Origin of the sequence: Ensifer sp. 22460 (genome assembly GCF_052044935.1) — a bacterium.
Classification (GTDB): Bacteria; Pseudomonadota; Alphaproteobacteria; order Rhizobiales; family Rhizobiaceae; genus Ensifer.
Genome location: NZ_JBQENZ010000008.1, coordinates 1 through 56,416 on the forward strand (window position 1 = coordinate 1; position 56,416 = coordinate 56,416).

The 56,416-nt window shown below is 62.6% G+C and carries 51 protein-coding genes, 1 pseudogene and 1 riboswitch (1 of these 53 cut by a window edge); of the genes and pseudogenes, 31 read left to right on the forward strand and 21 right to left on the reverse strand.

All coding sequences use genetic code 11. The annotated features are described in order from the left end of the window. Positions 1-336: 336 nt before the first annotated feature. Positions 337-2,880 carry a methyl-accepting chemotaxis protein gene (locus ACTJKM_RS11820; protein ID WP_058328296.1) on the forward strand — a complete coding sequence of 848 codons (2,544 nt, stop codon included), beginning with the start codon at positions 337-339 and terminating at the stop codon, positions 2,878-2,880. Between the two features lie 284 nt (positions 2,881-3,164). On the opposite strand, the gene moaA is transcribed toward ACTJKM_RS11820, so the two are convergent. Further along, entirely contained in the window at positions 3,165-4,214 is a 1,050-nt protein-coding gene (gene moaA / locus ACTJKM_RS11825; RefSeq protein ID WP_082615752.1) for a GTP 3',8-cyclase MoaA, read from the reverse strand. 253 nt (positions 4,215-4,467) lie between these two features. Between moaA and ACTJKM_RS11830 the strand changes: the two genes are divergently transcribed. Then, positions 4,468-4,842, forward strand: a complete 375-nt coding sequence (locus tag ACTJKM_RS11830; RefSeq protein ID WP_057248853.1) for a gamma-butyrobetaine hydroxylase-like domain-containing protein — start codon at positions 4,468-4,470, stop codon at positions 4,840-4,842. Between the two features lie 18 nt (positions 4,843-4,860). Here ACTJKM_RS11830 and ACTJKM_RS11835 read toward each other — a convergent pair whose 3' ends face one another. Next, entirely contained in the window at positions 4,861-5,373 is a 513-nt protein-coding gene (locus ACTJKM_RS11835) for a MarR family winged helix-turn-helix transcriptional regulator (protein WP_093232993.1), read from the reverse strand. A gap of 17 nt (positions 5,374-5,390) precedes the next feature. Here ACTJKM_RS11835 and ACTJKM_RS11840 point away from each other — a divergent pair, with 17 nt between their 5' ends. The 3 genes from ACTJKM_RS11840 to ACTJKM_RS11850 all read left to right on the forward strand — a co-directional run bounded on the left by ACTJKM_RS11840 (position 5,391) and on the right by ACTJKM_RS11850 (position 7,889). After that, complete coding sequence (locus ACTJKM_RS11840; protein ID WP_057248855.1) at positions 5,391-6,299, forward strand: alpha/beta fold hydrolase; 909 nt, start codon at positions 5,391-5,393, stop codon at positions 6,297-6,299. A gap of 127 nt (positions 6,300-6,426) precedes the next feature. Beyond that, positions 6,427-7,035, forward strand: coding sequence for a pyridoxamine 5'-phosphate oxidase family protein (locus tag ACTJKM_RS11845; RefSeq protein ID WP_058328295.1), 609 nt, complete (start codon positions 6,427-6,429; stop codon positions 7,033-7,035). Between the two features lie 62 nt (positions 7,036-7,097). Further along, entirely contained in the window at positions 7,098-7,889 is a 792-nt protein-coding gene (locus tag ACTJKM_RS11850) for a M15 family metallopeptidase (RefSeq protein WP_440660365.1), read from the forward strand. Between the two features lie 116 nt (positions 7,890-8,005). On the opposite strand, the gene ACTJKM_RS11855 is transcribed toward ACTJKM_RS11850, so the two are convergent. Both ACTJKM_RS11855 and fumC read right to left on the reverse strand, forming a co-directional pair. Then, positions 8,006-9,076, reverse strand: a complete 1,071-nt coding sequence (locus tag ACTJKM_RS11855) for a GGDEF domain-containing protein (RefSeq protein ID WP_058328294.1) — start codon at positions 9,074-9,076, stop codon at positions 8,006-8,008. Positions 9,077-9,267: 191 nt separating this feature from the next. Next, positions 9,268-10,720, reverse strand: a pseudogene (fumC, locus tag ACTJKM_RS11860) (class II fumarate hydratase). A 450-nt stretch (positions 10,721-11,170) separates the two neighbouring features. On the opposite strand from fumC, the gene ACTJKM_RS11865 reads away from it, so the two are divergent. After that, complete coding sequence (locus ACTJKM_RS11865; protein WP_058328293.1) at positions 11,171-13,060, forward strand: L,D-transpeptidase family protein; 1,890 nt, start codon at positions 11,171-11,173, stop codon at positions 13,058-13,060. 49 nt (positions 13,061-13,109) lie between these two features. On the opposite strand, the gene ACTJKM_RS11870 is transcribed toward ACTJKM_RS11865, so the two are convergent. Then, positions 13,110-13,787 (reverse strand): HAD family hydrolase, encoded by a 678-nt coding sequence (locus ACTJKM_RS11870; RefSeq protein ID WP_058328292.1) that lies wholly within the window; start codon positions 13,785-13,787, stop codon positions 13,110-13,112. Positions 13,788-14,011: 224 nt separating this feature from the next. On the opposite strand from ACTJKM_RS11870, the gene rpiA reads away from it, so the two are divergent. From rpiA to ACTJKM_RS11895, 5 genes are all read left to right on the forward strand, one after another. Beyond that, positions 14,012-14,707, forward strand: a complete 696-nt coding sequence (rpiA, locus tag ACTJKM_RS11875) for a ribose-5-phosphate isomerase RpiA (RefSeq protein WP_057248861.1) — start codon at positions 14,012-14,014, stop codon at positions 14,705-14,707. A gap of 121 nt (positions 14,708-14,828) precedes the next feature. Then, a complete protein-coding gene (locus tag ACTJKM_RS11880) occupies positions 14,829-15,374 on the forward strand; it encodes a DUF2059 domain-containing protein (RefSeq protein ID WP_058328291.1) in 546 nt (181 codons plus the stop codon). A gap of 187 nt (positions 15,375-15,561) precedes the next feature. After that, complete coding sequence (gor, locus tag ACTJKM_RS11885; protein ID WP_058328314.1) at positions 15,562-16,950, forward strand: glutathione-disulfide reductase; 1,389 nt, start codon at positions 15,562-15,564, stop codon at positions 16,948-16,950. 256 nt (positions 16,951-17,206) lie between these two features. Then, complete coding sequence (locus ACTJKM_RS11890; RefSeq protein WP_058324194.1) at positions 17,207-18,580, forward strand: class II 3-deoxy-7-phosphoheptulonate synthase; 1,374 nt, start codon at positions 17,207-17,209, stop codon at positions 18,578-18,580. A gap of 187 nt (positions 18,581-18,767) precedes the next feature. Next, entirely contained in the window at positions 18,768-19,166 is a 399-nt protein-coding gene (locus ACTJKM_RS11895) for a GFA family protein (protein WP_057248864.1), read from the forward strand. Between the two features lie 4 nt (positions 19,167-19,170). Here the strand turns inward: ACTJKM_RS11895 and ACTJKM_RS11900 are convergent, their stop codons facing one another. From ACTJKM_RS11900 to ACTJKM_RS11920, 5 genes are all read right to left on the reverse strand, one after another. Continuing rightward, on the reverse strand, positions 19,171-20,088 hold the full coding sequence (locus tag ACTJKM_RS11900; RefSeq protein ID WP_058328290.1) for a hypothetical protein: 918 nt from the start codon (positions 20,086-20,088) through the stop codon (positions 19,171-19,173). Between the two features lie 195 nt (positions 20,089-20,283). Continuing rightward, positions 20,284-22,023: a pilus assembly protein TadG-related protein gene (locus tag ACTJKM_RS11905; protein WP_058328289.1), complete on the reverse strand. Its 1,740-nt coding sequence runs from the start codon at positions 22,021-22,023 to the stop codon at positions 20,284-20,286. Position 22,024: 1 nt separating this feature from the next. Then, positions 22,025-22,447, reverse strand: coding sequence for a TadE/TadG family type IV pilus assembly protein (locus ACTJKM_RS11910; protein ID WP_058324072.1), 423 nt, complete (start codon positions 22,445-22,447; stop codon positions 22,025-22,027). 185 nt (positions 22,448-22,632) lie between these two features. Beyond that, positions 22,633-23,181 (reverse strand): DUF1003 domain-containing protein, encoded by a 549-nt coding sequence (locus tag ACTJKM_RS11915; RefSeq protein ID WP_057248868.1) that lies wholly within the window; start codon positions 23,179-23,181, stop codon positions 22,633-22,635. A 137-nt stretch (positions 23,182-23,318) separates the two neighbouring features. Then, complete coding sequence (locus ACTJKM_RS11920; RefSeq protein ID WP_082615755.1) at positions 23,319-25,250, reverse strand: LTA synthase family protein; 1,932 nt, start codon at positions 25,248-25,250, stop codon at positions 23,319-23,321. Between the two features lie 268 nt (positions 25,251-25,518). Here ACTJKM_RS11920 and ACTJKM_RS11925 point away from each other — a divergent pair, with 268 nt between their 5' ends. From ACTJKM_RS11925 to ACTJKM_RS11945, 5 genes are all read left to right on the forward strand, one after another. After that, positions 25,519-27,201 carry an NAD+ synthase gene (locus tag ACTJKM_RS11925; protein ID WP_058328288.1) on the forward strand — a complete coding sequence of 561 codons (1,683 nt, stop codon included), beginning with the start codon at positions 25,519-25,521 and terminating at the stop codon, positions 27,199-27,201. A 3-nt stretch (positions 27,202-27,204) separates the two neighbouring features. After that, positions 27,205-27,540, forward strand: coding sequence for a hypothetical protein (locus ACTJKM_RS11930; protein WP_058328287.1), 336 nt, complete (start codon positions 27,205-27,207; stop codon positions 27,538-27,540). Positions 27,541-27,567: 27 nt separating this feature from the next. After that, a complete protein-coding gene (locus tag ACTJKM_RS11935) occupies positions 27,568-28,395 on the forward strand; it encodes a TolB family protein (RefSeq protein ID WP_058328286.1) in 828 nt (275 codons plus the stop codon). Positions 28,396-28,560: 165 nt separating this feature from the next. Continuing rightward, complete coding sequence (locus ACTJKM_RS11940; protein WP_058328285.1) at positions 28,561-30,294, forward strand: ankyrin repeat domain-containing protein; 1,734 nt, start codon at positions 28,561-28,563, stop codon at positions 30,292-30,294. A gap of 241 nt (positions 30,295-30,535) precedes the next feature. Further along, a complete protein-coding gene (locus tag ACTJKM_RS11945; RefSeq protein WP_058328284.1) occupies positions 30,536-32,083 on the forward strand; it encodes a sensor domain-containing diguanylate cyclase in 1,548 nt (515 codons plus the stop codon). On the opposite strand, the gene ACTJKM_RS11950 is transcribed toward ACTJKM_RS11945, so the two are convergent. Next, complete coding sequence (locus tag ACTJKM_RS11950) at positions 32,058-33,077, reverse strand: LacI family DNA-binding transcriptional regulator (protein WP_058324078.1); 1,020 nt, start codon at positions 33,075-33,077, stop codon at positions 32,058-32,060. The two genes, ACTJKM_RS11945 and ACTJKM_RS11950, sit on opposite strands and share 26 nt — an antisense overlap. Before the next feature lie 104 nt (positions 33,078-33,181). On the opposite strand from ACTJKM_RS11950, the gene ACTJKM_RS11955 reads away from it, so the two are divergent. The 3 genes from ACTJKM_RS11955 (at position 33,182) to bluB (ending at position 36,370) form a co-directional block, all read left to right on the forward strand. Next, complete coding sequence (locus tag ACTJKM_RS11955) at positions 33,182-34,375, forward strand: phytanoyl-CoA dioxygenase family protein (protein ID WP_058328283.1); 1,194 nt, start codon at positions 33,182-33,184, stop codon at positions 34,373-34,375. Between the two features lie 87 nt (positions 34,376-34,462). Continuing rightward, positions 34,463-35,275 carry an SDR family oxidoreductase gene (locus ACTJKM_RS11960; protein ID WP_058324080.1) on the forward strand — a complete coding sequence of 271 codons (813 nt, stop codon included), beginning with the start codon at positions 34,463-34,465 and terminating at the stop codon, positions 35,273-35,275. Positions 35,276-35,416: 141 nt separating this feature from the next. After that, positions 35,417-35,628: riboswitch (cobalamin riboswitch) on the forward strand. Between the two features lie 46 nt (positions 35,629-35,674). Continuing rightward, on the forward strand, positions 35,675-36,370 hold the full coding sequence (bluB, locus tag ACTJKM_RS11965) for a 5,6-dimethylbenzimidazole synthase (protein WP_058324081.1): 696 nt from the start codon (positions 35,675-35,677) through the stop codon (positions 36,368-36,370). A gap of 56 nt (positions 36,371-36,426) precedes the next feature. Here bluB and ACTJKM_RS11970 read toward each other — a convergent pair whose 3' ends face one another. The 4 genes from ACTJKM_RS11970 to ACTJKM_RS11985 form a co-directional block, all read right to left on the reverse strand. Continuing rightward, positions 36,427-37,533, reverse strand: coding sequence for a DUF2865 domain-containing protein (locus ACTJKM_RS11970; RefSeq protein WP_058328282.1), 1,107 nt, complete (start codon positions 37,531-37,533; stop codon positions 36,427-36,429). A gap of 127 nt (positions 37,534-37,660) precedes the next feature. Continuing rightward, the gene (locus ACTJKM_RS11975) at positions 37,661-38,302 is read right to left on the reverse strand and encodes an acyl-homoserine-lactone synthase (RefSeq protein ID WP_058328281.1); all 642 of its coding nucleotides are present in this window, start codon (positions 38,300-38,302) and stop codon (positions 37,661-37,663) included. Positions 38,303-38,444: 142 nt separating this feature from the next. Next, positions 38,445-39,182 (reverse strand): helix-turn-helix transcriptional regulator, encoded by a 738-nt coding sequence (locus ACTJKM_RS11980; protein WP_057248881.1) that lies wholly within the window; start codon positions 39,180-39,182, stop codon positions 38,445-38,447. Between the two features lie 282 nt (positions 39,183-39,464). Next, positions 39,465-41,777 (reverse strand): NADP-dependent malic enzyme, encoded by a 2,313-nt coding sequence (locus ACTJKM_RS11985; RefSeq protein ID WP_057248882.1) that lies wholly within the window; start codon positions 41,775-41,777, stop codon positions 39,465-39,467. Between the two features lie 173 nt (positions 41,778-41,950). Between ACTJKM_RS11985 and ACTJKM_RS11990 the strand changes: the two genes are divergently transcribed. Both ACTJKM_RS11990 and ACTJKM_RS11995 read left to right on the forward strand, forming a co-directional pair. Further along, positions 41,951-42,787 carry a UDP-2,3-diacylglucosamine diphosphatase gene (locus tag ACTJKM_RS11990; RefSeq protein WP_058324085.1) on the forward strand — a complete coding sequence of 279 codons (837 nt, stop codon included), beginning with the start codon at positions 41,951-41,953 and terminating at the stop codon, positions 42,785-42,787. A gap of 97 nt (positions 42,788-42,884) precedes the next feature. Next, positions 42,885-44,105: an MFS transporter gene (locus tag ACTJKM_RS11995; protein WP_440660371.1), complete on the forward strand. Its 1,221-nt coding sequence runs from the start codon at positions 42,885-42,887 to the stop codon at positions 44,103-44,105. Here the strand turns inward: ACTJKM_RS11995 and dgcA are convergent. Next, positions 44,057-45,040, reverse strand: a complete 984-nt coding sequence (dgcA, locus tag ACTJKM_RS12000) for an N-acetyl-D-Glu racemase DgcA (protein WP_058328280.1) — start codon at positions 45,038-45,040, stop codon at positions 44,057-44,059. The two genes, ACTJKM_RS11995 and dgcA, sit on opposite strands and share 49 nt — an antisense overlap. Positions 45,041-45,296: 256 nt before the next feature. Here dgcA and ACTJKM_RS12005 point away from each other — a divergent pair, with 256 nt between their 5' ends. The 4 genes from ACTJKM_RS12005 to ACTJKM_RS12020 all read left to right on the forward strand — a co-directional run bounded on the left by ACTJKM_RS12005 (position 45,297) and on the right by ACTJKM_RS12020 (position 49,398). Continuing rightward, a complete protein-coding gene (locus ACTJKM_RS12005) occupies positions 45,297-46,424 on the forward strand; it encodes an ABC transporter permease (protein ID WP_082615754.1) in 1,128 nt (375 codons plus the stop codon). Between the two features lie 22 nt (positions 46,425-46,446). Then, positions 46,447-47,256 (forward strand): ABC transporter ATP-binding protein, encoded by an 810-nt coding sequence (locus ACTJKM_RS12010; protein ID WP_057248887.1) that lies wholly within the window; start codon positions 46,447-46,449, stop codon positions 47,254-47,256. An 81-nt stretch (positions 47,257-47,337) separates the two neighbouring features. Further along, positions 47,338-48,708: an MlaD family protein gene (locus ACTJKM_RS12015; RefSeq protein WP_057248888.1), complete on the forward strand. Its 1,371-nt coding sequence runs from the start codon at positions 47,338-47,340 to the stop codon at positions 48,706-48,708. A gap of 75 nt (positions 48,709-48,783) precedes the next feature. Then, entirely contained in the window at positions 48,784-49,398 is a 615-nt protein-coding gene (locus tag ACTJKM_RS12020; protein WP_057248889.1) for an ABC-type transport auxiliary lipoprotein family protein, read from the forward strand. 6 nt (positions 49,399-49,404) lie between these two features. Here the strand turns inward: ACTJKM_RS12020 and ACTJKM_RS12025 are convergent, their stop codons facing one another. Beyond that, entirely contained in the window at positions 49,405-49,677 is a 273-nt protein-coding gene (locus ACTJKM_RS12025) for a BON domain-containing protein (protein WP_057248968.1), read from the reverse strand. Between the two features lie 153 nt (positions 49,678-49,830). Here ACTJKM_RS12025 and ACTJKM_RS12030 point away from each other — a divergent pair, with 153 nt between their 5' ends. Further along, positions 49,831-50,007 (forward strand): hypothetical protein, encoded by a 177-nt coding sequence (locus ACTJKM_RS12030; protein WP_440660373.1) that lies wholly within the window; start codon positions 49,831-49,833, stop codon positions 50,005-50,007. A 46-nt stretch (positions 50,008-50,053) separates the two neighbouring features. Here ACTJKM_RS12030 and hemF read toward each other — a convergent pair whose 3' ends face one another. After that, complete coding sequence (hemF, locus tag ACTJKM_RS12035; protein WP_058328279.1) at positions 50,054-50,965, reverse strand: oxygen-dependent coproporphyrinogen oxidase; 912 nt, start codon at positions 50,963-50,965, stop codon at positions 50,054-50,056. A gap of 217 nt (positions 50,966-51,182) precedes the next feature. Here hemF and ACTJKM_RS12040 point away from each other — a divergent pair, with 217 nt between their 5' ends. Beyond that, positions 51,183-51,443, forward strand: a complete 261-nt coding sequence (locus ACTJKM_RS12040; protein ID WP_057248891.1) for a hypothetical protein — start codon at positions 51,183-51,185, stop codon at positions 51,441-51,443. A gap of 110 nt (positions 51,444-51,553) precedes the next feature. Here ACTJKM_RS12040 and soxR read toward each other — a convergent pair whose 3' ends face one another. Then, entirely contained in the window at positions 51,554-52,024 is a 471-nt protein-coding gene (gene soxR, locus ACTJKM_RS12045; RefSeq protein WP_058328278.1) for a redox-sensitive transcriptional activator SoxR, read from the reverse strand. Positions 52,025-52,100: 76 nt separating this feature from the next. Here soxR and ACTJKM_RS12050 point away from each other — a divergent pair, with 76 nt between their 5' ends. Continuing rightward, positions 52,101-52,676: an NADPH-dependent FMN reductase gene (locus ACTJKM_RS12050; RefSeq protein ID WP_058324092.1), complete on the forward strand. Its 576-nt coding sequence runs from the start codon at positions 52,101-52,103 to the stop codon at positions 52,674-52,676. 80 nt (positions 52,677-52,756) lie between these two features. On the opposite strand, the gene ACTJKM_RS12055 is transcribed toward ACTJKM_RS12050, so the two are convergent. Next, positions 52,757-53,218 (reverse strand): tRNA (cytidine(34)-2'-O)-methyltransferase, encoded by a 462-nt coding sequence (locus tag ACTJKM_RS12055; protein WP_057248894.1) that lies wholly within the window; start codon positions 53,216-53,218, stop codon positions 52,757-52,759. Between the two features lie 6 nt (positions 53,219-53,224). Beyond that, entirely contained in the window at positions 53,225-53,797 is a 573-nt protein-coding gene (locus ACTJKM_RS12060) for a GNAT family N-acetyltransferase (RefSeq protein WP_110878680.1), read from the reverse strand. On the opposite strand from ACTJKM_RS12060, the gene ACTJKM_RS12065 reads away from it, so the two are divergent. From ACTJKM_RS12065 to ACTJKM_RS12075, 3 genes are all read left to right on the forward strand, one after another. Beyond that, a complete protein-coding gene (locus ACTJKM_RS12065; protein WP_143032916.1) occupies positions 53,785-54,225 on the forward strand; it encodes a hypothetical protein in 441 nt (146 codons plus the stop codon). The genes ACTJKM_RS12060 and ACTJKM_RS12065 overlap by 13 nt on opposite strands. Further along, complete coding sequence (locus ACTJKM_RS12070) at positions 54,209-56,062, forward strand: ABC transporter ATP-binding protein (RefSeq protein WP_057248896.1); 1,854 nt, start codon at positions 54,209-54,211, stop codon at positions 56,060-56,062. The genes ACTJKM_RS12065 and ACTJKM_RS12070 overlap by 17 nt, the downstream gene beginning before the upstream one ends. 120 nt (positions 56,063-56,182) lie before the next feature. Further along, positions 56,183-56,416 carry the beginning of an ABC transporter ATP-binding protein gene (locus tag ACTJKM_RS12075; protein ID WP_058328277.1) on the forward strand. The gene runs 1,632 nt beyond the window's last position, so 234 of the gene's 1,866 nt are visible here — the first part of the coding sequence; its start codon is at positions 56,183-56,185; its stop codon lies off the right edge, out of view.

Here is a 56,416-nt window from a genome sequence, read left to right on the forward strand (position 1 = left end):
CAAGCTCGTCCATCTCGTCGCGCCAAAAGAATGCAGAAACTACTTCAACTCATGCGGATACGATCCAGCATGAAAGGGAAATGCTCTAAAATGTCCGCCGGCGAACATGAACTTATTCGCGGAATCTTAAGTTTCGCTGCCTATCGTCGCTGCAATTCCGCATCCATTCGCATGACGCGATCGGCGGGGTGGCGCCGCAGCAAACCTTGCAGGGTGGCCATTCCAGGGACGTCTGCCCAGGCTTGGAAAGCCTTCGGCACTCGTCCCATCGGTGTTTCCACCAAGAAAAGCCGCCGCGCGGGCCTGCTTCCCATAAGAATAATTCAGGGGTGCGCAATGTCTTTCATCGATCGCCTGCTGCAGCGCTTGCGGATCGTCACCAAGGTTCTGCTTTTCGTGGTTCCGCTTGTGGCGCTGATCGCCGGTATTGGTCTCATTGGCTTCTTTACCGCCCGCACGCTCAACGGCCATATGACCGTGACGCGGGAAACCATCAACAATCTCTCGGACTTCCAGGCGCTCCGCAGTGCGCTGCAGGCTTTTGCCGATGCGCCGAGCGAGGCAACGCGCGCTGCTTTGGCGAGCCAGATCGACGAGCAGGAAATCGGCGTGAAGACGCTGGACAGCCTGCTGACGCGCGGTGAGGACAAGGCAGAGATAGCCTCGGTGCTGACGCTGGGTGAGGCGATGCGCAGTCAGACGGACAAGCTCTGGGTGACCAAGCTCGAGCGGGACCAGGTGACGGCATCGCTGGAAACGGCGCTCGCCGACATGACCGAGCAGGGCAACAGTGCCTACAAGCAGATCGACATCATCCGCAAGGAATCCGGCGAGAAGGAAGCCTTCGCCAAGGCGCTGCTCTTCGATGCCGCCGCCTATCAGGGCCTGGCCGAGCGCATCAAGAAATTCCGACTGCCGGTCACGATGGCCGTCAATCCGGATGCCAAGATCGACCAGGCGGGCAAGCTGCTGCCGCATCTCGTGAAGCAGATCGATGAGGCCGAAAAGATTGCCTCGGAAAAGGTGCAGGCGCCGATTGCCGACGTGAAGGAACAGGCGCTCAAGGTTCAGGCGATCCTTGCCGGTACCGAGGACAGCGAGGCGAAGAAGAACGCGCTGGTGCCGATCCTCAGCAAGTTCTCCAAATATGAAGCGGACTTCGCCAAGGAGGCAGCCAAGAACTCGGATACGGCGGCCAAGCGCTTCGTCGGCATGGATGCCGAGATTTCACAACTGAAGACCCTCATCGCGCTGATGGGCGATACCTTCAAGGGGCTCGACAGCACGCGGCTGCATATCAGCGAGTTGCACCGCAAGCTCGATGCCGCGGGCCGCGAGCCGGTCATGGCTGACATCCAGGCGGTTCGCGAAACGGCGGGCAAGCTCGGCGAACTCGGCGGCAAGAACGCGGCGCTTCGCGATCTTCCGGCGAAGCTTGGGCCCTCGCTCGGCAACATCGACAAGGACACCGCGGCACTGATCGACGTCGGCGGCCGCTGGCTGGCGGCCAAGGCGGAAGCTTCGGCACTCGTGGCCACTGCCAGCACCACGCTTGAGAGTTTCGTCAGCAGCGCGCAGGAAGCCGGCAAGGTCGACAGCCAGCGCTCGGCCGATGTCTCGATCGTCGCCATGATTGCCGGCACGCTGCTCGCCATCATCGGTGGCCTGATGCTGGTCGAAACGCTGCGTGGCCCGCTGAAGCGCGTGACCGAAACGATGACGCGGCTTGCCGGCGGCGATCTCGACGTTGCCATCGAGGGTCGCAACCGCGGCGACGAGATCGGCGACATGGTGCGCTCCGTTGCCGTGTTCCGCGACAATGCCCTCGAGAATGTGCGGCTGGGGCGCGAGGCGGAGGCGGCGCGTGCGCTTTCGGCAGAAGAAGAAGCGCGCCGCGCCGCGGAGCGTGCCCGTGTCGAGGCCGAGCAGATGCAGGCGCTGAATGCGCTTTCGGATGTTCTCGCAGCTCTCGCCGACGGCAATCTCGAGGAAGGCATGGCGGAGGACCTGCCGGCCGACTACGTGATCATGGCGCGCACCTACAACAATGCGGTCGAGGCACTGCGGGCGACGCTGGCCGACGTGCGTGTCGTTACAGGCGAGATCACCGGCGGCACCGGCAATCTCGCGTCGTCGGCTGACGACCTGGCACGCCGTACCGAGCAGCAGGCGGCCGCACTCGAGGAAAGCTCGCGGGCGCTCCGGCAATTGACGGAGATCGTCCGCACGACGGCCGAAAGTGCGCGCAAGACGACGGTGTCGGTGGGCGAAACCAATTCTTATGCCAAGCATTCCGGCCAGGTGGTCGCCAAGGCGATCGACGCCATGGCGGAGATCAATCGCTCGTCGGAGAAGATCAGCACGATCATCGGCGTCATCGACGAGATCGCTTTCCAGACCAACCTCCTGGCGCTGAATGCCGGCGTCGAGGCGGCGCGGGCAGGCGAGGCCGGACGTGGCTTTGCCGTGGTGGCGCAGGAGGTGCGCGAGCTTGCCCAGCGTTGCGCAGGAGCGGCCCGCGAGATCAAGGGGCTGATTTCGGAAAGCTCGGCACAGGTGCGGAGCGGCGTGGCTCTCGTGCAGGAGACAGGCGATGCGCTCACCGTCATCAACAGTCACATCACCACGATCCACGACCTCGTCAGCAATATCGAGGCCTCGGCGGCTGACCAATATACCGGCCTCAACGAGGTCAATTCCGCCGTGCACGAGGTCGAACTGATCACCCAGCAGAACGCCGCGATGGTCGAGGAGAACACCGCCGAGATCCACGGGCTGCGCCGGCAGGTGGAAGCGCTTAACGAGAAGATCGAGCGCTTCCGCACCGGTACGGAGGGAATGGGTGCGCAGGCGCAGGGGCGCGGGAGCTATGCGGCCTGATCTGTTCCTCCGACGGCGGCTTTCAAGGCTTGCCGCCCGGCTTGTCAGCCCCTCACCCTAACCCTCTCCCCGCAAGCGGGGCGAGGGGACGTGCACTGCGGCAAGACATCCCAATGTAGGTCGCCGGAAAGCGCAAGCCGTCGACGCATCTGTGCGGAGTACGTGGGGACACGAGCGTGTGCCCCACATTCCCTTCTCCCCGCTTGGCGAGGGAGAAGGTGCCGGCAGGCGGTTGAGGGGCCGCCTGCCGGTTGTTCATCCAAAGTTGGTATCGTGCGGGACGGTCAGCCGCCGGTGACGCTCATGTGGCGGGCGACGGCGGGACGGTTGTGCTCCCGGTCGATGATGAAGTCGTGGCCCTTCGGCTTGCGGCCGATCGCCTCGTCTATCACCTGGCTCAAATAGGCATCGTCTTCGGAGGCCCGGAGCGCAGTGCGCAGGTCGGCCGCGTCGTTCTGGCCGAGGCACATGTAGAGCGTGCCGGTGCAGGTGAGGCGGACGCGGTTGCAGCTTTCGCAGAAGTTATGCGTCATCGGCGTGATAAGGCCGAGCCGTCCGCCGGTTTCTGCAACCTCGAGATAACGGGCAGGGCCGCCGGTGCGATAGGGAATGTCCGAGAACGTGAAGCTCTGTTCCAATTGCCGGCGCATTTCGGAGAGCGGCATGTAGTGGTCGGTGCGGTCTTCTTCGATCTCGCCCATCGGCATGGTTTCGATCAGCGTCAGGTCCATGCCGCGGCCATGGGCCCAGCGCATGAGATCGGGGATCTCCGCGTCGTTGAAACCTTTCAGCGCCACGGCGTTGATCTTGATCTTGAGGCCGGCAGCCTGGGCCGCGTCGATGCCTTCCATGACCTTGGAGAGGTCGCCCCAGCGGGTGATCTGGTGGAACTTCGCCGCGTCGAGCGTGTCGAGCGAGACGTTGATGCGCTTGACGCCGCACTCGACAAGCTCGGAGGCATATTTCGCGAGCTGCGAGCCATTGGTCGTCAGCGTCAACTCGTCGAGCCGGCCGGCCTCGATCTCCTTGCCGAGTTCACGCACCAGGAACATGATGTTCTTGCGCACCAGCGGCTCGCCGCCGGTGAGCCGCAGCTTGCGCACGCCCTTGGCGATGAAGGCGGAACAGAGCCGGTGCAATTCTTCGAGCGTCAGCAGATCCTTCTTCGGCAGGAAGGTCATGTGTTCCGCCATGCAATAGGTGCAGCGGAAATCGCAGCGATCGGTGACCGACACGCGCAGATAGGTAATCGCCCGACCGAAGGGGTCGATCATTGGAACGGTCTTCTGCTCTAGCGGCCTGGCGCCGAACCTGTCTATCGTGGCTGTGTTCAAAACGTCTTTCTCCCAGCCCTTTCAATGTCGTTGTCGAACCTGCTCGCGTCAAGGCGCATACTGTCGCAAAGTGTTGATCGGAAGAGCAGGGTAATTCTCGCCAGCCGATTTCTGCGCTAGTGCATACTCATCCCTAAGTCAAAGCCGCATCAGGGATAGGAGGTTTCAGCAAGCAAGGTGCGATGAAGCTTTCAGGCGGATCACGGCGAATGGACGGCATCGCGTTTGCCGTTCGCGAACAGGAGCAGGCAATATGAGTGAAATCTGGCCGACGGAACTGCGTGTCTCCAAGGATCGCCACCGGCTCGTCGTCGCCTTCAACGATGGCGCATCCTTCGATCTCTCGGCGGAGATGCTGCGGGTACTATCGCCGTCTGCCGAAGTGCAGGGCCATGGGCCGGGCCAACGGGTGACGGTGCCCGGCAAGCGCAACGTGCAGATCATTTCAGTGCAGCCAACCGGCAACTACGCGGTGCGCATCGGTTTCGACGATTTTCACGATACCGGCATCTTCACCTGGAGCTATCTGCGCGAACTCGGCGAGAAGGGTGGAGAGCTCTTCGGTGCTTATGAACAGGAACTCGCTGAGAAGGGCATGTCGCGCGACAAGACGGAAAAGCCGCGCTGATCTCGACTGTGCCTGTCGTCAGGCCAGTTCGTCCTCTTCTTTCAGCAGTATCCCGATCAGCCGCTCCATGGATCGGGTGACCACCATGCAGTCCTCCAACGGCTCGTCGTCCAGCAATTTCTCGATCAGCGCCGTGTGGATCTCCATGGCTGCCTCCGTAAGGTTGCGGCCCTCCTGTGTCAGCGACAACCGCAGCACCCGTTTGTCCTTCTCGTCACCGCGGCGCAGGATCAGGCCGCGCTTTTCCAGCTGCGGCAACAGCATGCTCATGTTGGAGCGGCCCACCAGCAGTTTGCGTGCCAGTTCCTGCTGCGAAATGCCGTCGAAGCGGTAGAGGTTGATCAGGATATCGAGGTGTGGCGGCTTGATGTCGAGATGGGCGATCTCGCGCGTCACCGTCTGCTGCATGAGCTGGCAGGCGCGCGCAACCGCGATCCAGCTGCGGAAACGGGGGTGATCCCAAGGGAAATGGTGTTCTGTCGTCACTTGATTTTTGTTCAACGTTGTACAATTATGTTCAGCATTGAACATAACAAGAGATTCCCACTATGGCACCCTTTGCGATCAAGGTCATCCGCCACACGCTGAAAGGCGTGGCAGCGTTCTCGCCCGAGGCCGCCGGCAGGCTTGCCTTCAAGCTTTTCAGCGTGACGCCCGGCCGGAAGCCTAAGAACGCCAAGGAGAGGGCGGCGCTCGCGGCCGCGGCGCCCGTGATCGCCACGGGGCAGCCGGTGACGCTTTCCTATGCCGGCGGCTGGGTGCTGGCACGCCAGTTCGCCGCTCCGCGCAATGCCGCCAACGCCAAGCGCATCCTGCTCGTGCATGGCTGGGGATCGCGCAGCGACTACTTGGCTGCGATGATCGATGGCCTCGTCAAAGGCGGCGCTGAAGTGGTGACGCTCGACTGGCCGGGGCATGGCGGTTCGCCGGGACGCACACTCACGATGCCTGCAGCGGTCAGGGCGATCGACGCCGCCTGGCGGCATTTCGGCAATTTCGATGTCTGCGTCGGTCATTCCTTTGGCGGGGGAAGCCTTGCTTGTGCGGCGGGCGGCATCGTCTGCGACGTGCGCAGCCATGTGGCGAAGAAGCTGGTGCTGATCGGCGCGCCGAGCGAGATGACTTGGCTTTTCAAAGGTTTCGGCAAAATTCTTCGCCTGGCGCCGAAGACGCAGGCGGCCTTCGAAGATGTTGTCGAGCGTCTCGCCGGCAGACGCCTCGAGGATTTCGACGCCGCGCGGATCATCGGCGTCCTCGCCGTGCCGACGCTGGTCATCCATGCGGAGGACGACAAGGAGGTCGCGGCCGATCATGCCCGCCGCTATGCAGCCGCTGGGCCGAACGTGGAGATGTTTTGGGCAAACGGCTTCGGCCATCGCCGCATCGTCTCGGCCGCACCCGTGATCGCGCGGATCAATGCCTTCATACACGCGGAAGATCAAAAAGCCGCCGCCTGACTATTTTTCGTTGCTGCCGTCATCAGACTGTCATGCTATCGGTCAAAGGGTCGCTTTAGCCTCCGGAATCGCTTCGCAATCCGCGCCCTGCCATCGATCCGGAGATCTTTCGGTATTGGAGGACGGCATGTCGGTCATCACCACGGTCGAGGAACTCAACGCGCTCTATGGCGGTGTTAGCGAAGCATCGGTGGCCAAGGTCACCAAAACGCTGACGGCGGAGTATCGGCTGATGATCGAGGCTTCGCCCTTCTGCGCGCTCGCAACCGTCGGGCCGGAGGGGCTCGATTGTTCGCCGCGCGGTGACGACGATTGCGTCGTTCGGATCGCCGACGACAAGACGGTGCTGCTTCCCGACTGGCGCGGCAACAACCGGGTCGATTCGCTCGCCAATATCGTGCGTGACCCGCGCGTGGCGCTGATGTTCCTGATCCCCGGCTCGAACACGACGATGCGCATCAACGGCACAGCCGTCCTCAGTATCGATCCGGAGCTTACCGATAGCTTCGAGGTCGACGGCAAGCACCCGCGCAGCGTGATTGTCGTGACCATCGGTGAAGTCTATTTTCAGTGCGCCCGTGCGGTGATGCGCGCGCAGCTTTGGAACCCGGAACGCTTCCTCGATCCGGCATCGCTGCCGACGCCCGGCACGTTGCTGAAGGCTGCCAAGACGGATTTCGACCGCGAAACCTATGACCGCGAATGGCCGGAGCGCGCAGCCAAGACCATGTGGTAGGCTGCTGCGGGGGCCGACCGGTACGGTCGCCATCTCAGCGAAGCGCGCGGGTGGAGGCGAGGGTGCGGCGGCAGGCTCTGACAGGTGCATCAGCACTCCTTTTCGCTCTCTTGGCCGGCAAGGCGACAGCCGGCGAGCCCAGTCTATCCGAGAAGCTCAGCCTGCTGGCTACGGCCTACCCCGATGCCATCGAGCGGATCGACGGCAATGTCCTGGTTCTGCGGGATGGTGGGGTGCCGCTCTCCATCGACGACGGCAAGAAGAAGAGCCATGCCGAGAAACTGGCCGCGGCGGATATCGAGGACAGCCTGTCACAGATCTATCCGCTGGGCGCGTGTGCGAAAGCGCCGGCCGTCGATTTCGATCCGGGTCGCATCCGCAGCGAAGCACTGTTGAAGCGGCTCTATGGCAGCAGTGCTACGGCTGTCAGGCGGGATCTCGTCACTGTGGACTGGTTCGGCGAGCGGCTGCAGGTGACGCGGAAGCACGGAACGGCCGCGGCGCTGAAGGCGATCGCCGCTGATCTTTCGCGACATGCCGAACTCAAACGCTATCTCAGCCCAAGCGCCGGCACCTTCAACTGGCGGCCGATTGCCGGTGCTGCCACGCTGTCGGTCCATAGCTTCGGCGCGGCGATCGATCTCAATACGGGCTTTGCGGATTACTGGCGCTGGTCCGGAAAGGGGGTGCACGGCTATCGCAACCGCTATCCGCTGGATATCGTCGAGATTTTCGAGAAGCACGGCTTCATCTGGGGTGGCCGCTGGTACCACTTCGATACGATGCATTTCGAGTACCGGCCGGAGCTGATCGCGATCGCGCGGGCGGCGGGCGCGGATGCCTGCGGCCACTAGTCGGCTGCCTCGCAGCGTTCAGAGCGGGCGGTGCCTTCACGCATGCCCGAGCACCGGCAAACAAAAAGCGCCCATGAAGAGCGCCGATTGTCAGTTCGATCGCAGAGCGCCGTAGGTCAGCGTCGATAGATCAGCCAGTTGCGGCCGGATTCCTTGCGCATGCCGTCTTCAAAGAGAACGGTCTTGTTGCGCCCGCCATTCTTGGCCGAATAGAGCGCGATATCCGCCTTGTTGTAGAGATCGACAGGGTCTTCTGCTGCGGTCGCCATGCAGACGCCAACGGAAAGCGTGATCGGGCCGTAGTTGACACCGGTCTTCGAATTGCGGAAGGGCGTTGCCGCAAGAACCGTGCGGATGCGATCGGCGATCTGCAGGCATTCTTCCTGGGTGCTGTCGCCAAGGATAATGGCAAATTCCTCGCCGCCGGTGCGGGCAACGAACGCCTCACGGCGCAGGTTGGCGCGAAGGACGCCGCCGACGGTCGCGAGGATCTTGTCGCCGACCGGATGGCCGAAGGTGTCGTTGACCTTCTTGAAATGGTCGATGTCGGCAACGAGCAGGCCGGTGTAATTTCTCAGGTGCTCATTGTTGTAGACGGCCGCCAGATTGTCGTCAAAGGCGCGCCGGTTGGCGAGACGCGTGAGCGAATCCGTGTTGGCGATGCGCTTGTACTCGTCGAGTTCCTGCCGGATGACTTCCATCTCGAAGGATTTCTGCACGACCGTCTGCACGCGCTCCTTGCCCTGGCTCATCGTCTCGGCGGTCGCCTCGGTCAGGATGCCGATTGCATGGCGCAGGATATCGGCGCTCGATGCACTCTTGCTGACGATGTTGACATAGGCTTCGTCGAGAACCTTGTTGTAATTCTCGAGCGCGTATTGCTCGTCCTTCAAAAGGGTGACGAGTTCGGCGAGTTTGGCTGCAAGCGTCGTGTGGGCGCGCTCGATGCCGGTCGAGCGGTGGATGTGGCTGAAGTACTGCGCGCCGATCGCATCCAGCTCTTCCTGGGTCGCGCGGCTACCGAGCGCCGCGAGTTCTTTCGAGAGCTGCGGGTTGGAGCCGAGATAGGCTTCGTAATAGAGCTCGTAGTTGCGGGGGATAGGCGCGACACCCATCATGCGCATGGCATGGGTTACTTGCGCTGCGATATCGGGCGTCTGTGCTTTGCCCGAGTTTGCCGTTTGCATGTGCAAACCCCCTAATATTAATCACTGCTTACGGGTTATGATTTTTAGGGGCAAATGATTTGCGAAGTCTTAATATTTGCCGCCGCGGTGCACCGCAGTTCGATCGACTGCGGCCATTCCCGCCGATCTATCCTAGCGTTTGCGACTTGAACCCACGGCGCCGTTGAGGCGCCGTGGTGTGTCAAAATGGATCAGGCCGGGCCGATCATCGTTTCGGGGCGCACGATCGCGTCGAACTCTTCGTTCGTCACGTAGCCGCCGCCGACGGCTTCTTCGCGCAGCGTCGTGCCGTTCTTGTGGGCGGTCTTGGCGATCTTGGCAGCGTTGTCGTAGCCGATCTTCGGGGCGAGGGCGGTGACCAGCATCAGTGAGCGGTCGAGTGCCGCCTTGATGTTGTCTTCGCGTGCCTCGATGCCGACGACGCAGTTGTCGGTGAAGGACACGGCCGCATCGGAAAGCAACTGCACCGACTGCAGGAAGTTGTAGGCCATCAGCGGGTTGAAGACGTTGAGCTCGAAGTGGCCCTGGCTGCCGGCGAAGGTGAGGGCGGCGTGGTTGCCGAAGACCTGGACGCAGACCTGGGTCAGCGCTTCGCACTGGGTCGGGTTGACCTTGCCGGGCATGATCGACGAGCCAGGCTCGTTTTCAGGCAGCGACAGTTCGCCGAGACCGGAGCGCGGGCCGGAGCCGAGGAAGCGGATGTCGTTGGCGATCTTGAAGAGGGCTGCAGCCGTCGCGTTGATCGCGCCATGGCTGAAGACCATGGAATCATGGGCGGCGAGCGCCTCGAACTTGTTCGGCGCCGAGGTGAAGGCAATGCCGGTGATCTTGGCGATCTCGTCGGCAACCTTTTCAGCAAATCCGACCGGTGCGTTGAGGCCGGTACCGACGGCCGTGCCGCCCTGGGCCAGTTCGCAAAGGCCGGGCAGCGTCATCTCGATGCGCTTGATCGAGGAGGCGACCTGGGCTGAGTAGCCGGAAAATTCCTGGCCGAGCGTCAGCGGCGTTGCATCCTGGGTGTGGGTGCGGCCGATCTTGATGATGTGATCGAATGCCTTGACCTTGGCTTCCAGCGCCTTATGCAGATGCTTCAGCGCCGGCAGCAGGTCATGGATCACCCGTTCTGCGCAGGCGATGTGCATCGCCGTCGGATAGGTGTCGTTCGACGACTGGCTCATGTTGACGTGATCGTTCGGATGCACCGGCTTCTTCGAGCCCATGACGCCGCCGAGCAGTTCGATGGCGCGGTTCGAAATCACCTCGTTGGCATTCATGTTCGACTGGGTGCCCGAACCGGTCTGCCAGACGACGAGCGGGAAATGGTCGTTGAGCTTGCCGTCGATCACTTCCTGCGATGCCTTGACGATGGCATCGGCGACGGTGGAATCCAGACGGCCGAGCGCCTGGTTGGTGCGGGCAGCTGCCTGCTTGACGATGCCGAGCGCCCGGACGATCGAGGCCGGCTGCTTTTCCCAACCGATCTTGAAATTGCCGAGCGAGCGCTGGGCCTGGGCGCCCCAATAGCGGTCGCTTGCCACTTCGATGGGGCCGAACGTGTCTGTTTCCGTGCGCGTCGATGTCATCGTGATACCTGCCTTGGATCATGCGGTTCATGAAGCCTGGGCGAGGGGCCGGGTGGCGCATCTCCCCAGGGTGCCGGGCCTCTCTCTGCCCCGCCTGCCGGAGCTTGTAAAGGGGCGTGGCTCGGCTTGCCATGCTACAATCGTTTGAAACGTTGACGTGCAACAAGGCCGGCCCGGAACGATGGTGATTCGGTCGCTTGCGGGCCGCGGGCGCCGTTGTGATGTTTCGGTCACAGGCGCGGCGTTCTTTTTAGCCGCCGATCGGCGGCTGCAACCGGCCCATGACCTCCCGCTGAAATAAAATCCATATGGATCAAATTTTTATCCCCCTTCGAACGTTATGGAATCGAGGCGTTTGCAGGGACGAGGAAGGAGATTCAAGGTCGATGTTCGCGGGCGCGTTTCCTTTTCATTCACCATCCTTTTCTATAACTTTCAGTGCACGAGGGCGTGGCGAGAATCTGGCTTCAGTCGAATTCGGCGACAACGCGATACGGGGACGTAGTTTCATATGAGAGTAATTAAGACGGCAGCGGTCGTGGCGCTCATGAGCGGCTGTGCGATCGCGACCATGGATGCGCGGCCGGCTTCGGCCTTCACATTTGGCGATTTCATCCGGGCGGGCCGGAAGAAGACCGAGGCTCAGCAGGTTCAGCCGACCCAGCCGCTGCCGGGCATGGGCACGATGGTCGACCCGCAGCAGGCGGCCAAGCCGCTGCCGAAGGTCACGGGCCCCAAATATTACACCTACAAGGCGGAGCCGCTGCGTCGCATCTCGACCGACAAGCTGCTCGATCCGGTCGTTACCGGCTCCGTGCGCAACGATGCGCTGCCGCCGATGCTGCGCACGCCGCTTGCCGACGCGCGGCAGTTCCTGCCGGATATCAACGTTCGCGCGTCCGGCGACGTCGCCAAGGCGGTCGAAGCCCATTACGGCGCCCGCATGGATTACATCTGGATCGGCGCCGAAGGCGTGAACTCCAAGGCAAAGGCGGCGGTCGCCGTTCTCGCCGATGCAGCCAAGGTCGGCCTCGACCCGCAGGACTATGCCGTCAACGTACCGGCAGACACTTTCGACCGCGGCGACATGATCGCGCGCGAAAAGGAGCTGCTGCAGTTCGAAATCGCGCTGTCGGCGGCAACGCTGACCTATGCGCAGGACACCGTGCGCGGCCGCATCGATCCGAACAAGATCTCCGGCTACCACGACTTCAAGCGCAAGACTGTCGAACTCGCCCCGCTTCTCGACAAGCTGTCTGCGAGCAACGACGTCGCCACGCTTCTCAACGACCAGAACCCGAAGAGCGCGCAATTTGCGGCACTCTCCGTCGAACTGGAGAAGCTGAGGGCGGAAACAGGCGCCGAGCAGCGCGTCGAGATCGCGCCCGGCACGCTGCTGAAGCCGGGCCAGAGCAATCCCGAGCTCGCCAACATCATTGCCGGTATTCGCCTCAAGGGCTCGGAAGCGCTGAAGACCGAACATGCGGCGGTTCTTGCCGCTTACCAGGGAGCGCCGGAATACACGCCGGAACTGGTAACCGTGGTCGAGGCCTTCCAGAAGGAACACGGGCTGAAGGCTGATGGCGTCGTCGGCCAGGCGTCGGTGCGCATCCTGACGGGTGGCGACAGCGTGGCGAACAAGATCAACAAGCTCGAGATCGCCATGGAGCAGGCGCGCTGGCTGCCGGATGGCCTCGGCGGCCGCTACGTCTTCATCAACCAGCCGGCCTTCACCGCGACCTATACCGACCAGGGCGCCGAGCAGTTCTCGATGCGCGTGGTCGTCGGCTCGAAGACGAACCAGACCTATTTCTTCCAGGACGAGATCCAGACCGTCGAGGTCAATCCGTATTGGGGCGTGCCGCAGTCGATCATCGTCAACGAGATGCTGCCGAAGCTCCGCAGCGACCCGAACTATCTCGATCGCATGGGCTACCAGGTCGAAGTCGGCGGCCGGCCGGTTCCGTCGGCGTCGGTCAACTGGAACGGCTCGACCGCTTCGGTCGCAGTACGCCAGCCGCCGAGCAGCGACAACGCGCTCGGCGAGCTGAAAATCCTGTTCCCCAACGCGCATGCGATCTACATGCACGACACTCCGTCGAAGAGCTTCTTCAAGCGCGACAACCGGGCACTCAGCCACGGTTGCGTGCGGCTTGCCGATCCTCGCCTGATGGCGGCGGCCGTGCTCGGTACGAGCGTCGAGGACGTCGGCAAGGAGATTGCCGGCGGCGGCAACAAGGCGCTGCAGGTTCCGGTGAAGGTGCCGGTTTATGTCGCCTACTTCACGGCCTGGCCGAACAAGGATGGTGTCGTCGAGTATTTCGACGACGTCTATGAGCGTGACATGTACATGAACCGCGCCTTTGACGCGACGCGCGGCGCCCGCAGGGCCGAAGGATAAGACACAAGAATAAGAAAAGGCCGCTTCGAGCGGCCTTTTTTCTATTCGATCATCGGGCTTCGAGCAGCGCCGAGACCAGTTCCGGTGTCAGCTCGTCGAAGTGGCTGATGATTTTCGTCGGTTCGAGGCTTTCGACGGGGACGTCCGAGTAGCCGAAAGGAACCGCAATCGACGGCACCGCTGCATTGCGCGCGACGAGGAAGTCGTTGAGGCTGTCGCCGACCATCACCGAGCGTTCGGCCGAGCCGCCGGCATTGGTGACGGTTCTCAGGAGGTGCTCGGCATTCGGCTTGCGCACTTCGAAAGTGTCGCCACCCGAAATCGCGGCGAAGCGTTCGATCAGCCCCAGGCGTTCGAGCAGGCGCGTTGCCAGCTTTTCCGGCTTGTTGGTGCAGACCGCCAGCTTGAAGCCGGCGCCGGAGAGCCGGTCGAGCGCGTCGATGAGGCCCGGATAGGGCAGCGAATCGCCGGGCATCGAGCCGTGGTAGAAATCGACGAACTCCTTGAGCTGCCATTCCAGGACGTCTTCAGCGAGCGGCTTTTGCCGGAGCGCGAAGGTGCGCTCGATCATGGCGCGTGCGCCGTGCCCGACAAGATGGGTCAGATCCGCATAGCCGACCGGTGCGATGCCGGCCTGGGTCACCGCATGGTTGAGGCTCGCGACCAGGTCCGGCGCGGTATCGACAAGCGTTCCATCGAGATCGAAGACGACTATGGGAGATGACACCGAAAAACCTCATGGCACCGGAAACGTTGCCGTTCGGGTAGGCGAAGTGACAGCAGAATGCAATGGGGAGTACATGTCCCAAGTCCTGCGGAATCCTTGGCGGCAATTTCATTTTGACTTTTGTTTGCGTCGCCGGGCGTGTAAGTGTCTCAGCGGAAAACGGGCCGGCCGTTCGCTGCTTGCAGCAAAGCCGTCCGTCGGAATTACAAGGGAGCGACTGGCGCATGGACGCCCGCGAAATGAAAATCAAAGCCGCGGCTGCGGCTCTGGAATATGTCGAAGACGGCATGCGCCTCGGCATCGGTACGGGCTCCACGGCTGAGGAATTTGTCCGGCTGCTGGCCGAGAAGGTCGCCTCCGGCTTCCGTATCGAAGGCGTTCCCACTTCGGAGCGCACGGCGCGGCTCTGCCTCGAACTCGGTGTGCCGTTGAAATCGCTCGATGAGCTGCCGGAACTGGACCTGACGATCGACGGCGCCGACGAGGTCGATGGCCGGCTGCGGCTGATCAAGGGCGGCGGCGGCGCATTGCTGCGCGAAAAGATCGTCGCGAGCACGTCGAAGCGAATGATCGTGATCGCCGACGAATCGAAGGTGGTCGAGGTCCTCGGTGCCTTCAAGCTGCCGATCGAGGTCAATCCCTTCGGTCAGGTGGCAACGCGGATCGCGATCGAGAAAGTCGCTTCGCGGCTCGGCCTTTCCGGCGAAATCGCCGTGCGTCAATCGCACGACGGCGCCTTCAAGACCGACGGTGGACACCTCATTCTCGATGCATCTTTTGGCCGTATTCCTGATGCAGATGCGCTCGCGGGGGAGCTGAATGCCATTCCCGGCGTCGTCGAGCACGGGCTTTTCATCGACATCGCGTCGCTGGCAATCATTGCAGGGCCGGAGCAGGCACGCATTCTGACTGCGTCCTGAGCTGGCTCCCGACAGCCCGCAATGGGCTGGGAGCGGTAAAGACAACAGGTTTCCACACATGCGGGCCTGGCGGCGGAAATCGCCCGGGCAGCATGCGACAAACACAGGAGCAAGGGTAAAAATGAACAAACTCGCAGGTCTTGTCCGCACATTCGCTGCCACCGCGATTCTGCTTTCCGCATCGATTCCGGCGGTGCAGGCCCAGGACGTCTCCGAAGAGCAGATCAAGGCAGCGCGCGCGACGATCGCAGCGCTTGGCGTGACCAACAGCTTCGACAACATTCTGCCGAACCTTGCCGAGCGGCTGAAGAACACGCTGATCCAGTCATCGCCGAACCATCAGGAACTGATCACGGCAACCGTCGACGAGAAGGCACTTAGCCTTGCCGCGCGCCGTGCCGATCTCGAGAACGAAGCGGCGACGATCTACGCCAAGACCTTCTCGCTCGAAGAACTGAACGCGATCACCGAATTTTACGGCTCGTCCGCCGGCAAGAAGCTCCTGGATAACGGCCCGATCGCTTCGCGCGAACTGCTGAAGGCCGCCGACATCTGGGCCGCAGGCGTTTCCCGCGATCTGACCCAGGAAGCCACCAAGTCGCTCGACGAAAAGGTTGGCAGCACGCAGCCGGCTGCCGAGGGCGCCGTCCAGGCGCCGGCGCAATAACCGTCGCCGGCCACGGTTCATCACGTTTCGAGGAGCCCGGAGAGATCCGGGCTTTTCTTTTGGCCGGAGGCACCACTATATGTGCCTGCGGCGCGGCCTTCGGCTGGTCGCACCGGCTGCCGAACGCGAGATCGTTCGGCGCGCTTTCCATTTCGCCATTTCGGCCGCTGCTTTCAGGAGACTGTCCATGCCCGCTTTCGACTATGACCTCTTCGTAATCGGTGGCGGATCCGGCGGCGTCAGGAGCGGGCGCCTGGCAGCGAGCCTCGGCAAGAAGGTGGCGATTGCGGAGGAGTTTCGCTACGGCGGCACCTGCGTCATTCGCGGCTGCGTGCCGAAGAAGCTCTATGTCTACGCGTCGCAGTTTTCCGAACATTTCGAGGACGCAGCCGGTTTCGGCTGGTCGGTCGGCGAAAGCCGGTTCGACTGGCAGAAACTGGTCGCCGCCAAGGAACAGGAAATCACCCGGCTCGAAGGGCTCTACCAGAAGGGTCTGAACAATGCCGGCGCCGAAATCCTGCATACGCGCGCCGAGCTGGTCGGTCCCAATACGGTTCGCCTGCTCAACAGCGGCCGCACGGCGACGGCCGAGCGGATTGTGATCGCCGTCGGCGGTCATCCGACGCCGCATGACGCGCTGCCGGGACACGAGCACTGCATTTCCTCGAACGAGGCTTTCGATCTCGAGGAGCTGCCGAAGTCGATCCTGATTGCGGGCGGCGGCTACATCGCCGTCGAATTCGCCAACATCTTCCACGGCCTCGGCGTCGAGACGACGCTGATCTATCGCGGCAAGGAAATTCTGTCGCGCTTCGACCAAGACCTGCGCCGCGGGCTGCATGTGGCCATGGAAGAGAAGGGCATCCGTATCCTGTGCGAGGACCTTATCCAGTCGGTCGCCCTCGATGATGCTGGGAAGCGTGTCGCGCGCACGATGAAGCACGGCGACATCGCCGTCGATCAGGTGATGCTGGCGCTTGGCCGCGTGCCGAACACCACGGGCCTCGGCCTCGAAGCGGCTGGCGTCAAGACCGATGAGCGCGGCGCCATCATCGTCGATGCGTTCTCGCGCACCAGTGCGCCTGGCATCTATGCGCTTGGCGATGTCACCGACCGCGTGCAACTGACGCCGGTCGCGATCCACGAGGCCATGTGCTTCATCGAGACCGAGTACAAGAACAATCCGGTGTCGCCGGATCACGACCTGATCCCCACCGCCGTCTTCTCGCAGCCGGAGATCGGCACCGTCGGTCTGACGGAAGAAGAGGCGACGCGCCGCTTCGACGAGCTGGACGTTTATCGCGCCGAATTCCGGCCGATGAAGGCGACGCTTTCGGGCCGCAAGGAAAAGATGATCATGAAGCTGATCGTCAACGCTGCCGACCGCAAGGTGCTCGGTGCCCACATCCTCGGCCATGATGCGGGCGAGATGGCCCAGCTGCTCGGCATCTCGCTGAAGGCCGGCTGCACCAAGGACGATTTCGACCGGACGATGGCGGTGCACCCGACGGCGGCGGAAGAACTGGTGACGATGTATTCGCCGTCCTACCGCATCCGCAAGGGCGAGCGGGTCTGAGGCCCCGGCAGCCGGTGCCTTGCTTTGCAGGCGCCGGAGCCGATGAATTCTGGTAGGATGTCTTTCCAAGCCTTCGCTTAACGTCTATAAGCCCGCATCCGCGAAGTCACCGGCTTCGGGCGAGCTTGGCGCAATAATCTTGCGTTGGGGCAGGGCACGCGGACATGAGTGAAATTTCCGAATACCGGGCGGCCACCTTCGGCCGTCAGGGCGCGACCCGCGCGGATAGATCCGCGGCAGACAACAGGTGATCGAAATGGCACAGACTTGGACTCCAAACAGCTGGCGGCAGAAACCCATCCAGCAGGTGCCGGACTATCCGGACCTGGCAGCGCTTGAGGCGACCGAAGCGAGCCTCGCGAAGTATCCGCCGCTGGTGTTTGCAGGCGAAGCGCGCCGTCTGAAGAGTGCCCTTGCCAATGTTGCCGAAGGCCGCGGCTTCCTGCTGCAGGGCGGCGACTGCGCTGAAAGTTTCGCCGAGCATGGCGCCGACACGATCCGCGACTTCTTCCGCGCCTTCCTGCAGATGGCCGTCGTCTTGACCTTCGGCGCGCAGCAGCCGGTGGTGAAGGTCGGCCGCATAGCCGGCCAGTTCGCCAAGCCCCGTTCTTCGGGCGTCGAGAAGCAGGGCGACGTGACGCTGCCGTCCTACCGTGGCGACATCATCAACGGCATCGAGTTCACCGAGGAAGCGCGTATCCCGAACCCGGAACGCCAGATCATGGCCTACCGTCAGTCGGCTGCAACGCTGAACCTTCTGCGCGCCTTCGCCATGGGCGGCTATGCCAACCTCGACAACGTGCACCAGTGGATGCTCGGCTTCGTCAAGGATAGCCCGCAGGCAGAGCGCTACCGCAAGCTCGCCGACCGCATCTCCGAGACCATGGACTTCATGAAGGCGATCGGCATCACCTCGGAAAACCATCCGAGCCTGCGCGAGACCGATTTCTTCACCAGCCACGAGGCGCTGCTGCTCGGTTACGAGCAGGCGCTGACGCGTGTCGACTCGACCTCGGGCGACTGGTACGCCACCTCCGGCCACATGATCTGGATCGGCGACCGTACCCGCCAGCCCGACCATGCGCACATCGAATACTGCCGCGGTATCAAGAACCCGCTCGGTCTCAAGTGCGGCCCGTCGCTGACGGCCGATGGTCTCCTGGAGCTGATCGATCTTCTGAACCCGGCCAACGAAGCCGGCCGCCTGACGCTGATCTGCCGCTTCGGCCATGACAAGGTGGCGGAGCATCTGCCGCGCCTCATCCGTGCGGTCGAGCGCGAAGGCAAGAAGGTCGTCTGGTCCTGCGATCCGATGCACGGCAACACGATCACGCTCAACAACTACAAGACCCGCCCGTTCGAGCGGATCCTGTCGGAAGTCGAGAGCTTCTTCCAGATTCACCGGGCAGAGGGCACGCATCCGGGCGGCATCCATATCGAGATGACCGGCAACGACGTGACGGAATGCACCGGCGGTGCGCGCGCGCTTTCCGGCGACGATCTTGCCGACCGCTACCACACCCATTGCGATCCGCGCCTCAATGCGGACCAGGCGCTGGAACTCGCGTTCCTGCTGGCCGAGCGCATGAAGGGCGGCCGCGACGAGAAGAAGATGGTCGTCAACGGCTGATCTAATCCCCTGGCATCGTTCAGGCTTTCTGAACGTCGCTTGGGAGTTTTGAATTTGACAATGCCGGGCCAGCTCTGGAAGCTGGTCCGGCATTTTCGTGTCTGGAGCAGGAAGCGGCGCGCGCAATCGTGCCGCCTTATCCACCGCATGACAGGGTGATGCATCACGATTTCGCTTTGGGGGAACAATGCCGGACGTTCACAAGGGAAGCTGTCTTTGCGGGGCAGTGCGCTTTGCCGCACAGGGCGAGCTGCGCGAGCTGATCTACTGCCATTGCAGCCAATGCCGGAAGCAGACCGGGCTCTACTACGCCGCGACGAATGTCCGGAACGACGGCCTTGAGGTCGAGGGAATGGAGCATGTCACTTGGTATCGGGCAAGCGACAGCGCCAGCCGTGGCTTTTGCCGGATCTGCGGCTCGGCCCTGTTCTGGAAGGGCGACGGGCAGGATTACATCTCGATCATGGCTGGGGCCTTCGAGAAGCCGACCGTGCTGAAGGGTGGCTATCACATCTTCTGCGAAGACCAGGGCGACTTCTACGAAATCACCGACGACTTGCCGAAATATGCGGCCGGACGCAGCTGAGCGATCACTCCGGCATGCTTGTTGCCTGCCGAACCGCCTGCTCATAGCCATTGGCAAGGCCGGCCATCTTGACCGATTGCCACTGACAATATTCGTCGAGCAGGCGTTCGCCTAGCCAGAACAGCCCGCGCTGGCCTTCGCCGGCGCGGCCGATGAGGCCCGCATCCTGGGCGCGGGTGAAAATGCGCCTGATATGCGTGTTGGAGATCATGTAGTGCGTGGCGAGTTCCGAGAGGCTCGCTTCGAGCCAGACTTTGCCGTCGACCGGATCGAGGCTTTGCGGCCGCGACATGAGATCGTCGAGCAGCAGGCCGCCGCATTCGGTCCAGACGAAGGCGGCCACAGCTTCCGGCGGCTCGTTCCACCGCCGGTCGGCGAGCAGAAGGCGGGTGGCGATCGGTTGGGCGCGCTCAAAGATCGTCCGATCGGCTTCGACGCGCTGAAGGCGGCCCTTGCCGTCGAAACGGTCGAGCGTGCCCATCTGGCTCATGAACCAGCGCAACATCGCCCCTTCGCTGATTTCGGTCGGCTCCAGGGGCCGCACTTTCTTTCTGGCACGACCGCCATTGGTATCGCGCAGCAGCTTGTAGGTCAGCAGTTCGGCAATGAAGGCGGCAGCGGTATTGCGGCTGGCGCCGCCCATCTCATGCATGAACTTTAGCAGGCGCGCGGTGGTGATACCCGTCTCCGGATTCGCTGGATCGCGCTCGAGGTGAAGTGTGTAGACGGCTTGGCTCAGCGTCCATTTCTGATGGGAGGCGACGAGGCGGGCAACTCGAGGGAAGACATCAAACACCGACATCAGATCGCGGGCGCTCGCCTGAAGGATCGCCCGGAAGTTCGGATGATTGCGAAAATCTTCTGCGGTGAAGGCAAGCGCACCAACTGGCGCAACGCCCTCATGCTCTGCCACGACACGCATTTGCTGCGCACACCCCCCGAAGCTTGCGCGGCGTGCCGGATGCTTGAATTTCAAGATGCCCGGTCGCCAGCCGCCACTCAGCCTAACCCCTTTTAGTAGGAGTAGCTTGCCCATAACGTGCGAACAACCGATTTTGTTCAAACGGGGCACCTGACGTTCAGCCGTCAGGCGCCCCGTTCGATTGCTGGATCTCGATCATTGCACCAGCACAGGCGGCTGGCACTTGACGCCGGTGACGCGTACATCGGCCTCGCCGACCCGGACGCCGACGAGCAGGAGCAGGTTGTAGAGGAGATCATCGACCGGCTTGGTGACGGAACCCAAGGTCTGGGCCAGGGCTTGCTGGACGATCGTCGGGCTGCCGAGCGTGAGGAACAGAACCTGGATGTTGACGTCGAGGTTGTTGAGCAGCGTTTGGGTCGTGGAGGTGAGAATATCCTTCGTGGAGACGCTCTTGATCGATCGAGCCGCAATCTCGGATGGGCTGAAGCTCAGGCGCGAGACCTTGAGGTTCTGTGCTTCGACATGAGCGAGCGCATCGATCTTGACGACGAGGGCATCGACGAGGCGGGCCCTTTGCACGCGGGCATCCGACGAGAAGTTCGAGAGCACTGTCGGGTCGACGTCGCCGATCGCGATCTCGGCAATGCCCGGCACCGCGTCGACGCTGACCGCCGCGTTTTCCGGAGTACCGCCGTAGCAGCGGATGTCGGCAAGTTTCGCCTCGGCATAGGCAAGTTCGACGTAGATCGGCAGTCTGATGCGGATGCCGGCAAGGGCCGCAAGGCCATCGACGTTGACTTCGACGGCGAGGCGGGTCTGGGCGGTGCGCACGGCCGCCCCCGGGGTTCCGAGGCGGTGGCTGGGCGTCTGGACCGGCGGCTCGCCGATCGCGAGCTTGACCTTGGCAGAAGCGATGCCGGGAAGCCCGGTCACGGCGTTGAGCGCGATCTGGTGTTCGCCATTGGCAATTGCGGCGGCCGCGGAGACGATCTGCAGCGCGCTGATCTTCATCGCCCAATCGGAACCGGCATCGATCTGCAGGTTCTTTTTCGGATCGAGGTTGAGGATCTGGGCCAGTGTGACGGTCTTCTTGTTGTTTGCGGTCGAAAGCTCGATGCTCTTCAGCGCGGCTGTCACTGTGCCTGAAAGACCCTGGACGAGCCGCATCGAGGAGAGCAACTGCGGCATGGTCAGATTGGCCTTCAGCACGTCCTCATAGGAGGCGGTGGTCAGGTTCAGCTTTGTCGCGACGATCTCCAGGAACGGCTGGACGTCGATGTCGGCGTCGATGAGCGCCTGATAATCCATGACCTTGAGGGAGATGGTCGTGCCGAGCATTTGCCCGAGGATCGAATTCAGCAACCCGTCGTTCAGGCTGGCGAGACGCGAGCCGACAGAGAAGGCGGCAATCTTGGAGCTGGCGGCCGTGCCGATGACGCTTAAATCCGGCGGCGCGCTGAACATGGAGGCAAGGAAGATCTGGCCTTTCTTTTCCAGCAGAACCTGAACGGCATCGGTCGGCGTTGCGTCCTTGATGAAGCGCTGTCCGGCCTCGACGGACGGGTCGGGGATATAGCGGCCGCGCGCCAGCGTGGCCACGCCATCCACCTTGCCCGTGCCGACATCGCTCAGCGGCAGCACCTTGCCATCGACCGTCATCAGCCCGGTCGGCGTGGCCACGGCGTAGTTGAGGCCATTGTTGGAGAAATGGTTGAGCACGGCCTTCTCGGCCGACGTGATATTGGCGGCCGCTGCGATCGCGGCAAGGTCGACCGCCGACTGCATCTCACGTTTCTGCACGGTGAGATAGCCGTAGTCGATGCCGAGCCCCATTGAGGCGATGACCAGTGGCATAACCAGTGCGGCAGAGATGCCGATATTGGCGTCTTGTGATCGGAGCAGCGTGCGCAGTCGCGTTGATTTCCACGCCATGTCAGACCCCTCCCACGCGTATGGTTGCAAAGCGCTCGATCTGGCTGCTCGGCATCGCGAACGTGAAAAGGTTAAAAATCGGGAGGTCGGCGGCGTCGTATTTGATCCGAACGGTGAACTGGTTGGCGTTGCTGGCGTCGTCTTTGACGGTCACGGTCATACGCGAGGATTTTATGAAGGCCTGATCCATCGTGGTGCGGCGGATGTAGTCGGTCGCGAGGCGTTCACGCTCGCCTTGGGATAGTCCAGCGATGGCTGTGCGCGCGGCATCGGCGGCGATCTGCTGTATGGAATGCGCTGTGCTGAGATAGACGCCGTAGGCGATCAAGGTCAGCACGCAAAGGAAGAAGAGCGGCGCTATGATTGCGAATTCGATTGCAGCGGCGCCGTCTCGGCCGCCGAAAAGGCGCTTGAAGTTGGACATTGCAGCATCTCCGCGTACCCACGTTGCTGTATTTTTTTCGAATGTCCCTGCACCCATAAGATGGTCCTCAAATATTAATTTTTTCATACTCCAATAAGTTGCCGATGGCAGCGAAGCGGGGGTGTGGGCGCCCGCGCTACGGCGCGGCACCGCGGGATCTGATCCTGCGTGTCGTGGGTTTTCGGTCAGTCCTGCCCGGGTGCTGGACGGTAGTGCTCGAGCTGGCGGTTGAGCGTTGCGAGGTCGGCACGCAGTTCCGAAATCTCACGCAGCAACACGTCGTCGACCTTGTGATGCAGGGCGATCAGTTCGACTTCCGACTTGAGATTGACCTCGTAGTCCTTGGACGCTGCGAAGCGGTCGCGTTCGGCCTGACGGTTCTGCGACATCATGATGATTGGGGCCTGCAGTGCGGCAAGCATGGAAAGCACGAGGTTGAGAAAGATGTAGGGGTAGGGGTCGAACGCTCCGGTCACCAACAGCACCGAGTTCACGATGACCCAGCAGACGAGAAAACTGCAGAAGGTGACGATGAAGCTCCAGGAGCCGCCAACGCGGGCAATGTTGTCGGCGAGCCTGTCGCCTAAGGTTTGCTCGGCAGCGAAGGCCGCATTGGTATCGGTGGTCAGCGTGCGCCGCTCGCGGGCGTAGGCGAGGATGCGGCGCTCGATCTCGCCGAGTTCGCTGAGCGGCTTGCCGAAGAACTGGTGCGAGATGTTGTTGAAATGCGGCATGGCGATCTCCGGGGTTGACCGGAGAAAATCTAGAGCATTTCCAGCAAATGTGCGTGGCGGTTTTGCGTCGCGGAAAAATCTGGCCGACCGAGAGCATGAAGAGCCGGACCGGGTGTGGCCGGTCCGGCGCTCGTGGTTCAGTGGGTCTCGGCCGCGCTTGCGAAGAGGTCGGCGTGGGACTTGAAGAACCGGTCGGTCGAGAAGCGGTCTCCAAACATCATGTCGTGCTGCAGGAAGCGATAGTCACGCAAGAGAGCCGGCACCTTCGGCTGGCGCGACCACTCGGCGACTTCCTTGCCGTTCCTGCGGATCAGCATGTAGCGGTCGACGACCCGGTATTGGTCATGAACCTTGCCGAGGAACCCGGTGTAATAGGGGTGCTCGTAGCCGGACTGCTTGAGGATCTGGTAGGAGAGGAAGGCCGGGCTGATCGTGCCGACGTTCTTTCTCGGGCCTGTTTTGTTCGACCAGACGACGAGCGGCGTTTCGTGCTGCGCCTTCATCTGGTCCTTCGAGCCCTTGCGCTCCGCCGTGACGCCCTTCATGAAGCCGGTGCTGGTATAGACCGTGTTGAGCGGCGGCAGGTGGTCGCCGAACAGCACGATGATCGTTTCGCGATCGCGCTTCTTTGCCCAGTCCATCAGCTTCTTCAGGCTCTCGTCGGCTTCCTTGATGCCTTGAGCATAGGTTTCCAGCACCTGCCGGTCGCTTTCGGGCAGGTTGCCTTCGACCTTGATGGTGTTCTTGGCATAGCGGTTTGCCTCATAGGGGCCATGGCCCTGCAGTGTCACCGCAAAGAAGAAGAACGGATCGTCCATGGCGTCGGCCTGGCGGATGATCTCATGCGTCAGCGACTCGTCCGAGGCAAAGATGCCGCGCTTCTGCATCGGCGGCATGTTCTCTTCCGACTTGAAGGTGTCGAAACCGAAGGCCTTGTAGACGGCGGTACGGTTCCAGAACCAGCTCTGGAAGGGATGGATGGCGCGCGAGACATAGCCTTCGCCACGGAAGAAGGTAGCGAGCGACGGGATCGGGTTGCGGATGTACTGCTGGTACGGAATGCTGCCATAGGGCAGGAAGGCGTTGGAGAAGCCGGTCAGCGCCTCGAACTCGACATTGGCGGTCATGCCGCCGAATTCCGGCGAGAAGACGTTGCCCGACTGCATCTCGCGGATCGTCGGCATCGGATCGGGCGAGAGCTTGACGTTGGGCAGGCGGGTCGGATCCCAGAAGGATTCGCTCATCAGCACGATGACGTCGGGCTTGCCGCGGTGCGAGGTGCCAGCCGGAAGCGGCTTCACCGGAATGCGATCGATGGCGTCGGCCATGTAGCCAGCGGGCGCGCTGACATTGGCCATCGGCAGGTTGATGGCGAAGGCAAGCGCAAAGCCGTTGTGCTTATAGTTCTCGGTCTGGTCCCACATGATGGGGATGACCTTCAGGCGATCACGGATCCAGGAGAACTGGTTGTAATCCATGATGTGCCAGAAGGCGAAGAGCAGCGGCAGCGCAAAGGCCGCACGAGCGATGCGCTCGCGGCGCGTCAGCTTGGGGAAATTGCGCCAGGCGTAGCGCAGCAAGAGGCCGATGGCGGCAACGGCGGCGATGAGGCCGACGACGATGCCGACGGCGGTCCAGGGGCGGTCCTTCACCAGCACCGGCATCAATTCCATGATCTGGCGGCCGAACAGGAAATCGGTCGGATAAAGCGGATCGGACAGGAAGACCTGCTTCTGCTGGCAGACGACGGCGGGTATGATGGCGAGCGGCGCAATCACCACGGCCGACTTATGTTCGCGGCCGAAAATGCCGTCGACGGCCAGCAGCATCAGGAAGAATGCACCGACAGTCGTCAGCGCCGGGCGCGTCGGGTCGAGCATATAGGCGAGCGTATCGGCCATCGACTGGCGCACGATCAGCTCGACGGCGAAGACGAGAGCGGCTGCGACAAAAAGGGAGAACAATGCGCTGCGGGTGGCCGCAAGCGTCTTGGCGTGCCGTGCGGTGAAGCCGGGTCTATCGACATAGACGCGCGAACCTCTCGCGACAGCGGAATCGATACTAGCCAACATGTTCTCCAGTTTCATAAATGTGTCGTGTAACTGTCATACGCCCGTCTTTTTGAACAGGGGATGAATGGTTTCTTAACGGGGTTTGGGAACAGCTTTTCGTCGCGTGAGGGCGCTGCAACGGCCCTTCATAAGAACCGGGAAAGACAGAATTTTTCGGTTTTTTTCGCGGAGCGGCGATTGCCTGTGGGTATTTTCCTGCGGATTGCGCTAAAGAACATTGCGAAAGTCAGACGCAATCGCTCAGAACAGACCGACAGGCCCGCTCATGACCGCTCACAAGATCGCCCCCTCGCTCCTGCGCATCGCAATCGCCCAGCTCAATCCCACGGTGGGCGACATCGCCGGAAACCTGGCCAAGGCGCGTGAGGCGCGTGCCGATGCGGCGCGCCAGGGCGCCGATCTCCTGCTTTTGACGGAGCTGTTCATTTCCGGCTATCCGCCCGAAGATCTCGTGCTGAAGCCGGCATTCCTGAAGGCCTGCCTCCAGGCGGTCGAGAAGCTCGCGAGCGACACGGCGGACGGCGGCCCGGGCGTCATCATCGGCTTCCCGCGCCAAGCCAAGACCGGCCGGCACAATTCGGTGGCCGTGCTTGACGATGGCAAGGTGATCGCGTTCCGCGACAAGGTCGATCTGCCGAACTATGGCGAGTTCGACGAGAAGCGCGTCTTCGACCAGGGCGAGATGCCGGGCCCGGTGAATTTCCGCGGCGTGCGCATCGGCATTCCGATCTGCGAGGACATCTGGGGCGATCTCGGCGTTTGCGAGACACTAGCGGAAAGCGGCGCGGAAATCCTGCTGTCGCCGAACGGTTCGCCCTATTTTCGCGGCAAGGTGGATGTGCGCCACCAGGTGGTCCTCAAGCAGGTGCTCGAGACCGGCCTGCCGATGATCTATGCCAACCAGCTCGGCGGCCAGGACGAACTGGTGTTCGACGGCGCAAGCTTCGCCTTCAACACCGACAAGTCTCTCGCCTTCCAGATGAGCCAGTTCGAAGAGGCGATTTCGATCGTCGAATGGAAGAAGGGCGAAAGCGGCTGGCATTGCGAAAGCGGGCTGCAGTCGCGCCTGCCGGAGCGCGAGGAGGCGGACTACCGCGCCTGCATGCTCGGCTTCCGTGACTATGTGAACAAAAACGGCTTCAAGAACGTCGTACTCGGCCTTTCCGGCGGTATCGATTCCGCGATCTGCGCGGCGCTGGCGGTCGATGCGCTCGGCGAGGAGCGGGTGCGCACCGTCATGCTGCCCTATCGCTACACCTCGCAGGAATCGCTGAAGGACGCCAAGGAATGTGCCGCAGCGCTCGGCTGCCGCTACGATATCGTGCCGATCTCCGAGCCGGTCGAAGGGTTCTTAAGCGCGCTCTCCGACATGTTCGAGGGGACCGAATCCGGCATCACCGAGGAGAACCTGCAGAGCCGTACCCGCGGCACCATCCTGATGGCGATCTCCAACAAGTTCGGCTCGATGGTGGTGACGACGGGCAACAAGTCGGAAATGTCGGTCGGCTATGCCACGCTCTATGGCGACATGAACGGCGGCTTCAATCCGATCAAGGATCTCTACAAGATGGAGGTCTATGCCATCTCGCGCTGGCGCAACACCAAGGTTCCGCCGGGCGCGCTTGGACCCTCCGGCGTCGTCATTCCCCCAAATATTATCGACAAGGCGCCCTCGGCTGAATTGCGTCCCAACCAGACGGACCAGGATTCTTTGCCGCCCTATCCGGTGCTCGACGACATTCTCGAATGCCTGGTGGAAAAGGAGATGGGGACCGACGAGATCGTCGCCCGCGGCCATGACGAGGCGACGGTTCACCGGGTCGAACACCTGCTCTACATTGCCGAATACAAGCGGCGGCAATCGGCGCCGGGCGTCAAGATCACCAAGAAGAATTTTGGCCGCGACCGGCGGTACCCGATCACCAACCGCTTCCGCGATCGAGGGTAGCCGATGAGCGCGTTCGGCCAAGGGCGGGACGGCAAGGAAAGCTGTCCGGAGTTCACGGACGAGGAAATCCGGCTGATCCGGCTGTGGTCGCTGAGCGACGTTTCTGCTGGCCGGCAGCTCTCGGCGCAGATCGCCTATTTCGCGACGCCGGCGGTCTTCGGCATCTATGGTCTTGCAAGCGGCAGTATCGCCATCGTCGGCGTGGCCTTCGTCTGCATCCTTGTGCTGTTGGCTTGGGGCGTCGTCTCGACCTGGCGAGATCAACGCAATTCCAATTTGATGCAGTCGATCTGCGCCAAGGTCGCGGCGACGCTGCCGGCCGGCGAAGAACGCAAATAGCTGCCTTGGTCGCGGCGGGAGAACGGGATGCGCAGTTCCATCGAGACCTATGACATCGTTACCGGTGAAACGCGCGTCGTCTGGCAGACCGATCGGCTGGTCGAGGCGCCGAACTGGTCGCGGGACGGCACGCACCTGGTCATCAACGGCGATGGCCGTCTTTATCGCCTCGGTTTCGACGGTTCGGAGCCGGTGGAGATCGATACCGGCTTTGCCGCGCTCTGCAACAACGACCACGGCATTTCGCCCGATGGCGCCACCATCGCGATCAGCGACAAGACCGAGTTCGGCAAGTCGGCGATCTACCTGCTGCCGGCTAGAGGCGGCACGCCGCGGCTCGTCACCCGCAACCTGCCGTCCTATTGGCACGGCTGGTCGCCGGATGGGCGAAGAGTGACCTATTGCGGCATCCGCGACCAGGTCTTCGACATCTATACGATTTCGGTTGATGGCGGCGAGGAGCAGCGGCTGACCCACGGGGAAGGGCGCAACGACGGACCCGACTGGTCGGCGGATGGCGAATGGATCTATTTCAACTCCAGCCGCACCGGACGCATGCAGATCTGGCGCATCCGCCCCGATGGCAGTGACGTCACGCGCATCACCGACAGCCCCTATGGCGACTGGTTTCCGCATCTGTCGCCGGATGGGAAGCATCTGCTGGTGCTCTCCTATGACGGTGACGTTTTCGATCATCCGAGGGATCTCGATGTCCGCCTGCGGCTGATGGATATGGACGGCGGCAACCCGCGCATCCTGTTCGAACTTTTCGGCGGGCAGGGAACCATCAACGTTCCCAACTGGTCGCCGTCAGGCGATCGCTTCGCCTTCGTTCGGTATCAGCCTGAAAGCTGAGCGCGCTGGACAAGTATAAGGGCAGCGTGCTAGCGATGACCTCGTTCGCAGGGCGCATCCGATCCGCGGGAAGGGCAAGGCCCACCTGTCTCACTGAACTTGGTTGCCACACCTCTTTTCAGTCTGTGGGCGCGGATACCGGACGTGAATGAAAGGAGGTCTTTCATGATCGCGCGCGATCTTCCCGCGAACCTTACCCTCGAAACGATCCGCAAGCAGGCCAAGGCTTTTCTGAAAGCCGTGAAGGCCGATGATGCCAGTGCAAGGCAGCGGGCGCTTCCCTATTTTTCCGATCCCGCTGCAATGGGGCTCCAGGATGCGCAACTGGTGCTCGCCCGCGAGTTCGGCTTTTCGAGCTGGACACGGCTGAAGCGGCATCTCGAGAAATCCGGGAGCAATGCACCTGCAACCGAGCAGCTTGCAAACCGCTTTCTGTCTCTGGCGACCGTCTCCTACTTCGGCGACATAGCCGCTGATCCCGAACGGTTCACCCAGGCGCTTGCACTGCTGGATGAACATCCCGAAATCGCCGGCGACAGCATCCACGTCGCAGCCGCGCTCGGCGAAGCAGAGGCAATTGACCGCTGGCTCGATCGCGATCCGAAACTCGTGGGCAAACGCGGCGGGCCGTATGACTGGGAGCCGTTGCTCTACGCTGCCTATGCCCGGGTTCCCGGCCACTCCTCTCTGCCCGCCGGCCGACGCCTGATCGAACGGGGTGCCAATCCCGATGCGCATTGGCTCGACGACGGTCAGTACCGCTTCACTGTGCTGACGGGCGTCTTCGGCGAAGGCGAGGCCGGCCCCGAGCGACAGCCGCAACATCCGGATTGCGTCGCTTTCGCGCGGCTCTTGCTGGATGCCGGTGCCCGGGCCAATGACAGCCAGGCGCTCTACAACCGGATGTTCCAGCCGGACAACACCTGCCTCAAGCTATTGCTCGACTATGGCCTTGGCGCCAACGATCGGAACAATTGGCTGGTTCGCAACGATGGCGGCTTCGTTGAAAACGGCGAACGCGTTTTCGACTACCAGCTCGCCTGGGCGCTTGAAAAACGCATGGGCGAGCGCGTGCGCCTGCTGGTCGAGCATGGTGCCGACGTCAATCGTCCCATCAAGGGCCGGACGCCCTATCAATGGGCAGAGCTCGGCGGTGATGCGGCGCTGGCTGCGTTTCTCGTTTCGCGCGGGGCAGCGGAAGCGCCGCTCGACGATGTCGACCGGCTGGCCCGGGCTATCTCAGAAATGAAGGCCGATGAGGCGAGGGCGCTCGTCGATGCGGATCCGACGCTGATCACACGCGCGCAGACCGCGCATCCGACGCTTCTGCACGAGGCGGCGGGTGACGACAGGCGCCTTGACGCCGCGCTCATGTTGTCGCTCGGCTTCGACGTCAACCGCATGACATCGCGCACGCCGCTGCACGAGGCGGCGCTGCACGGCAATGTTGACATGGCGAAGCTGTTGCTCGATCACGGTGCCAATTCAACGGCTCGTGATCCCTACCACCATGCGCCGACGATCGGCTGGGCCGAGTACAACGGCAAGGCCGAGATGGTGCGCTTCCTGAAGGAGCAGCCGCTGGATATCTTCGCGGCCGCGGCCTTCGGTATGGTCGAATGGGTTGCCGAAATCCTCGATCGGGAGCCAGAGTTGCTCGAAACGCCGTTCGGAAGGTTCCGGGGGCGCGGCCGTCCGGAACCGCAACAGGATTGGATGACGCCACTGGCGTTCGCCGTGGTCAACGGGCAGCCGGCCGCTGTGCGGCTGCTTCTCGATCGAGGCGCAAACGCCGGCATACGTGACGGTGTCGCGGGCCCCTCGATACGAGATCTGGCGCGTGACAAGGGCAATGAGGAGGTCATCGCATTGCTGCGCCCGGCAGCCGTTCCGAAATAGAACGCTCCGTCCAAATGGGGAGCGCTGACATTGGTTTGCGCTCCCTGTAATCCGCCTGCGACTGCTGATTGCTGGCGGATTCAGCCGGTTGAAATCGTTAAGTATTTCAACACCAGCTTATTTAAGCCAAACTTTGATTTTGATCGAGTGCTGCCCGTGTTGGCCGCCGCCGCTGCGTATCGCGCTTGGAGAGACGCGAGAATGCGCGCGACAGCCGGCCGGACGAGGGGGCGATCGCATCATGGACAAGACTTTGCGGCTGGCGAAGCGGAGCAGAACGGTTTGGGCGATCCATGCCGCCTGCACCCTGGTCGCCGTCCTGATCATCGCGAGCCTCATCTTCGTTCTGGATCGGTCCGTCGACGAGGCGGACCGCTTCGGCCTCTCGGCGGAGCGTCGGCTGGTGGCAAACGAACTGCGCCACCAGATGGATGCCGTCGTTCAGTTTCAGGCGCAGCTTTCCTTCTGGGACAAGACCTACGACGAACTGGCCAAGGGGCACGTCAGCGACGCATTCGTTGCGGACGAGCTGTCGGGCTGGCTGTGGGAAGACTACGGCTTCTCCTGGCTGATCATGACGGATGTGGATCACAACACGTCGACAGTGTTGAAGGGCGGTGTTGCCGTGCCGAGCGAGACGGCCCGTGTCCCGCTCGAAGAGGTCGATGACCTTCTCGACGAAGCCAAACGCCGTTACGATAACGTGCTCAGAAACAGCCGCGACTCCTACGCGCTGGATGTCGTGACGCCCGACCCGCAATCGCTGATGCCGTCCGTCCCCGGGATCCACGCCGTGGACTTGCGCGAGATCGACGGGCGCATGAGCGTTGCGGTGGTGCAGGCGGTCATCCCGGAAACGCTGGTCGTTCCAGCGGAGCGCCGGGCGCCGGTGCTCATGGTTTCGGTGCGACCGGTGACGGCCAAGATGACGCGAGAGATCGCGGCGCGTTTGGGCGTCCGGGGTCTTGCTTTCGTGCCATTGACCGAGCGGCCGAAGGGCAGCGTCTACACATCGGTCGGCCGCTGTTCCGACGCGTCCTGTCTGGTGGCGGCGTGGATGCCGCAATCGCCTGGTGGTTTCGTGCGTGCCGAACTGCTGCCGAGCGTCATCGTGATGGCGATCGTCGCAGCCCTGCTGATGGCGTTCGTCGCCTTCCGCTTCTCGACGCTCTTTGCCGCCTTGCAGCAGAGCGAGGCGCTCAACCGGCACCTCGCCAAGCACGATCGGCTGACGGGGCTGCTCAATCGCAGCGGTTTCGACGACATGCTGGCGGCGGCGCTGCTGCGGGCGAAGACGCACCCGTTCACACTCGTCTATGCCGACCTCGACGCGTTCAAGGCGGTCAACGACCGCTATGGTCATGCGGCAGGCGACGCTGTCCTTGTCGCCATGGCCGAGCGCTTCCGCAACCGCGCTGGCCCGAAGGGTACTGTCGCACGGCTCGGCGGCGACGAGTTTGCAATCATCCTCGGCGATTGCAGCGAGACCGACGCTCGGAGCCTTGCGACTGGTCTTGTCGCCGATGCGCAGACACCGGTTGCGTTCAACGGCCAACTGCTGGTCGTCGGCGGCAGCGCCGGCATCGCCTTCGCGCCGCGCCATGGTTTGACCGCGCGTGCCTTGCTGCTGGCGGCAGATGAGGCGCTCTATCTTGCCAAGCGACGTGGCCGTAACCGCGTCGAGACCGCTGACGATACGGTGCTGCCGGACGATACCTCCGGCGAGCAGCCAACCGCCGGGCCAAGCGGCCCGGGCGATTTTTCTACTCCGGTACGTTATAGGGCGTGATGACCACCACGGCAGAAAGCTGAGGGCCGACTGCGGCGGACGGCACGCGGCCGTAAAGCATGATCGTGCGGAAGGCCGTGCGCGCGTCGGTCTTCAGGTCGTGATGCAGGACGAAATGAATGCGCCGCGCGCGCAGCAGCGCCAGATTGTCATCGTCGAGATCATGGGCGATGTAGAGCGCGCAGTCACGGTTGAGACGATCGAAGGCCGCGAGCACCGAGCGGTTGCCGCCGCCGATCGAATAGGCGGCATTGATGTCGCGGTTGGCGGCGAGCGCTGCGTCCGCCAGCGCGCCGGTTTCGCTATCGCGACCATGCCCCTCGCTGATCTCGACGATCCTGATTGTCGGATAGTGCTGACGCAACACTCGGCGAAAGCCGATTTCGCGCTCTTCCTCACCGCGGAAGCGGCCGCTGGATAGCGTCACGAGGACCGTGGCCGCGGCACCTGCAAAGCGTTCGCCAATCAGATAGGCAGCCGTTTCTCCGGCCGCCCGGTTGTCGGCGCCCGCATAGGCGGTGCGCTGGGAGTTGGGAAGGTCGGTCACCAGCGTCACGACGGGAATGCCGCCTGTCTCGAAGCGTGCGACGGCGCCAACGATCTCGGGCACATCCGGCGCCTTCAATACCAGCCCGTCGGTTCCGCGCAGGCGTATGCGGTCGAGCAGTTGCACGATGTCCTGCGGGCGCATGGTCTCGGCGAAGTGAAAACGGCAGCGAAAGATCGTCGGCGCCAGCGTCATGGCTTCGCTTTCGAAGGCCCGCCGTACCGCATCCGTAAAGCGCTCCGGCGCCTCCATGACGATATCGATCGCGAACTTGCGGCCCTGAATGTCGAGCCCCGCCTGCTGCTTTTCCAGCTCCTCGATGGCCGCGCGAACCCTGGCGATGGTCTGGCGGCGGACACCCGGGCGCTCGTTGAGCACGCGATCGACCGTCGCGGTGCTGAGACCGGCCTGAAAGGCGATGTCCTTGACCAGAAAGGGATGGGCCACCGCCGCTGCTCTCCTGATGGATTTTTGATGGATTCTTGCTCTATATCATGTTTTGCCGCCGCCTATAGTCGTGTCCATCAAGATGTTCCGGAGGAGGAAACGGGATGAAGACCGACAACAGTGCGAGGCAGCGGATCGAGCGTGTCTGGCTCACCGAAGCGGCCTGCGATATCGAGGCGTTCCGCGCGGAGGTCGAGCGCCGAACCAACCTGGCCGACTATCCCTATGCTTCAAGCTGCGACCAGAACGTGTTGATCTACAACAGCGCCGAGCTGATTGCAGCCTGCGGCAATGCCGAGGCGCGGCGGGCGGTGCTTGCCGAAATCTGTGAGGCGCTGGCGACCGGCCCGGGTGTGGCGGTCTTCAAGCGCGCCTTTGCCGATACCACCGCGGTGGATGTCGCGAGCACCGTCTTCGACGAGATCATCGAGGAACAGCATCGCACCAGCAGCGGCGGCGGCGATCATTTTGCCAAGCCCGGCGCCAATGATCGCATCTGGAACTCGCTGGAAAAGCACTGCCTGAAGGCGCCGGAAAATTTTGCAGCCTATTATGGCAATGCCATCATCGCGCTTGTCAGCGAAGCTTGGCTCGGGCCGAATTACCAGATGACGGCGCAGGTGAACCGCGTCAATCCGGGCGGCGCGGCACAATCGGCGCACCGGGACTACCATCTCGGCTTCCAGACCGCCGCGGTGATCGAGCGCTATCCGGCGCATGTTCACAAGCTTTCGCCGGTGCTGACCCTGCAAGGGGCGGTCGCCCATTGCGACATGCCGCTTGAAAGCGGGCCGACGCTGTTCCTGCCCTATAGCCAGACCTATGTGCCGGGTTATCTGGCGCTCAATCGGCCGGAGTTCCGGGCCTATTTCGACGAGCACCATGTCCAGCTCCCGCTCGAAAAGGGCGATGTCGTCTTCTTCAATCCGGCGCTCTTCCACGCCGCCGGCAACAACCGCTCCACCGACATCCGCCGCGTGGCGAACCTGCTGCAGGTGTCCTCGGCCTTTGGCCGGGCGATGGAAACGGTCGATCGGCTGACGATGAGCGCGACGCTCTACCCGGCCTTGAAGGCGTTGCTGGCGAAGGGCAAGCTGACCGATGCGGAAGCGGCCAATGCCATCGCGTCCTGCTCCGAGGGCTATTCCTTCCCAACCAATCTCGACCGCGACCCGCCGCTTGGCGGGCTGGCGCCGAAGACCCAGGCGCAGTTGATGCGCGAGGCACTGACCGCAGGAACGAGCGAGCAGGATTTTCAGGCCGCACTCGACGCGCAGGCGAAGCGCAAGCTGAGCTGACGGTCCGACAGCACATCCGACAGGCTCCCGGAGCGTTTCGCCCGGGGCCGCACCTGTTTTACACGATCATCCGAGGGAGGAATTTCAATGAGCGGACAAATGGAAGGCAAGATCGCCATCGTCACCGGCGGCACGCAAGGGCTGGGCGCAACGATCGCCGGCCTATTCGCCGAACGCGGTGCGGCAGGCATCGTCATTTGTGGGCGCAACGCCGCAAAGGGAAAGGCGAAGGCCGAAGAAATCGGCAAGGCCAGCGGCGCGAAAGTGGTCTATGTCGAGGCCGATCTTGAAAAGGTTGACGACGCGCGCAAGGTCGTTGCCGCCTGCGATGCGGAGTTCGGCCGGGTCGATGCGCTGGTCAATGCCGCCGCTATCACCGATCGCGGCACGATCCTCGACACGACACCGGAACTGTTCGACCGCATGTTCGCCATCAACGTGCGGGCGCCGTTTTTCCTGATGCAGGAGACGGTGAAGGTGATGCGGCGTGAGCAAACGGAAGGCACCATCGTCAATATCGGCTCGATGTCGGCAATGGCCGGGCAGCCCTTCATTGCGGCCTATTGCTCGTCGAAAGGCGCTCTGGAGACGCTGACCAAGAACACTGCCTATGCGCTTCTGCGCAACCGCATCCGCGTCAACGGCCTGAATATCGGCTGGATGGCTTCCGAAGGCGAGGACCGCATCCAGCGCGAATTTCACGGCGCTGCCGCGGATTGGCTCGAAAAGGCGGCCGCCAGCCAACCCTTCGGCAGGCTCGTCGATCCGGCGGAGGTGGCGCGCGCCTGCGCCTATCTGTCTTCCGCGGAATCCGGGCTGATGACCGGATCGGTGATCTGCTTCGACCAGTCGGTCTGGGGCGGCTATGACGGTTCGCCGCATCCGGTGGCGCCGCTCTAGATCACGATGATTTTGGGTCGGATCGACCCAAAATCATAAACGTGATCGATCCTCAAAAGTTAGAGCGGAATGCGGGCGGAAAACCGCGCGCACTTTTCCTCATCCCGCTCTGACGGGCGCTTGTCTTTCCTTGGCGGCTGTGCCCTTATGACGCCGTCAGGTGCCCGCGCGAGCGGGAGAATCGGGAATCCGGTGTCATTCCGGAACGTGCCCAACGCTGTGACGGGGACGGTCGCCTCTAGAAGTGCCTTGAATTGATTCAAGGCTTTGCCACTGGATCTTCAATCGATCTGGGAAGGTGAGGCGACCGGTTGAACCGAAGTCAGAAGACCGGCCTGGCGAGATAGACCGAACCCCGCGCGGACGGCGGGAGGTTTTCGCATTGTTGGGGATCGAACGATGCTGACTGAACAGAAGGGCGGCCTTGCGGCTGCCGGTGCCTTTTCGCCGGACGAGCGGGAGGCCGTCTACCGCGCCATCGAAACACGCCGCGACGTGCGCGACGAATTCTTGGCCGAGCCTCTTCCCGACGATCTGGTGAAACGCCTGCTTGCCGCGGCGCACAGCGCGCCGTCGGTTGGCTTCATGCAGCCCTGGAATTTCGTACTGGTGCGGGGGGCAGAAACGCGCGAGCGCGTCTGGCAGGCGTTTCACCGCGCCAATGATGAGGCCGCCTTGATGTTCGAGGCAGAGCAGCAGGCCAAATACCGCTCGCTGAAGCTTGAAGGCATTCGCAAGGCACCGCTCAGCATCTGCGTCACCTGCGACCGCACACGCGGCGGCGCCGTCGTTCTCGGGCGGACGCACAATCCGCAGATGGATGTCTATTCGACGGTCTGTGCCGTGCAGAACCTGTGGCTTGCGGCGCGAGCCGAAGGCGTTGGCGTCGGCTGGGTCAGTATCTTTCACGAGGCGGAGATCAAGGCGATCCTCGGCATTCCCGATCATATCGAGATCGTCGCCTGGCTCTGCCTCGGTTATGTCGATCGCCTTTACCAGCAGCCCGAACTGGCGGTGAAGGGATGGCGGCAACGCCTGCCGCTGGAAGAACTGGTGTTTGAGGAAGGCTGGGGGAACTGCAGCGAGAGTTCCTAAAGCCCGTCGCGCAAAAGTGCGCAGCGATCGCGACGCGCTTTAAGGCGGCGCCGGGTTCAGTTCTGGACCGGTTGATAGGCCGGTCCCTTCGGGTGCTTCAGGTCGATCGAGGTTTCTTCCTGCGGCAGGAAGGTCGGACCGACGACGCGCACCTTGCTCTTGGACGGGTCGTAAGGCCTCTCCTCGGCCGGCGCCGTGGCGGTCGTGGTATCCGCCGGCTTCTTGGTTTCGATCACGACGATGGATGACTGATCGTCGCCGATCTTGGTGCCGGTCGTTTTCGGTGAGGTTGCGGCAGTCTGCGGTATCTGGCAGCCGCACATGCCGGGCTTGCTGATGCCGCGTGTGCGATAGGCGAACGCATTGGGCATTTCGGTATAGGGTAACCCGGTCACGGCCGAGACCATCTGTTCGCTCTCTTCCGTGTTGATATCGTGGAAGTAGAGTTCGGTTTCGGCGCCAGGACAGCGCGCCCAGCAGGCCTGTTCGTCCCGCGGGAAGTCGGCCGGCGTCGCATCCGAGGAGATCGGGAAGAAAGCGCCGTCGCAGGTGCGCACGCACATGGTCCTGAGTGTTCCGCGATAGTAGCCATCCTGCGGCGCATAGCCGTCTTCGCCATGCCCGAGCATCGGCCCGTAGGCGTCGTCAGGTGGCAGGTCGGCAATGATGTTGCGGTGCGTTTCGGGCTCTTCGGGCTCGACGCTCGCGAATTCTTCGCTGTCGCCGTAGCAGCCGTTGATTTCAAGCGCGGCAAGGATGCGGCGGCGACTGTCTTCGCTGCCGCCGGCGACGATCTGCTCGCGCTCCGACTTCAGCATGCGCAGATTGTCTTCCATCTCGGCGATGAGGCTGTCGAGCTCCCCGCAGCTGTCGGGGTCGCCGCCATCGAAGACGACAACGCTGCCGCCACCGCAGCCCGCGCGGCGGCGGTCGTTCTTCGCCCGGCGCAGCTCGATATTCTGTCGTGAGATGGCGCTGGCATAGTCCCGGGCATCCGCAGTGGTGGCGACCATGTCGGGCAGTTGCGCAAGCCGGGTATTCAGCCGGTCGCACACGGTCGATGCCAGCGAAGGATCGGCACCGACCAGGGCCAGCGGCACAAGCACCACAGCGACGTGTTTCAAGCGCGGGAACACGGGCGAAGTCTCTTCCTGCTGCCGCATGATGCCGGCCTTCTGATATGGGCGGCTGCCAGCGGCAATTCCTGTTTCACCTCCATCATAGAGCTTGTCGGTGATCGTGCAACGACAAGCGGCGGTTTGCGTTAACGGCTCCGGCCGGCGATGGCATTCAAGCGGCGCGGGCGGTTTCGAGCGACATCGGGCGTTCGAGAACGGTGCCTTCGATGGCGGCAATGGCCTTCATGCGCTGAAGCAGGTCGTTAGTCACTTCCCAGGCGACGGCAACGGCGAAGACCGAGCCGATGCGATGGGGTTCGGCAATGCGCTCGCCCGGGCATCCCATGCGGCGGAACATGCGCTCCAGGAACACGTCGGTGACCGTGACGATGTGGCTGATGCCGGAGGCGAGACCGAGTTCGCCGACACCGCACATCAACTCGGCGGCGGCGATCGTCACCTGATTGGAGGCGCGGTCCTGCGAAATCTCAGGCTCAATGCAGAAGCGGCTCGATTCCCACACCGAGGCGCTGCGGATTTCCGGATTGTCGCCGAGCAGGATCGGGAAGGTATCGTCCAGCATGTTGGGACCGAGCGTCGGCAGCAGCCTCAGCGAGCCACGCAGCCGGCCGTCGGGAGCGTAGGACAGCACATAGAGCGGGTTCGCCGTGTCGTAGTTGTCGATTTCCCATGCGCCGTCCGTCTGAACGTCCCATTTCAGGAAATCGTGGAAGACCCGCTTGCGCAGCCGGAACATGTCGTCGACGGCCCGCGGGTGCTGTGCTCGGGTCTTTCCGTTCAGGATCCTGATCATCTTTTTCTCCATCCTTGTCTTGGGATGGGCGGATGCTGTCAGGCTGGCGGCGGTCGCGTAACTGTCGGTAGTGACAGTTTAAATCAGCGATATTTCCCACTAGATTTCGAGGGGTTTTGGGAGGGCCTTGGCGCGAGCTGCGTCAAACGGTGGGGATCAGTGCATGGCGGACGGCTTGGGCGACGGCTTGCGTGTTGGAGACGACATTCAGCTTGCGCCTCGCATTGGTCATGAAGAAGCGCACGGTGCGTTCGGAAATGCCGAGGATAGTGGCGATTTCCCAATAGCTCTTGCCGGCGGCGGCCCAGGTCAAAACCTCGGTTTCGCGACCGGTGAGGCGCATGTCACGCGCCGAAAGGCCGCCGGCCATTGCGCCATGTTCCAGCATGGCCGCATGGAAGAGATTCGCGGCGAGCTGGAAATCGCGCAGATGTTGGCGCCGATAGGCCGTCCATTCGTCGGCCGGCATGTTGACGTTGATTGCCAGCAGCGCCGTCCGACCTGCGGGCGATGGCAGCGGCAAGGCAACGCCCTCGGTGGAAATGCCGATTTCCTGCGCGGCCTGGAACAAAGGCTCGCATTCCGGGAACCGATGTCGCGCCATCGTCCATTCCACCGGGCGCACGCCGCCAAGCGCGAGCTTCAGGATCGGATCGATTCGGTGAAGGCCGCGCGAACGGTAGATCTCGGCGGCATAGGCGCCGAAGGTGTGATGCAGGCGGCAGATCTTGAGCTCGTCCGCATAGGGCTCGGCTTCGAGGTACAGGAGATGGGCAATGCGGAACGTGCGGCGCATCAGCGTAAAGAAATGAGCGGGCTCGACACAGCCCCCGCCTTCCAGGATTTCCAGCATGTCGAGGACAGCCTGCTGCTCAGTCATGCCACAACACCGAATCTCGTCCGAAGCCACAGCATGGTTAGAGGTTCACCTTTTGTCCAGCGCAAACTTACCCGTTTGGTGTGTGATGCCAATTTTGCAATTTTCGATTGCCGGTTCTTGCGACCGGATCGCGCGAGCGGGCAGCAGAGGATGATTCCGCTGTGATTCTCGGGCGATAGAGCGTCGCGCTCAACAATTGCGCGACGTCTGGATATGGCATTGGGGGCGCCGGTCTGGCGCCTGATATCTGCGAAGATCGAAGGCGATCTCCGCGGTATCATGTCAGCCCGGATGGCTGGCTTCGACGACCGCGAGGGCCGCCATGTTGACGACACCGCGCGATGTGACCGAAGGCGAAAGGATGTGCGCGGGAAGCGCCGAACCCAGCAGGATCGGACCGACATGCAGGCTGTCGGTCATGGTCTTGACGACGCCGAGCGTGATGTTGGCGGCATCGAGATTGGGGAAGACCAGGAGGTTGGCTTCGCCCGGCAGGCTGCTGTCCGGCATGACGCGTTGGCGCAGCGCTTCCGAGATCGCCGCATCGCCATGCATTTCACCGTCGACTTCGAGGTCGGGTGCCAGTTCCCGCACGAGCTGAAGCGCCTTGCGCATTTTGGTGGCGCTTTCCGAATCGCGCGATCCGAAGTTCGAATGCGACACGAGCGCTGCACGCGGGGTGATGCCGAAGCGGCGGATTTCCTGGGCGGCCATGACGGTCGTCTGGGCGATCTCCTCGGCGCTCGGGCAGTAGCTGACATAGGTGTCGGTGAAGAAGGTCGCGCCGCGCTGCGAGATCAGCAGGCTGAGGGCGGAGAAGTCGAGCACGCCTTCACGCTTGCCGATGATCTGCGAGACGTCGCGCATGTGCCTGGAGTACCGGCCTTCGACGCCGCAGATCAGCGCATCGGCTTCGCCGCGCTTGACCGCAAGCGCACCGATCACCGTCGTGTTGGTGCGCACGATCGTACGGGCCGCTTCCGGGATGACGCCGAGGCGTCCGACGAGGGCGAAGTAATCCTCGACATAGTCGCGGTAGCGCGGATCGCCTTCGGGGTTCACCACTTCGAAATCGACATCCGGACGGATGCGCAGACCGTAACGGCGCAGGCGCGTCTCGATGATCTGCGGACGCCCGATCAGGATCGGCCGGGCCGTGCTTTCTTCCAGCAGCACCTGGGCGGCGCGCAGCACGCGCTCGTCTTCGCCTTCGGCAAAGATCACGCGGTTCTTCTGGGCGTTCTTCGCGGCCGCAAAGACCGGCTTCATGATGAAGCCCGAGCGGAATACGAAGCGGTTCAGCTTGTCGAGATAGGCGTCATAATCCTGGATCGGGCGGGTGGCGACGCCGCTTTCCTCGGCCGCCTTGGCGACGGCCGGCGCGATCCTGAGGATCAGGCGCTGATCGAAGGGCGAGGGGATCAGGTAGTCGGGGCCGAAGACCGGGGTTTCGCCGGAATAGGCGCGGGCGGCAACGTCGGACGGCTCCTCGCGGGCAAGGCCGGCAATGGCGCGGACCGCCGCCATCTTCATTTCTTCGTTGATCGTGCTTGCGCCGCAATCGAGCGCGCCGCGGAAGATGTGCGGGAAGCACAGAACGTTGTTGACCTGGTTCGGGAAGTCCGAGCGGCCGGTGCAGATCATCGCATCCGGGCGGGCGGCACGGGCCTCTTCCGGCATGATTTCCGGCGTCGGGTTGGCAAGCGCCATGATCAGCGGCTTTTCGGCCATCTGAACCAGCAGCTCCGGCTTCAGGACGCCGGCAGCGGAAAGGCCGAGGAAGACGTCTGCGCCGCCGATGCTGTCGGCGAGCACGCGGTTGTCGCTCTCCTGGGCGTAGATGGACTTCCACTCGTCCATCAGCACCTCGCGGCCCTTGTAGACGAGGCCCTCGAGATCGTGCACCCAGATGTTCTCGCGCTTGGCGCCGAGGATGACGAGCAGGTTGAGGCAGGCGAGTGCTGCCGCACCGGCACCCGACGTCACGATCTTCGCCTTGGCGATATCCTTGCCGGCGAGTTCCAGGCCGTTGAGGATGGCGGCGGCGACGATGATCGCCGTTCCGTGCTGGTCGTCATGGAAGACCGGGATCTGCATCTTTTCACGCAGCTGGCGCTCAACCTCGAAACATTCCGGTGCCTTGATGTCTTCAAGGTTGATGCCGCCGAAGGTCGGCTCCAGCGCCGAGATCACGTCGACCATGCGCTCGATGGACGAAGCGTCGATCTCGATGTCGAAGACGTCAATGCCGGCGAACTTCTTGAAAAGGACGGCCTTGCCTTCCATCACCGGCTTGGAGGCGAGCGGCCCGATATTGCCGAGACCGAGCACGGCCGTGCCGTTGGAGATGACCGCGACCAGGTTGGCGCGCGCCGTGTAGTCGGCGGCCGTTTCCGGGTTGTCGCGGATGGCGATGCATGGCGCGGCCACGCCGGGCGAATAGGCGAGTGCCAGATCGCGCTGGTTGCCGAGCGGCTTGGTGGGCTGGATTTCGAGCTTCCCCGGGCGCGGGTAACGGTGGAAGAAAAGGGCCTGCTGGTCGATGTCGCCGCTGGCCGGACCGATGTGGGATTTCGTCTTGTCGCCCGTGTTCATGCTCTCACATTCCTCATTCGTGGTCGTGCCTTTTGGCATGAATTCGGAGCGAGGTACAGTTTTGCCGTGCCGATTTCGGCGGCCAGACCGGCGGCAAGGTGCTCATGTCATCTTCCTGAAACACGAGTCTGGTTTTCACGGGGGCAGGAAGCGTAACTAGAGACGAGGCTGGCATGACGGCGCAGCAAGACAACTCCGTACGAAAGCTCAGGACGTTGTTCATCTCCGACGTCCATCTCGGGTCGAAGGCCGCCAAGACGGACTTCCTGCTCGATTTCCTGCGGCATCACGAAGCGGAGACGATCGTGCTGGTCGGCGACATCGTCGACGGCTGGAGGCTGAAGCGCAGCTGGTACTGGCCGCAGAACTGCAACGACGTCGTCCAGAAGCTTCTGCGCAAGGCCCGCAAGGGCACCCGCATCGTCTACATCCCCGGCAATCACGACGAGTTCCTGCGCGATTTTCCCGGCGTGCACTTCGGCGGCATCGAGGTGGCGCAGCGCTACATGCACGAGGGTGCCGACGGCCGTAACTATTTGGTGCTGCACGGCGACGAATTCGACGTCGTGGTCCGCAATGCCCGTGTGCTCGCCTATCTCGGCGACTGGGCCTATGACACGGCGATCGCCATCAATATCGGCCTGGCCGCCATCCGCCGCCGCCTCGGCATGCCCTACTGGTCGTTCTCCTCCTGGGCCAAGCTCCAGGTGAAGCACGCCGTCAACTTCATCGGCGAATTCCAGAAGGTGGTTGCCGAGGAAGCCCGCCGCCACGACGCTCAAGGGGTGATCTGCGGCCACATCCACCATGCCGTCATCGAGGACATCGGCGATATCCGCTACATCAATACCGGTGACTGGGTGGAAAGCTGCACGGCGATCGCCGAGCACCATGATGGCACGATGGAACTCATCACCTGGCATCAGATGCGCGGTGGCGCGCTTGAGGGCGAAGCCTCTGGTGAAGCCGACAAGCTGCTTGCCCAATTGCTGACACAGCGCGCTGCGTAACCGGAGAGCGACAGGTCACCTCCTGTCGCGAAAACTAGGTTATGGCGAGGCATGCCAGGGCTGTGCTAGAGATTGAGCACAGCCATCAGGTCAGCCGATGATTCCCTCCTCAGCGCCCGCATCCGTGGGCCCTCCGCCGCGCCATTTCGCGCTTCGCATCGCCTTGCTCTTCTGCGCGCCGTTGATCGTCAACGGCTTCGCGATGCCGTATTTTCCGATGTGGCTCAGCACGCTCTCGATGAGCGACTTCGAGATCGGCGTCGTGCTGGCGCTGCCGATGTTCGTGCGCGTCATCACCGCGCCGATCGCCGGCGTCATCGCCGACCGCCTCGGCGAGCGGACGATCGTGCTGATCTGGTCCGGTTTCCTGGCGCTCGCGACCGCCCTGGTGTTGTTTTACTTTCGCGACTTCTGGCCGGTGCTGGTCATCTACACGCTGCAATCGGCGGTCTATTCGCCCTATGTGCCGATCGTCGAGGCGATCGCGCTTTCTGGCGTCCGCCGCTGGGGCTTCGACTACGCCCATATGCGGCTCTGGGGCTCGGTCGCCTTCATCGGCGCAACCATGCTCGGCGGCTGGATGGTCGGCATATTCGGCAGCGACATGGTGCTGCCGGCGATGGCGATCGGTTTCGGCCTGACGATTGCCATGGCCTATGCGGCGCCGCGTGTCGGCAAGCCGCGCCGGCCATCGCCGATCACCGCGCTCACCGAGCCGCCGCCGAAGTCGCTCAAGCAGCTCGACCTGCAGCTGCTCCTGATCGGTGTGACGCTGGTGAATGCCAGCCACGCGATGCTTTTTGCCTTCTCGGCGATCTACTGGCAGCACATCGGCTACAGCGGCACCGAGATCGGCCTGCTCTGGAGCGCGGGCGTGGCCGCCGAAGTGACGATGTTCATCTTCGCCAAGGCGATCAGCCGCCGTTTCAGCGTCTGGGTGATGATCCTGTCGGGCTGTTCGCTCGCCGTGGTGCGCTGGATCATCTTCCCGATGGATCTCGGTTTCAGCGGCTACTTCATCCTCCAGTGCTTCCACGCCTTCACCTATGCGATCATGCACACCGGCATGCAGCACAAGCTCGTCGAGCGGGTGGTGGAATCCCAGGAAGCGTCCGCCCAGGGGCTCTACTTCTTCTACACCGGCATCTTCACCGCGATCTTGACGTTCCTATCGGGCTACTTCTACGCCTGGTACGGGGTGAAGGGGTTCTATTCGATGTCGGTCGTCGCCTTTGCCGGCTGCTGCTTTGCGGTCGCCGCCTGGTATCTTCAGCCCCAGAGGCGCGGCTCCGGCGGGAAGACCAGCGAAGCCTCGTAGCGCAGGCCGGGTGTGCGGTCTTCGGCGAGCAGCAGCGGCCCGTCGAGATCGACGAAATCGGCGCCCTGGGCCACCAGGATCGCCGGGGCCATCGCCAGCGAACTGCCGACCATGCAACCGACCATGACCTTAAGGCCGAGGGACACGGCCTCATCACGCATGCGTAGCGCTTCGGTAAGGCCGCCGGTCTTGTCGAGCTTGATGTTGACCGCGTCGTAGCGGCCGACGAGCGCGGCGAGGTCCTCGGTCGCGTGCACGCTTTCATCCGCACAAATGGGTACGGGGCGGGCAATCGTCGCCAGCGCATCGTCGCGCCCGGCGGGCAGCGGTTGTTCGATCAGGTCGATCCGCTCTTCGGCGCAGATTGCGAAGTGATAGGCGAGGGTTTCGGGCGTCCAACCCTCATTGGCATCGAGGATGATGCGGCTCTCAGGCGCGCCGGCCCGAACGGCGCGGATACGCGCGGCATCGTCCGGTGTGCCGACCTTGATCTTAAGAAGTGCGCGGTGGGCATATTTCGCCGCCTGTTCGCGCATGGTGTCTGGCTCGGCGAGCGATAACGTGTAGGCGGTGGTCAGTGCGTCGGGTGAGGCTATGCCCGCAAGCGCATGAACAGGCTTGTTTTTCTGTTTGGCCTCCAGGTCCCACAATGCGCAATCGACGGCATTTCGTGCGGCGCCTGGTTTCATCTGGCGCTGCAGTTCGACACGGGTCAGACCAGCCTCGATGCGCGGGCGAATGGAAGCGATCTCGGCCAACACTGAATCGATCGTTTCACCGTAGCGGCCGTAGGGCACGCACTCGCCGGAACCGGTGTGGGGGCCGTCACTGATTCGGCAAGTAACGACGCTCGCCGTCGTCTTGGAGCCGCGCGAGATCGTAAAGGTGCCTGCGATCGGGAAATGTTCCACCGCTGCATCGAGAGAAAGTGACATGAAAACGTCTCCGGCCTGCATTCTGAAGGGCTGGTATCGCCACCGGTCGAAGGTTCGGGTGACAGCAACGATACGAGCGGTTATGACGGTGTAAGGATTTACGAATCTTTACGGCGACGCGCGTTGAGATGCGCAAAGTTCGCTGTAACACTTTAGGCCCGCTGCATAAATTTGTCCTGAGACCGACCCCGATCCAGGGAACTATGCAGTAGAAATTCGGGAAAACAGAAGCCACGTGTCGCAACCTGCCCGCAAGATGACCGCTGATGTCGCGCTGGCCGAAAGTGGTGGCGAGCGAAGCTATGTCTTCACCGGCGTCTGGCGGCATGAAACAGCCGAGGCGATGGCGGCGAAGCTGGACCAGCTCGCGCGCAAGGGTGACAGCGCCGCTCAGTTCGACCTGTCCGGCGTGACCGCGATGGATACGGCCGGGGCCTGGATCATCCGCCGCTTCGTGACCCGTGTCGTCGGGCCGTCCAGAGATGACGTTCACTTCGCCGACGGCGGGCAGCGCTATGTCGAGCTGCTCGACGCCTTGCCGGCAGAACTGCGTTCGCCCGATGAAGGCAAGGAGCGGGTGCCGCTGTTCCAGCGCATATTCGCGCCGGTCGGCGAGGTCATGATCGCGACCTGGGAAGATATCGTCGCTGCCATGTACATTCTTGGCTCTGCGGTGCGCGGCGCCCAGCTGAAGCTTGGGCGGCACAGCGGTGTCTCGCCGGCGGCGATCGTTCATCAGATCGACCGGATGGGCGTGATGGCAGTGCCGATCATCATGCTGATGTCGTTCCTGATCGGTGCGATCATTGCGCAGCAGGGCGCGTTCCAGCTCCGCTACTTCGGTGCGGAAGTCTTCGTCGTCGATCTCGTCGGCATCCTGCAATTGCGTGAAATCGGCGTTCTTCTCACGGCGATCATGATCGCCGGCCGTTCCGGCAGTGCCATCACCGCCGAAATCGGTTCGATGAAGATGCGCGAGGAAGTGGACGCGCTGAAGGTGATGGGGCTGAGCCCGATCGGCGTTCTCGTCTTTCCGCGCCTCGTCGCGCTCACCGTCGCGCTGCCGCTCTTGACGATCATCGCGAACTTCGCGGCCTTGACCGGTGCCGCTCTGGTTGCCTGGGGCTATTCCGGCATCACTATCCCGACCTTCCTCGCCCGTCTGCAGGAAGCGGTCGATTTTTCGTCCGTCGCCGCCGGCATGATCAAGGCGCCGTTCATGGCGCTCATCATTGGCGTGGTCGCAGCCGTCGAAGGGTTGAAGGTCGGCGGCAGCGCGGAATCGCTTGGCCGCCACGTGACGTCCTCGGTGGTCAAATCGATCTTCGTCGTGATCCTGATCGACGGGCTCTTCGCCATGTTCTACGCGTCAATCGATTTTTGAGGCGGAGAACAGCGTGAACCCATTGGAAAAACGGCACGATGCGTACCAGGCGACCGAGGCGAACGGGCGGGAGTCCGTTCTTTCCGTCCGTGACCTGACGGTGGGCTTCGGCTCCAACATCGTGCTCGACAAGCTGAACCTCGAAATCTACCGCGGCGAGATCCTTGGTTTCGTCGGCGCTTCCGGCACGGGCAAGTCGGTGCTGATGCGCACCGTGCTCAGGTTGCTGGCGAAGCGTTCCGGCAAGATCGAGATCTTGGGCGCCGACTACGACAAGATCACCGAAGCCGAGCGCATCGCGCTCGACATGCGCCTCGGCGTTCTCTTCCAGCATGGCGCGCTCTTTTCGGCGCTGACGGTGCGCGAGAACATCCAGGTGCCGATGCGGGAATATCTCGATCTGCCGCAGAGCCTGATGGACGAACTGGCGCGGGTGAAGATCGAGTTGGTCGGCCTGGAGCCGGAAGCGGCGGAAAAATACCCGTCGGAGCTTTCGGGTGGCATGATCAAGCGCGCGGCTCTCGCACGCGCACTGGCGCTCGATCCCGACCTGGTCTTCCTGGACGAGCCGACCTCGGGCCTCGACCCGATCGGGGCTGCCGAGTTCGACGAGTTGATTGCCAAGCTGCGCGACACGCTGGGATTGACCGTGTATATGGTGACTCACGACCTCGACAGCCTGTTTTCCGTCTGTGACCGCATCGCGGTTCTCGGCAAGAAGAAGGTTCTGGTCGAGGGGACCGTGGAGGACATGCTGGCCTGCGACGACCCCTGGGTGCAGTCCTATTTCAGGGGCAAGCGGGCACGTTCGATCGTGCGGAACGATCAATGATTTCGAGAAGGCGGTTTTGACGCACACATGTCGAGATCGGAGCAAGAGCCGGTGAAGCGGCCACGAAGGTAGTCGGTACGAATGGAAACGAAAGCGAACTACGCCATTGTCGGTTTCTTCACGGTGTTCGTGATCGCGGCCGCATTCGGCTTCGTCTACTGGATGTCGCAATACGGCCGCAGCGGCGAGATGGTCGAGCTGGTGGTCAATATTCCGGGTTCGGCCAACGGTCTTTCCGTCGGTTCGCCGGTGCGCTTCAACGGTATCCCCGTCGGCACGGTGCGCAATCTTGCGATCGACGCCAATGATCCGCGCTATTCGATTGCCGTCACCGAGGTTTCGATCGATGCGCCGGTACTGAAATCGACCAAGGCGACGCTGGAAGTGCAGGGCCTGACGGGCGCCGCCTATATCGAGCTCAGCGGCGGCCGCAAGGGCGACGAGAACATCCTGAGATCCGCGATCGAAAATGGCACACAGGCGCGCATCCTTGCGGATCAGTCGAGCGTTACCAGCCTGCTGGCGACTGCCGACCAGATCATGGACCGGGCCAACGACGCCATCACCGACATCCAGGGTTTTGTGACCGACGTGCGCGGCCCGCTGACGAAAACGATCGGCAATGCCGAAACGTTCTCCACGGCGCTTGCCAACAATTCCGGCGCGATCGACGATTTCCTCAGGAGCGTGACGGAGCTTTCCGGTTCGGTCAGCGCAGCCTCCAAGAAACTCGATTCGACCCTGGAGGCTGCCGAGACCCTGGTAAAGTCGGTGGATCCGAAGAAGATCGACCACATCGTTTCGAATGTCGAGCAGATCAGCAACGACCTGAAGGCGGCTTCGGGCGGGGTGACGGAGACGCTTGCTGCGCTGCGTCGAACGGTCGAGACCTATGATCAGTTCGGCAAGAACGCCCAGAAGACGCTGGAGCGGGTCGATACGCTTGTGGCCTCGGTGGACAAGGAGAAGGTCGAGCTCGTCGTCAACGACATCACAGCGGCGACCGCGGACGCCCGGAAGACGGTCGCCAACATTTCCGCATTTGCCGAAAAGATCACGGCGCGGCAGCAGGATATCGACCGTACGATCACCGATGTCACCCAGTTGGCGAGCAAGTTGAACGCGTCTGCCAACCGGGTCGACAGCATTCTCGTCAAGGTTGATGGTTTCCTTGGTGATGCGGATGCGCCTTCGCTTTCGGCTGACGCCCGCGCGACGCTCGCGTCATTCCGCAAGATGGCCGACAATCTCAATGCGCAGATCGGCCCGATCGCCGACAACCTCAAGCGCTTCTCGGGCTCGGGCCTGCGCGACGTCGAAGCACTCGTCACCGATACGCGGCGTACGGTCCAGAGCCTGGAGAACACCATCTCCACATTCGACAAGAACCCGCAGCGTCTTCTCTTTGGCGGCGAGACGGTGAAGCAATATGATGGCCGTACCCGGCGCTGATTCGGGCGTGGCAAACAGGCGTTATGCTTCGGCTCAAAAGTGCGCCAAGGTGTTTGGGACAAGGGTATTGGCAGTATGAGTTTTCCGGGGCTGGTGGGTGTGCGAGTAGCAGGAGCATGGCGCTCCGCCCTGATTTTCGTGCTGGCAGCCGGACTTGCCGGCTGCGGTACGAAAGCCGTCAACGACACGTACAGCCTTTCGGCTACACCTCTCGTTGAAGGACGGGCATCGACCGGCAAACAAATCCTGGTGCCCGAGCCGACGGCGCTGAAGGCGCTCGACAGCGACCAAGTCGTCATCCGCCTGTCCGGTTCCGAGCTGCAATATCTCTCCAAGGCACAATGGAGCGATCGCCTGCCGAAGCTGGTGCAGTCGAAGCTCGTGCAGGCCTTCGAAGACACCGGCAAGATCGGCGGCGTCGGCAAGCCGGGCCAGGGCCTTGCGATCGATTACCAGGTCATCACCGAAATCCGCGCCTTCGAGATCTCGACGGAAGGTGCCGATACGGCCGTCGTCGAAATCTTCGCGAAAATCCTCAACGACCGCAATGGCACGGTGCGGGTGCAAAAGGCGTTTCGGGCCACGGCCAGCGTGAAGGGTGCGGGCAACCCGGCCTTCATCGAGGCGATGGATCAGGCTTTCGCCAGCGTTTCCGCCGAGATCGTCAGCTGGACGCTGGGCTCCATCTGACGCCTTCTATTTTATGCCGGCTATTTCGATCCGGTTGATCACTTCCGCGACGCCTTGCATGTGTCTTGCCGCCTCTTCGGCGCGGGCAGCTTCGGCCGCGGTCGCGACGAAGCCGGCAAGGATGATCGTGTTGCCCTTGGCAGTCACCGTGAGATCGGCGGCATCGAGGCCGGGCGCCACCGCCAGAAAATGGGCGACGCGGCGCTCGAGTTCGGCCGGGTGATCCGCGGCCTGCCGCTCCGGCTCGTCGCCGTAGAATGTTCGCTTCTTGAAAATCATCGCATCCACCTCGCTCAACGCAGGGGAAACGTCGGATGCCACGCTTTGTTCGCCTGTTTCATTCGAAACAGCGGGAAATCCTCAGTCGTGCCATGTGTCTCCTCAAGCGACGGGATCTGTCGCGGTCACGATCAGCATGCAGGGGACATATCGATGCGCGGCTCTTTTTTCGCCATGGCTCTGGCGATAGCGATGGCACTTGCCTTCGGCACACCGGCGCAAGCCGGGAACTACAGCTATGGCTACAGGCAGGGCTGCGTCGTCAAAACCGTCAAGACCTACGGCGCCTATGGCAGGGTCATCCCGAAAAAGGTGCGGATCTGCAGTTGAGGTGGCGAGAGCGTTCTTGCTTGGCGAAACGCTCTCTGTCCGTGCCTTAGGGCCAGCGCACCACCGGGGGCAGCGACGACAGGATCGACTCGACGTTGCCGCCGGTCTTCAGGCCGAAGATCGTGCCGCGGTCATAGAGCAGGTTGAACTCGACATAGCGACCGCGCCGCACGAGCTGCTCATCCCGGTCTTCCTCGGTCCAGGGCATGTTGAAGTTGGTGCGGACGATCTTCGGGTAGACGAGGGCAAAAGCCTTGCCCACGTCGCGGGTGAAGGCGAAGTCCGCATCCCAGCCACCCTGTTCCTCCGACGAGCGCAACCAGTCGTAGAAGATGCCGCCGGTTCCGCGCGGCTCGTTGCGGTGCGGCAGGAAGAAGTAGTCATCGCACCACGTCTTGAACTTGGCGTGGTCGGCGACCGCATGGCGGGTGCAGGTGATTTCCATGGCGCGATGGAAGAGCTGCGTGTCCGCATCGGTCATGACGCGGCGGCGGTCGAGCACCGGCGTGAGGTCTGCACCGCCGCCGAACCAGTTGCTCGTCGTCACCACCATGCGGGTGTTCATATGCACGGCCGGCACGTTGGGGTTCACGGGGTGGGCAATCAACGAAATGCCGGAGGCCCAGAAGCGCGGATCCTCGGCGGCGCCCGGAATCTGGCTGCGGAATTCAGGCGAGAATTCACCAAAGACGGTCGAGGTGTGGACGCCCACCTTTTCGAAGACGCGGCCTTCCATCATCGACATGCGGCCACCGCCGCCCTTGCCATCGTCCCGGCTCCAATCCTTGGCGACGAAACGCCCGGGCGCGCGATCGGAGAGGGGACCGGTCAGTTCATCCTCGATACCTTCAAAGGCAGCGCAGATGGTGTCGCGCAGCCCTTCGAACCACGCACGCGCCTCGGCCTTCTTCACTTCGATATCTCCGGGGAGGCCCGGGGGGAGCTGCGGTCGTTCCATGGAAAATTGCGTCCTGTTGGCGGGTTTCCCGATGAAATGCCGCCGATTCGATTGAAGTCGCCACAGTTCACACTTTCGCGCCGATGGCAACGCCGGTCCAGCACCTCGGGGCGGTCTGTCGCACCAGAGGGCTGATGGGCAGCGCGAGCCTGCCGCAGAACAATTCTCTGGCAAAGCTCAAGCGCCGTCACTATCTTAGTTATCAGAGGTATAGCCCATGGCAAGAATACCTGCAGGCCCGCCGCTCGATGGATTGCGGCGGCAGATCGCCCGGCATCGCCGGGACAAACCGACACGAGGCGATGGCCTTTTCGTGCGGGAAACCTTTCGGCTCGATCGCAGTGCCGCCCGGGCGAAGGCACGGGAATGGTTCGATACCTGGCCGAAGGCCGCCTACTGGACCGAGGTCGAGAGTTGGCGGCAGCTCGATGGCGACGAGATCGAATTCACCATGCGCCGCCTGCCGAGTGCGGATTGACCGGATCACCCTTCCGCTTTTCAAAGCCCATCGGTCACCTTGATAGACGGGGCAGGAGCCAGCAGTCGCCGCAAGGTGCCATGCCTGCGCCACCTTCAGCCTAGTGTGCTTCACGGGTGACCATCGTCATCCATCAACCGCGGCCCGGCACCTTCCATCGACAGCACGTCGTGCGGGTTGCGCAGCGGACACTCACGCAGTGACAGGCAGCCGCAGCCGATGCAGCCCGTCAGGTGATCGCGCAAAGCCATCAGGTTGGCGATGCGTTCGTTCAGCTGTTCGCGCCAGTTTTCGGACAATCTGCCCCAATCTTCGACCGTAAGCGGACGATCGTCCGGAAGGACAGACAAAGCGTCCTGGATCTCCGACAGAGGGATGCCGGTGCGCTGGGCCACCTTGATGACGGCGACCCGTCGCAGCACGCTGCGCGGATAACGGCGCTGGTTGCCGCGGGTGCGGTTGCTGCGGATCAGCCCCTTGGCCTCGTAGAAGTGCAGGGTGGAGACGGCGACGCCGCTTCGCTCCGCCACTTCGCCGACCGTCAGTTCGCGGCGCAATTCGCTGCTTTTCACAATTGTCATGATGGCTATTGACCTCAACTATTGTTGAGGTTCTATAGCATTGGCTCCATGACGTCGACAACAGGAGCTTGATCCCATGACTGAGAAAATGACCCTTGCCGTGATCTATGGCAGTGCGCGCCAGGGTCGCTTCTGCGATACGGTCGCCAACTGGCTGATCCGGGAACTTTCGGCTTCTGATGTGTTCACCCTGACGGTCATCGATCCGGCGCGGCTGAGGACGTCACGTGGGCTGGGCGCTGCGGTCAATCCGGGCGAGTGGCTCGAGCGCAAGATCGCCGAGGCCGACGCCTTCATCATCGTCACGCCCGAATACAATCACGGCTATCCGGCGGCGCTCAAGGAACTGATCGATTCGGTCTACGAGCCCTGGCACGCAAAGCCTGTCTCCTTCGTCTCCTATGGCGGCGCCTCGGGCGGCATCCGGGCCGTCGAGCAATTGCGCCAGGTGTTCGGGGAGCTGCATACGGTGACGCTGCGCGATGGCATCACTTTCCCCAAGGCGTGGTCGAAGTTCGACGCTGCCGGCAACCTCTACAAGCCCGAGGAATTGCGTGCGCCGCTGTTCGTGATGATCGACCGGCTGACCTGGTGGGCACGTGTTCTGAAACAGGCGCGCAAGAGCGCACCCTACAACGAGGTGGCGGCGTAACGCGCCGACCACTGACGGTGGCCGGTTCCGCTTTCGGCGCCCCTCGATCGACAGCCAAGGAGGTAGCAATGTTTACACTGTCAGGCTGGAGAAACCTGCCGGATCGCTTCGCCGGCGATCATCGCGGCGGAGATGGCGATGTTCAGCGAGCGCTGGCCCTCCGCCATTGGAATGAGGATTCGGCCGTCGGCACGCTCGTGCACGTGGTCGGGCACGCCGGCGCTCTCCCGTCCGAAGAGCAGGATGTCGTCGGGGCGAAACTCGTAGCGCGTATAGGGCAGGGCAGCCTTGGTAGATGCGAGCACCAGTCGGCGTCCGCTCGCCGCTCGCCACTCTTCGAAGCGCTCCCAGTTGACATGGCGGGTGAGCGCCACCGAGGCGATATAGTCCATGCCGGCGCGCTTCAGGTTGCGGTCGGAGAGGTCGAAGCCAGCCGGTTCGATCACGTCGACGCAAAGCCCGAGACAGGCGGCAAGACGCAGGATCGTGCCGGTATTGCCGGGAATGTCGGGCTGGTAGAGGGCGATGCGCAGATTGCTCACGTCAGGTCACTCGTTTCCGGTAGCATCACGCCGCGCGTCAAATTCCGCGGCCAGGATGCCCATCATGATGTCGTCATGCCACTCGCCGTCGATCAGAGCCGACTCACGTTCGCGGCCCTCGATGGAGAAGCCGGACTTGCGATAGGCGGCAATCGCCCGCTCATTGAAGGCGAGAACCCTGAGCGACACCCGATGAAGGGCAAGTTCATCGAAGGCATAGGCCAATACCCGCTTGGTGACCGCCGTGCCAAGCCCCTTGCCGAGGCGTTCCGGATCGAAAATGCCGATGGCGAAGCTCGCACGCCGATCGACGTGATTGAGATTGTCGAGCCTCACTTCGCCGGTGAGGCCGTCCTGATCGATGATCCAGGCCGCCGGGTGTCCGGCAATCCGCGCAACCCAGGCGGCTGCCTCTCCGTAACTGAAGAGGCCGGGAAAGGACCGGCCCGCACCGAACATTCGGTAGATTTCCGGATGGCGGCCGAGCCTCAGGCGCGCATCCACATCACCGTCGCGGGGGCGGCGAAGGACGAAACCGACACCTTGAAGATCAGGAGGCGTATCCGATGAAGCATTCATCCGTGTTCTCCGCTGCGAAAAACTCGGCGCTGCTTGCTTTTGCGGTCGCTGATATTGCCGGCGCTAATCTGTGCCGAAACGGCAACAGATACCCGAACGGTGAAAAAATGTGCAAGAAACAGCCTGCGACAATCTGGCATGCCGGCGCGAATAAGGGTAGAGATCGAACCTCTTCAACGCGAACCGACGGAGGCAAACATGAATGTATTGATGTTGACACGCCTTCCTGGAGTAGTGGGCCACCGTTTGGCCTGACCGGTTCCGCGACCTATCTTTTAAAAGAGATCGACGCGCTTCCGGGACTCCGGAAGACGAAGCCCTCTTTCGGGCTGCATTTCCGGACTGACCTTTTCATCATAAGAATGCGGGGAAACCCCGCTTTCCTTCAAAATACTCTGAAGGAGCAATGCAATGTTCGGCTGGTTTGAATCCCGCCTCAATCCCTATCCGGCGGAGGAGCCGACGCTCCCGCCGAAAAGCCTTTTCGGCTTCTGCTGGCATTATTCCAAGCCGGCCGTGCCGTGGCTGCTCATCATGTCCGTCTGCACGATGCTGATCGCCGTCGGCGAAGTGGCGCTGTTCCAGTTCCTCGGCAACATGGTCGACTGGCTGTCGAGCGCCAACCGCGACACGTTCCTGGAAGCCGAGGGCGGCAGGCTCTTCTGGATGGGCGCGCTCGTCCTCATCGGCCTGCCTGGCCTGGTGGCGATCGACTCGCTGATCATGCACCAGGTGCTGCTCGGCAACTATCCGATGATCGCCCGCTGGCAGATGCACCGCTACCTGCTGCGTCAGAGCATGACCTTCTTTGCCAACGAGTTCGCTGGACGCGTGGCGACGAAGGTGATGCAGACGTCGCTTGCGGTGCGCGAAACGGTGATGAAGATCCTCGACGTCTTCGTCTATGTCGTCAGCTACTTCGTCACCATGCTCGCGGTCGTGGCGACAGCCGACTGGCGCCTCGTTATCCCGCTCACCATCTGGCTCGCGATCTACATCTGCATCGTCAGCTATTTCGTGCCGCGCCTGCAGAAGATCTCCAAGGAGCAGGCCGACGCGCGCTCGATGATGACGGGCCGGATCGTCGACAGCTACACCAATATCGGCACGGTCAAGCTGTTCTCCCATGCCGGCCGCGAGGAAGGCTATGCGCGTGACGGCATGGACGGTTTCCTCGACACCGTACATCGCCAGATGCGCAAGGTGACGCTGTTCCACATCCTCGTTTATGCCAACAACAGCATCGCACTCTTTGCGATCGCCACGCTTGGCATCCATCTCTGGCTGACGAGTGCCATCTCGGTCGGCGCGATCGCGATTGCGGTCGGTCTGGCGATGCGCATCAACGGCATGTCGCAGTGGATCATGTGGGAAGTCTCGGCGCTCTTCGAGAACATCGGTACGGTCTATGACGGCATCGGCATGATGACAAAGGCACACGATATCGTCGATGAACCGGATGCCAAGGCGCTGAAGGCGGACAAGGGGGCGATTGCCTTCGACAACATCCGCTTCCACTACGGCAAGGCCAAGGGCGTCATCGATCACCTGTCGCTCGACATCAAGCCGGGCGAGAAGATCGGTCTCGTTGGTCGCTCAGGCGCCGGCAAGACGACGCTGATGAACCTGCTGTTGCGCTTCTACGATCTCGAGGACGGCGCAATTCGGATCGACGGCAAGGATATCTCCACCGTCACGCAGGACAGCCTGCGCGCCCAAATCGGCGTCGTCACGCAGGACACCTCGCTGCTGCACCGCTCCATTCGCGATAATATCGCCTATGGACATCCGGAGGCGGACGACGAGGCGATCATTACCGCGGCGAAGAAGGCGAACGCCTGGGACTTCATCCAGGGGCTCGAGGACAACCAGGGCCGCAAGGCGCTGGACGCCCAGGTCGGAGAACGTGGCGTCAAGCTTTCCGGCGGCCAGCGGCAGCGCGTCGCGATCGCGCGCGTTTTCCTCAAGGACGCGCCGATCCTGATCCTCGACGAGGCGACCTCGGCGCTCGATTCCGAAGTCGAAGCGGCGATCCAGGAAAACCTCTTCGCGCTGATGTCCGGCAAGACGGTGATCGCGATTGCCCACCGCCTGTCGACGCTGACGGAGATGGACCGGCTGGTAATTCTCGAAGCCGGCCGGATCGTCGAGACGGGCTCGCATGGCGAACTCGTCGCCAAGGGCGGCCTTTATGCCGACCTCTGGTCGCGCCAGTCCGGCGGTTTCATCGCCGACGACGTCGAGAAGGAAGAGGCGGCGGAGTAAGATGCCGTCGGCCCGCCGTTCGAAAGAGCGGCGGGCCGCTCTCTTAGACGTTACGCATTTGTAACCCGCAATCGGACGGAAACCGATTGCTGTTCCCGCCGAACCGCCTATATCGGAACCATGCTCAGCGCCATCGTCCGCCTCTTCGAGAACTGGATCAAGCCGTTCGCGCCGCGCGAGCGTCTGCAGCCGCCCAAATCGCTCTGGGGCTTCGCCTGGTTCTACGCCAGACAGGCGAAGGGACCGTTCATCGCGATGGCCGTGCTCGGCGGTCTCGTCGCCATGCTTGAGGCCGGGCTGTTCTATTTCGTCGGGCGGCTGGTCGACGTTCTTGACACGGTCAAGCCGGAAGCC

What these genes read in the sequence shown, in the direction of transcription:
- ACTJKM_RS11820 (WP_058328296.1), top strand. Translation starts at nt 337, where the DNA reads ATGTCTTTCATCGATCGCCTGCTGCAGCGCTTGCGGATCGTCACCAAG.
- ACTJKM_RS11830 (WP_057248853.1), top strand. Translation starts at nt 4,468, where the DNA reads ATGAGTGAAATCTGGCCGACGGAACTGCGTGTCTCCAAGGATCGCCAC.
- ACTJKM_RS11835 (WP_093232993.1), bottom strand. Translation starts at nt 5,373, where the DNA reads ATGTTCAATGCTGAACATAATTGTACAACGTTGAACAAAAATCAAGTG.
- ACTJKM_RS11840 (WP_057248855.1), top strand. Translation starts at nt 5,391, where the DNA reads ATGGCACCCTTTGCGATCAAGGTCATCCGCCACACGCTGAAAGGCGTG.
- ACTJKM_RS11845 (WP_058328295.1), top strand. Translation starts at nt 6,427, where the DNA reads ATGTCGGTCATCACCACGGTCGAGGAACTCAACGCGCTCTATGGCGGT.
- ACTJKM_RS11855 (WP_058328294.1), bottom strand. Translation starts at nt 9,076, where the DNA reads ATGCAAACGGCAAACTCGGGCAAAGCACAGACGCCCGATATCGCAGCG.
- ACTJKM_RS11865 (WP_058328293.1), top strand. Translation starts at nt 11,171, where the DNA reads ATGAGAGTAATTAAGACGGCAGCGGTCGTGGCGCTCATGAGCGGCTGT.
- rpiA (WP_057248861.1), top strand. Translation starts at nt 14,012, where the DNA reads ATGGACGCCCGCGAAATGAAAATCAAAGCCGCGGCTGCGGCTCTGGAA.
- ACTJKM_RS11880 (WP_058328291.1), top strand. Translation starts at nt 14,829, where the DNA reads ATGAACAAACTCGCAGGTCTTGTCCGCACATTCGCTGCCACCGCGATT.
- gor (WP_058328314.1), top strand. Translation starts at nt 15,562, where the DNA reads ATGCCCGCTTTCGACTATGACCTCTTCGTAATCGGTGGCGGATCCGGC.
- ACTJKM_RS11890 (WP_058324194.1), top strand. Translation starts at nt 17,207, where the DNA reads ATGGCACAGACTTGGACTCCAAACAGCTGGCGGCAGAAACCCATCCAG.
- ACTJKM_RS11895 (WP_057248864.1), top strand. Translation starts at nt 18,768, where the DNA reads ATGCCGGACGTTCACAAGGGAAGCTGTCTTTGCGGGGCAGTGCGCTTT.
- ACTJKM_RS11900 (WP_058328290.1), bottom strand. Translation starts at nt 20,088, where the DNA reads ATGCGTGTCGTGGCAGAGCATGAGGGCGTTGCGCCAGTTGGTGCGCTT.
- ACTJKM_RS11905 (WP_058328289.1), bottom strand. Translation starts at nt 22,023, where the DNA reads ATGGCGTGGAAATCAACGCGACTGCGCACGCTGCTCCGATCACAAGAC.
- ACTJKM_RS11910 (WP_058324072.1), bottom strand. Translation starts at nt 22,447, where the DNA reads ATGTCCAACTTCAAGCGCCTTTTCGGCGGCCGAGACGGCGCCGCTGCA.
- ACTJKM_RS11915 (WP_057248868.1), bottom strand. Translation starts at nt 23,181, where the DNA reads ATGCCGCATTTCAACAACATCTCGCACCAGTTCTTCGGCAAGCCGCTC.
- ACTJKM_RS11925 (WP_058328288.1), top strand. Translation starts at nt 25,519, where the DNA reads ATGACCGCTCACAAGATCGCCCCCTCGCTCCTGCGCATCGCAATCGCC.
- ACTJKM_RS11930 (WP_058328287.1), top strand. Translation starts at nt 27,205, where the DNA reads ATGAGCGCGTTCGGCCAAGGGCGGGACGGCAAGGAAAGCTGTCCGGAG.
- ACTJKM_RS11935 (WP_058328286.1), top strand. Translation starts at nt 27,568, where the DNA reads ATGCGCAGTTCCATCGAGACCTATGACATCGTTACCGGTGAAACGCGC.
- ACTJKM_RS11940 (WP_058328285.1), top strand. Translation starts at nt 28,561, where the DNA reads ATGATCGCGCGCGATCTTCCCGCGAACCTTACCCTCGAAACGATCCGC.
- ACTJKM_RS11945 (WP_058328284.1), top strand. Translation starts at nt 30,536, where the DNA reads ATGGACAAGACTTTGCGGCTGGCGAAGCGGAGCAGAACGGTTTGGGCG.
- ACTJKM_RS11955 (WP_058328283.1), top strand. Translation starts at nt 33,182, where the DNA reads ATGAAGACCGACAACAGTGCGAGGCAGCGGATCGAGCGTGTCTGGCTC.
- ACTJKM_RS11960 (WP_058324080.1), top strand. Translation starts at nt 34,463, where the DNA reads ATGAGCGGACAAATGGAAGGCAAGATCGCCATCGTCACCGGCGGCACG.
- bluB (WP_058324081.1), top strand. Translation starts at nt 35,675, where the DNA reads ATGCTGACTGAACAGAAGGGCGGCCTTGCGGCTGCCGGTGCCTTTTCG.
- ACTJKM_RS11970 (WP_058328282.1), bottom strand. Translation starts at nt 37,533, where the DNA reads ATGCGGCAGCAGGAAGAGACTTCGCCCGTGTTCCCGCGCTTGAAACAC.
- ACTJKM_RS11975 (WP_058328281.1), bottom strand. Translation starts at nt 38,302, where the DNA reads ATGATCAGGATCCTGAACGGAAAGACCCGAGCACAGCACCCGCGGGCC.
- ACTJKM_RS11980 (WP_057248881.1), bottom strand. Translation starts at nt 39,182, where the DNA reads ATGACTGAGCAGCAGGCTGTCCTCGACATGCTGGAAATCCTGGAAGGC.
- ACTJKM_RS11985 (WP_057248882.1), bottom strand. Translation starts at nt 41,777, where the DNA reads ATGAACACGGGCGACAAGACGAAATCCCACATCGGTCCGGCCAGCGGC.
- ACTJKM_RS11990 (WP_058324085.1), top strand. Translation starts at nt 41,951, where the DNA reads ATGACGGCGCAGCAAGACAACTCCGTACGAAAGCTCAGGACGTTGTTC.
- ACTJKM_RS11995 (WP_440660371.1), top strand. Translation starts at nt 42,885, where the DNA reads ATGATTCCCTCCTCAGCGCCCGCATCCGTGGGCCCTCCGCCGCGCCAT.
- dgcA (WP_058328280.1), bottom strand. Translation starts at nt 45,040, where the DNA reads ATGTCACTTTCTCTCGATGCAGCGGTGGAACATTTCCCGATCGCAGGC.
- ACTJKM_RS12005 (WP_082615754.1), top strand. Translation starts at nt 45,297, where the DNA reads ATGACCGCTGATGTCGCGCTGGCCGAAAGTGGTGGCGAGCGAAGCTAT.
- ACTJKM_RS12015 (WP_057248888.1), top strand. Translation starts at nt 47,338, where the DNA reads ATGGAAACGAAAGCGAACTACGCCATTGTCGGTTTCTTCACGGTGTTC.
- ACTJKM_RS12020 (WP_057248889.1), top strand. Translation starts at nt 48,784, where the DNA reads ATGAGTTTTCCGGGGCTGGTGGGTGTGCGAGTAGCAGGAGCATGGCGC.
- ACTJKM_RS12025 (WP_057248968.1), bottom strand. Translation starts at nt 49,677, where the DNA reads ATGATTTTCAAGAAGCGAACATTCTACGGCGACGAGCCGGAGCGGCAG.
- ACTJKM_RS12030 (WP_440660373.1), top strand. Translation starts at nt 49,831, where the DNA reads ATGCGCGGCTCTTTTTTCGCCATGGCTCTGGCGATAGCGATGGCACTT.
- hemF (WP_058328279.1), bottom strand. Translation starts at nt 50,965, where the DNA reads ATGGAACGACCGCAGCTCCCCCCGGGCCTCCCCGGAGATATCGAAGTG.
- ACTJKM_RS12040 (WP_057248891.1), top strand. Translation starts at nt 51,183, where the DNA reads ATGGCAAGAATACCTGCAGGCCCGCCGCTCGATGGATTGCGGCGGCAG.
- soxR (WP_058328278.1), bottom strand. Translation starts at nt 52,024, where the DNA reads ATGACAATTGTGAAAAGCAGCGAATTGCGCCGCGAACTGACGGTCGGC.
- ACTJKM_RS12050 (WP_058324092.1), top strand. Translation starts at nt 52,101, where the DNA reads ATGACTGAGAAAATGACCCTTGCCGTGATCTATGGCAGTGCGCGCCAG.
- ACTJKM_RS12065 (WP_143032916.1), top strand. Translation starts at nt 53,785, where the DNA reads ATGAAGCATTCATCCGTGTTCTCCGCTGCGAAAAACTCGGCGCTGCTT.
- ACTJKM_RS12060 (WP_110878680.1), bottom strand. Translation starts at nt 53,797, where the DNA reads ATGAATGCTTCATCGGATACGCCTCCTGATCTTCAAGGTGTCGGTTTC.
- ACTJKM_RS12070 (WP_057248896.1), top strand. Translation starts at nt 54,209, where the DNA reads ATGTTCGGCTGGTTTGAATCCCGCCTCAATCCCTATCCGGCGGAGGAG.